Consider the following 56072-nt stretch of genomic DNA (forward strand, 5'->3'; position numbering starts at 1 on the left):
GGTCGCCTGCTCCGGTTCGGCCGGGGCCGTCGGGGTGCTTGGTGTGACCGCCACCGGGGTGGACACCGGAGCGGCAGGCTCCAGTTCGCGGCGGCTGAACACCGCCACCAGCGCCAATGCGGCGGCCAGCGCGGTCATGCCCTGCCAGAACCCGGTGCGCTGCCACAGCCGCGGCGAGGCCGTGGCTGCGGAAGGCCAGCCCAGCGAGGTCCGGATACGCGGCCACAGGTGCGCGGGCACGGGTTCGCTTCCGAGCGACTCCAGCATCGGCGCGAGGCGGTTTTCCCACTGCGTCACCAGCCGGCCGAAGCCGGGATCGCTGGCGATGCGGCGTTCGACCTCGGCGCGCCGGGCAGCGTCGAGCACCCCCAGCACGTACTCGCCGGCGAGGATGTCGGCGCTCGGCGGTTCGCCGTCGTCATGCAGATCGTGGAGGTCGCGGCTGTTCATCGTTCCAGGCACACCCGCAGTTGGCCCAGGCCCCGGCGGATCCAGCTCTTCACCGAGCCCAGCGGCGAGCCGATGCGGCGCGCCAGTTCCTCATAGCTGGCGCCATCGAGGAAGGCCAGCCGGATCAGCGAGCGGCGGCGCGGCTCCAGCGTGTCCAGGCAGTCCTGCAGGCGCTCGTGATCGGATGCCTGTTCGGCCACCTGGGCCGGCTGCGGCGCGAAATCGGGCAGTTCCTCGGCCACCGACAGATCATCCAGCGCGCGCGGCGGCGCGGCGCGCAGGCGGTCGATCGAGCGGTTGCGGGCCATCATCGACAGCCAGGTCATGGCCGCGGCCTTGGCACGGTCGAACTGTGCCGCCTTGTGCCAGACCGTGGTGAAGACCTCCTGCAGCACTTCTTCGGCATCGCCGCGGTCGCGCAGCACCTGCAGGCAGATCGCGAACAGGCGGCCGGAGGCAAGCTGATAGACCGATTCGAACGCCTGGCGATCGCCTCCGGCGACCCGGACGAGCAACTCGTCCAAGCGGTGTGATGCGGCGGTGGCGGCGGCGTCCAGCTCGGGCATTGCAGGCTCAATGTCGATAACGGGCGTATCGGCATCCTCCTTGCTCCCGGCGCTGTCTGCAAGGGGGCGCTCAGGCACCGCATGTCTTCACCAGCGGCTGCGTGCGGGCAGCGGTGAGCTCGGCGGCGGGCGTTGCAACGGGGGCAGCAGGAAACTCGACCCGCACGTCCGGGTACCTGCCCTTGTCATCGCGGACGTTGCCGGTGCCGGTGAATTGCAACAGGCGCTGGTCCGCGGTGGCATAGATCAAGGTCACCGCGGGCACGGCGAAGCCGAACCAGGCATCGAGCTTCATCTGCAGCTGCTCGGCCGGCTGGCCCTGCCAGGTGACCGCGCCGGTACGCTGCAGCTTCAGCGGCACCAGACGCTGGCGACTGGGCAGGAGGAACTGGAACGCCACGCTCTGTCCGGCCTGCAGCGCAGCCCAATGACGGCGCACCGCGGCATCGAAGCCGGCATCGACCACGGCCCCCGAGGGGATCGCGATCGCCCGGCTGAAGGTGGGCGCCTGGGCGCTGGCGCGGACCGATACCTGGCGCGCATCGGAGGTACCACGCACCCCTTCCTGATACCCATCGCGGCCATCGTCAAGCGTGAAGTCCGGTGTCTGCGGGTTGCCCTGCGGCGTCATCCATTTGCGCGCGAACGGGCGGCCATCGCTGCAGCGGTACAGCACCAGACGCGACTGTGCCGTTGGCGGTCCCTGCAGCCAGTGCGTCTCGCGGTAGAGCAGGCGTCCATCGGCGGTGGCGTACGCGCGCCCTTCCTGGCGCTGCACGGTCTGGTCGGCGGCACTCACGGGGACGGCGAAGGCCGACATCAGCAGGATCAGGCAGGGCATCGGCTGGCGCATGGGGGTCCAAACGGGCGGGCTTGCAGGGAGATACGCAGTTGGCGGTGGTTTGGATGCAGTTGGGTCAATCGCGCAGACGACTTGACCATCGCCCGCCTTCGGCCTACCTTGTGCTCGCCGAAGGTATCCATCGCTTCATGCAGATGAAGGGATGGATTTAAACGGGAATCCGGTGAAGGCGCCTCGTGCGCCCATTCCGGAGCTGCCCCGCAGCGGTGAATGGAAACGACTCCTGCCAACAGCACTTGGCCTTCGCGCCTGGGAAGCGGCAGGTACTAGGTGGGCGTCCGCGCCCGTGTCCATCAGCCCGAATACCGGCCCCGGCCGGAGGACACGACCGTCCTCCGATTCGACCTGGAACGTCCGCGGGGAGGTTGCCGGGGCCTGCCGCCATGCCGCCTGCATGGCGCTGCCCCCGTGCGTCCGCTTCACGGCATCCGGTTCGCCCGCGGGGGCGAAGGTCGCTGGCGGGGCGGAACGGGCTGCAAAGCCCCGGACGGCGCGCGGTTCCTTCGTTCCTCAATGCCCCTACGCAATGAGGACACGTTCCAATGACCACTGTTACCACCCTGGGTTTTCCGCGCATCGGTGCCAAGCGCGAACTCAAGCGCGCGCTCGAAGCCTTCTGGTCCGGCGAAAGCAGCGCCGCGTCGCTGCAGGACACCGCGGCCGAACTGCGTGAACGCCACTGGCAGCTGCAGCGCGAGGCCGGCGTGGATGTGCCGCCGAGCAACGATTTCAGCCTGTATGACCAGGTGCTCGATGCCGCCTTCCTGTTCGATGCGATCCCGGCCCGCTACCGCGCGCTTGCCGATGCCGAGCCGCTGAGCGGCTACTTCGCGATGGCGCGTGGCCTGCAGCGCGATGGCATCGACCTGCATGCGCTGGAAATGACCAAGTGGTTCGACACCAACTACCACTACCTGGTGCCCGAACTGCATGCCGGCCAGACCTTCACGGTGCGCGGCGACAAGCCGCTGGCCGAGTACCGCCAGGCCAAGGCGCTGGGGATCGAGACCCGCCCGGTGCTGATCGGGCCGGTGACCTTCCTGCGGCTGTCCAAGACCACCGATGGCAGCAACGCGCTGGACCTGCTCGATGCGCTGCTGCCGGTGTACGTGCAGCTGCTGGGCGAGCTCAAGGCCGCCGGCGCTTCGTGGGTGCAGCTGGATGAGCCGCTGCTGGTGCAGGACCTGGACGAGGCCACGCGGGCCGCGTTCGAGCACGCCTATGCGGTGCTGGCCCAGGCCGCCCGCCCGAAGGTGCTGGTCGCTACCTACTTTGGTGCGCTGGAGGACAACCTCGATCTCGCCGCGTCGCTGCCGGTCGATGGCCTGCATGTGGATCTGGTCCGCGCGCCGGAACAGCTGGATGCGGTGATCAAGGCGCTGCCGGCCGGTCGCGTGCTGTCGGCCGGGCTGGTCAACGGCCGCAACATCTGGCGCACCCACCTGGACAACGCGCTGGTGCTGGCGCGCTACGCGCACGGCCATGTGGGCAGCGATGCGCTGTGGCTGGCGCCCTCGTGTTCGCTGCTGCACAGCCCGGTCGATCTGGACCACGAAAAGAAGCTGGACGACGAACTGCGCAGCTGGCTGGCATTCTCCCGGCAGAAGCTCGGCGAGCTGCGCGTGCTGGCCGACGCGATCGATGCGCCGGCACGCGCCGAGGCGCCGCTGGCGCACTCGCGTGCGTGCATCGAATCCCGTCGCCGCTCGCCGCGCGTGCACAACCCGGCCGTCAGCGCGCGGCTGGCCGCGCTGACCCCGGCCGATGCCCAGCGCCACAGCCGCTACCCGCAGCGTCACCTGGCCCAGGCCGCCGCGCTCAAGCTGCCGCGCTTCCCGACCACCACGATCGGCTCGTTCCCGCAGACGCTGGAGGTGCGTGAGGCGCGCGCCCGCAACAAGTCCGGCAAGCTCTCCGATGCCGACTACGATGCCTTCCTGGCGACCCAGACCGAGCACTGCGTCCGCGTGCAGGAACAGATCGGGCTGGACGTGCTGGTGCACGGCGAGTTCGAGCGCAACGACATGGTCGAGTACTTCGGCGAGCAGCTGGATGGATTCGCCTTCACCAGGAACGGCTGGGTGCAGAGCTACGGCTCGCGCTGCGTGAAGCCGCCGGTGATCTTCGGCGATGTGACCCGCCCGCAGCCGATGACGGTGCGCTGGTCGCAGTACGCGCAGTCGCTCACCCAGCGGCCGATGAAGGGCATGCTGACCGGCCCGGTGACGGTGCTGCAGTGGTCGTTCGTGCGCGATGACCAGTCCCGCGCGGATACCTGCCGCCAGATCGCGCTGGCCCTGCGCGATGAAGTGACCGATCTGGAAGCGGCCGGCATCGGCGTGATCCAGATCGACGAGCCGGCGATCCGCGAAGGGCTGCCGCTGCGCCGCGCGCAGTGGCGCGACTACCTGGACTGGGCGGTCGAAGCCTTCCGGATCAGTGCCAGCGGCGTGCGCGATGCGACCCAGATCCACACCCACATGTGCTATTCCGAGTTCAACGACATCATCCACTCGGTGGCCGCGATGGACGCGGACGTGATCTCGATCGAGACCTCGCGCTCGCGCATGGAACTGCTGGATGCCTTCGTGCGCTTCCAGTACCCCAACGAGATCGGCCCGGGCGTGTACGACATCCACTCCCCGCGCGTGCCGGACAAGGCCGAGATGCTGGCGCTGCTGCGCAAGGCCGCCGAGGTGCTGCGTCCCGAGCAGATCTGGGTCAACCCGGATTGCGGCCTGAAGACCCGTGGCTGGCCGGAAACCCGTGCCGCGCTGGAAGCACTGGTGGCCGCTGCGCGCGAGCTGCGCGAGGAAACCGCGGACGCCAACGCCGCCTGATCTGCCCTTTGTAGACTGCCCCAAGGACCCCATCGCCGCCGTTGCCGGCGGTGGGGTCGACGAGAAACCCATGAACACGCCCCAGCTGACACCGATCGACCGTCCCACCCTGTCCCTGCCCGATGGGCACACCAGGCTGCTGCTGCATTCGTGCTGTGCACCGTGCTCGGGCGAAGTGATGGAAGCGATCACCGCCTCCGGTATCGACTACACGATCTTCTTCTACAACCCCAACATCCACCCGGTGAAGGAATACGAACTGCGCAAGCAGGAGAACATCCGCTTCGCCGAAAAGCATGGCGTGCCATTCGTCGACGCCGACTACGACACCGACACCTGGTTCTCGCGTGCCCGCGGCATGGAGAACGAGCCCGAGCGCGGCATCCGCTGCACGATGTGCTTCGACATGCGCTTCGTGCGCACCGCGTTGTACGCGCACGAACACGGCTTCCAGGTGATCAGCAGCTCGCTGGGCATCTCGCGCTGGAAGGACATGAACCAGATCAACGACTGTGGCCACCGCGCCGCCGCGCACTACCCGGGCATCCAGTACTGGGATTACAACTGGCGCAAGGGCGGCGGCGCCGCGCGGATGGTGGAGATCAGCAAGCGCGAGCAGTTCTATCAGCAGGAATACTGCGGCTGCGTGTACTCGCTGCGCGACGCCAACCGCCACCGCCGCGAGACCGGACGCGAGCGGATCAAGCTGGGGGTGCTGTATTACGGCGATGGCACCTCCCGGCAGGGCGACGCCGACTGACCGTTGCGGGGGCGTCGGCTAGACTGGGCGCCCCCACCGTCGTGAAGTCGCCATGAGCCGTTACCCTGCCGATGTCGCCCTGGTCGTGATCGACCTGCAACCGGACTTCATGCCCGGTGGCGCGCTGGCCTGCGTGGACGGCGATGCGATCGTGCCGGGCATCGCCGCGGTGCTCGCCGAGCGCCATTACCGCACCGTGGTGGCGACCCAGGACTGGCATCCGGCCGACCATGCCTCGTTCGCCAGCCAGCACCCGGGACACCTGCCGTTCGAGGCGATCCTGCTGCACGCGCAGCCGCAGACCCTGTGGCCGGACCACTGCGTGCAGGGCAGCCCGGGCGCTGCATTGCACCCGGGCGTGGACTGGAACGTAGCCGACCTGATCCTGCGCAAGGGCACCCGACGCGCGGTGGATTCGTACAGCGCCTTCCGTGAGAACCATGGCCCCGACGGCACCCGCCCGGCCACCGGACTGGCGGGCTGGCTGCATGAGCGCGGCATCCGCGAGGTGCATGTGTGCGGCCTGGCGCGCGATTACTGCGTGCTGTGGAGCGCCCAGGACGCGGTGAAGTCCGGGTTCCGGGTGAAGTTCCTGTGGGACCTGACCCGGCCGGTCACCGAGGCCAATGACGGCATGGTGCGTGAGGCGTTGGCGAAGGCGAAGATCGCGGTTGCCTGACGGGCGAACCCGGGCGCCGGCCAGAAAGCGTACCGACCAACGGTCGGTACCTACCGGAGCGTCGTACCCACCCAAGGTGGGTACCTACCGGTCAGCGGAACACGACGGTGCGATGCCCGTTGCGCAGGATGCGATGCTCCACATGCCGGCGTACCGCGCGGGCCAATACCTGCGATTCGGTATCGCTGCCCAGCCGCACCAGGTCGCGCGGCGTCATCGCATGGTCCACGCGTGCGACGTCCTGCTCGATGATCGGGCCTTCGTCGAGATCCGGGGTCACGTAGTGCGCGGTCGCGCCGATGATCTTGACCCCGCGCGCGTGCGCCTGGTGGTACGGCTGCGCGCCTTTGAAGCTGGGCAGGAAGCTGTGATGGATGTTGATCGCGCGCCCGGCCAGGGCCTCGCACAGGCGCGGCGACAGAATCTGCATGTAGCGCGCCAGCACCACCAGGTCGATCTGCTCGCGTTCGACCAGGTCGATGATCTGCTGCTCCTGCACGGCACGGTTGTCGGCGTTGACCGGCAGGTGATGGAACGGCACGCCGTAGGAGCCGGCCAGGGCGGCGAAGTCCTCGTGATTGGAGGCCACCGCCGCGATGTCCACCTGCAGCTGCCGGCTGTGCGCGCGGAACAGCAGGTCGTTGAGGCAATGCCCCTGCTTGCTCACCAGCACCAGCAGGCGCGCACGGCGGCGGGCATCATGCAGCTGCCAGTCCATCCCGAACTCGGCGGCCAGCGTGGCCATGCGCGCTTCCACGTCACCCAGCGACTGCTCGGCGGCACGGTCGAAATGCACGCGCAGGAAGAACCGGCCGCTCTCGTCGTCGCCAAACTGCTGGGCATCGAGGATGTTGCAGCCCAGCTCGAACAGCAGGCCGGACACACGGTAGACGATCCCGGTACGGTCCGGGCATGACAGGGTGAGGATGGAATCGGGGCGCATCCGACCAGTGTAAGCGAGCACCGCCAGCCTGCGGACGATGCTCTCAGATGCAACCAAGGGCGGTGGCCCAACGGCTACACCGACGCCGGATCCACCTTCTCCACATCGATGCCATAGCGGTCGATCGCCACCTGCAGCTGGGCCCGTTCGATCCGACCCTCGTCGGCCAGCGACTTGAGCGCGGCGAGCACGATGAAGTGGCGGTCCACTTCAAAGAAGGTGCGCAATGACTCGCGCGTGTCCGAGCGGCCGAAGCCGTCGGTGCCCAACGCGGTAAAGCGGCGGCCGTCGATGAAGGGGCGGATCTGGTCGCCGACGATCTTCATGTAGTCGGTGGCCACGATCACCGGGCCGGGGTGCGCGGCCAGGCATTGCTGCACATACGGCACCCGCGGCTCCTCCACGGGGTGCAGCAGGTTCCAGCGCTCCGCCGCCAGGCCATCACGGCGCAGTTCGGTGAGGCTGGTGGCGCTCCACACATCGCTGGCGATGCCGAAATCCTGCTGCAGCAGGGTGGCGGCGGCTTCCACTTCGCGCAGGATCGCGCCGCTGCCCATCAGCTGCACGCGCAGCGCCGGGTCACTGTCGGCGACAGCCGGGTGCAGCAGGTACAGGCCCTTGAGGATGCCGGCTTCGCTGCCTTCCGGCAGTGCCGGGTGCGGATAGGCCTCGTTGAGCACGGTGATGTAGTAGTAGATGTCTTCCTGGTCCACGTACATCCGGCGCAGGCCGTCCTGGATGATCACCGCCAGTTCGAAGTTGTAGGTCGGGTCGTAGGACACACAGCTGGGGATCACCGAGGACAGCACGTGGCTGTGGCCGTCGTCGTGCTGCAGGCCCTCGCCCATCAGCGTAGTGCGGCCGGAGGTGGCGCCAAGCAGGAAGCCACGGGTGCGCGCATCCGCAGCCGCCCAGGCCAGGTCACCGACGCGCTGCAGGCCGAACATCGAATAGAAGATGTAGAACGGAATCGTGGCCAGGCCGTGGTTGCTGTAGGCGGTGCCGGCGGCGATCCATGAGCAGATCGCACCGGACTCGTTGATGCCTTCCTGCAGGATCTGGCCGTCCTTGGCTTCCTTGTAATAGCTGAGCTGGCCGGCATCCTGCGGCGTGTACAGCTGGCCGAGGTAGGAGTGGATGCCGATCTGGCGGAACAGGCCTTCCATGCCGAACGTGCGCGATTCATCGGGCACGATCGGAATGATCAGCTTGCCCAGTTCGGGATCCTTGAGCAGCGTGGTGAGGATGCGCACGAAGCCCATCGTGGTGGACTGGCCACGCTCGCCACTGCCCTGCAGCTGGGTGGCAAACGCCGACAGCGCCGGCACCGGCAACGGATCGACATGGGTCACGCGCGCCGGCAGCTGGCCGCCCTGGGCCTGGCGACGCTGTGCGAAATAGCGCTCTTCGGCACTGCCCGGCGCGGGACGCAGGTACGGCATGTCCTCCAGCTGGTCGTCGCGGACCGGCAGATCAAACCGATCGCGGAACGCGCGCACGGCGTCGGCGCTCATTTTCTTGAGCTGGTGGTTGATGTTCTGGCCTTCACCGGCCTCGCCCATACCGAAGCCTTTCACCGTTTTGGCCAGGATCACGCTCGGCCGACCATTGCCGGCGACGGCCTGCGCGTAGGCGGCGTACACCTTCTGCGGATCGTGGCCGCCGCGGGCGAGTGCCCAGATGTCGTCATCGCTCAGGTCCGCGACCAGCGCCAGCAGTTCGGGATACTTGCCGAAGAAATGCTCGCGCACGTAGGCACCGTTCTGCGACTTGAAGGTCTGGTAGTCGCCATCCACGCATTCCATCATGCGTTGGCGCAGCAGGCCGGTGCTGTCCTTGGCGAGCAGCGCATCCCAGCCGCCGCCCCAGATCACCTTGATGACGTTCCAGCCGGCGGCGCGGAAGGTGCCTTCCAGTTCCTGGATCACCTTGGCGTTGCCGCGCACCGGGCCGTCGAGCCGCTGCAGATTGCAGTTCACCACGAACACCAGGTTGTCCAGGCGCTCGCGGCCGGCCACCGAGATGGCGGCCAGCGATTCAGGCTGGTCCATTTCGCCATCGCCGAGGAAGGCCCAGACCTTGCGGCCCTGGTGCTCCTTCAGCCCGCGGTACTCCAGATACCGCATGTAACGCGCCTGGTAGGCGGCGGTGAGCGGGCCCAGCCCCATCGAAACCGTGGGGAACTGCCAGAAGTCCGGCATCAGGCGCGGGTGCGGATACGAGGACAGTCCGTCGCGGTCGGATTCGCGGCGGAAGTTGTCCATGCGTTCGGGCGCGATGCGGCCTTCGACGAACGCGCGGCCGTAGATGCCGGGCGCCGAGTGGCCCTGGATGTAGATCATGTCGCCGTCGAAGGTGTCGGTACGGCCACGGAAGAAGTGATCGAAGCCGACGTCGTACAGCACCGCCGCGGACTGGTAGGTGGCGATGTGGCCGCCCACGTTGGAGTGCTTGCCGGCGCGCAGCACCATCACCATCGCGTTCCAGCGGATCATCGCGTTGAGGCGGCGCTCGATGCCGAGGTCGCCCGGATAGGCCGGCTGGCGTTCGACCGGAATGGTGTTGGTGTAAGCGGTCCACACACGGCCATGCAGGTCGCCGTGGCGGGCCGTGTCCAGCTCGCTCAGCTGGTCCATCAGGTAATGCGCGCGCGGGCGGCCGGCGGCGTGGATGACCGCCTCCAGCGACTCACGCCATTCCTGGGTTTCCTGCGGGTCGGTATCGAGGGGGGCGAGCGCTGGGTTCATGTGCATCTCCGGGAAAGGCGGCCAGGCCGTGCGCAGGACGCGACGGCAGCGGGGGCGGCACAGCGCGGAAGCGGCGTCGCCCGGGCAACAGAGCCGGGCGAGCGGGCAACCTGGCGGTTGCGGGACAGGCACGATAAGCAGCCGCCGCCGGGGCGGGTAGACCGGATGGGCTTGGCGCTTTATAAAGAAATTCTTTCCAATGGAGCGCGAGAATGGCGGCCAGCATGAACATTCTCCAGTCAATCCGCAGCTTCATCCGGACCGCCGATGCCGGCAGCCTGGCCGCGGCCGCGCGCACGCTGGGGGTCAGCCCGGCGGCGGTCGGGCAGAACATCGCCCGCCTGGAAGCCCATCTGGGCGTGCGCCTGCTCAACCGCACTACGCGCACGCTGGCCCTGACCGAACGCGGCGCGCTGTACCTGGCCCAGGTGCGCCATATCGAGCGCGACCTGCAGCGCGCCCAGGCCGCGGTGACCGACCTCGATGCCACGCCCGAAGGCCGGCTGCGGATCGCCAGCAGCACCGCCTTCGGCCGGCACGCGTTGGCGCCGTTGCTGCCCGCGCTGCAGGCACGGTTCCGGCGCCTGGCGATCGAACTGCTGCTCACCGACCGCAGCGTGGACCACGCACACGAAGACGTGGACGTCAGCATCCGGATCGAGCCGCAGCTGGAGGAAGGCGTGGTGGCGCGGCCGATCGCGCAGGTGCCGTTCGTGTTCTGCGCGGCGCCCTCGTACCTGGCGCGGGCCGGCATTCCGCTCACACCGGAGGCGCTGCGCGAGCATCGTTGCCTGCTGTTGCGCTACCCGCTGGACGGGCGTTACCTGCCGTGGGGCTTCGTGCGCGATGGCATGCGATTCGATGCCGAGGTGACCCCGGCGCTGGTCAGTGACGACATCGATGCGCTGGCCGCGATGGCGGTGGCCGGCGGCGGCATCACCCGGCTGGCGGCGTTCGTGGCCGCGCCCTATCTCGCGCGCGGCGAGCTGCAGGCGCTGTTCGAACCCGGCGATGCGGCGAGCACCCAGGCCTCACCGGAGCCGATGCGGTTGTTCCTGTGCGTCAGCGATCGCCGTGATCTGACGCCCAAGGTGCGGGCGCTGATGCAGCACATCATCGAGGGGCTGCCGCCGGCGTGGCGGGTGGATGTCGGCTGAGTGCAGGGTCACCCGGATGCCGGCCAGCGGCCGGCACTACCGTCAGCGTGTCAGCGTTCCGGCGCGATGAACACACCACGGGCTTCCCGTGGTTCGCAGCGCAGGTACTGCGGGGCCGGGGCGACCGAATCGCCCAGTGCCGCGGCGGCATGCCACGGCCAGCGCGGGTCGTAGAGGACGCCGCGGGCCAGCGCGATCGCATCGGCATGGCCGTGACGCAGGATCGATTCGGCCTGCGAGGGCTCGGTGATCAGGCCCACCGCGATGACCGGCATGCGCAGCTTGTGCGCCTTGATCGCCTGCGCGAACGGCACCTGGTAGCCCGGCGACAGCGGGATCTGCTGGCGTGGATCGTTGCCACCGCTGGAGACGTGCAGGAACTGGCAGCCGCGCGCATCCAGCACGTGCGCCAGGGTCGTGGTCTGTTCGATATCCCAGCCGCCGGCCACCCAGTCACTGGCGGAGATGCGCACACCGACCGCGATGCGATCGGAGACGGCCTCGCGCACGGCATCAAACACGCGCACCAGCAGGCGCATGCGGTTCTCCAGCGAGCCACCGTACGCGTCCTCGCGGCGGTTGCTCAGCGGCGACAGGAACTGGTGCAGCAGGTACCCGTGCGCGGCGTGCAGTTCGATCAGGTCCATGCCGACGCGTTCGGCGCGACGGGCCGCGGCCGCGAAGGCTTCGACCACCGCATCGATACCGGCCAGATCCAGTTCGGTCGGCGTCGGATCGGTCTTGGCGAACGGCAGCGCAGACGGCGCGACCGTGGGCCAGGCACGCGGATCGGACGGGTCCATCGCGCCGCCGCCTTCCCACGGCTTGTTGACCGAGGCCTTGCGGCCGGCATGCCCCAGCTGCACGCCCAGCGGCATCGGCGACCACTGCTTGACCGAGGCCACGACCGAGGCCAGCGCGGCTTCGGTGGCGTCATCCCACAGGCCCAGGTCGGCCCAGCTGATGCGGCCTTCCGGCAGCACGGCGGTGGCTTCCAGGATCAGCAGGCCGGCACCGGACTGCGACAACTGCCCGAGATGGATGCGGTGCCAGTCGTTGGCAAGGCCGTCGACGCAGGAGTACTGGCACATCGGCGCGATCACGATGCGGTTGGGCAGGGTCAGCGGGCCGAAGGGGATGGAGGAGAAGAGCTGGCTCAAGGGGGGAACTCGGGAAGAGGAAATGGAACCGGGCGCCATTGCACTCCTGTGCGGCGGCGGAGGCAACCGTGCCAATGGATCAGTGTTTCGTAGCGGCTCAGGCGGCGGCGGTTCCTGGCAGCAGGAAGGCCAGCGCGTCGGCACAGGACTGGTCGACCTTCAGGCTCAACAGCGCGTCCGCGCGGGTAAGGCCGCGGTTGAGCGCGGCGATCGGCAGCCCGGCCTGGGCGGCGGTCTGGACGAAGCGGAAGCCGGAATAGACCATCAGCGAGGAGCCGACCACCAGCACCGCATCGGCCTGCTGGAGATGCGCGTGGACGGTCGCGACCCGCTCGCGCGGCACGCTTTCGCCGAAGAACACCACGTCCGGCTTCAGCACGCCGCCACACAGCGGGCACGCCGGCACCTGGAAGGCGGAGAAATCCATCTCCAGATCGGCATCGCCGTCAGGCGCCTGCCCGGCTTCAAGGTGCTCCCAGCCGGGGTTGAGCGCCAGCAGCCGGTGCTGGAACGCCTCGCGCGGGGTGCGGGCTTCACAGCCCATGCAGCGCACCTGATCGAGCCGCCCATGCAGGTCGATCACCGCCTCGCTGCCCGCCCGCTGGTGCAGGCGGTCGACATTCTGGGTGAGCAGCAGCTCGACCTGGCCACGGGCTTCCAGCGCGGCGAGCGCGGCATGCGTGCCGTTCGGCTGGGCCCAGCCGAACCGGGGCCAGCCCAGCAGGCTGCGCGCCCAGTAGCGCTGGCGCGTGGCAAGCTCGCCCATGAAGGCCTGGTAGGTGACCGGCGGGCTGCGCTTCCACTGCCCATCGGCATCGCGGTAATCCGGGATGCCCGAATCGGTGCTGCAGCCGGCGCCCGTCAGCACGAACAGGCGCTGGGCGCGGTCGATGAACTCGGCGAGGGGGGTGCTCATGATCAGCAGATGGGGGCGCAGGCGCGGAGAGGCAATCGCTGGCCGCTCACGGACCCGGGATGTCGCCCGGCAGCGGCGGAACGGTGGTCGGATGGCCGTCGGCATCCAGCGCGATCATCACGAAGTGCCCGCGCGTGCAGAGCTTGCGCTCGCCGTTGTGCAGGTCCTCGGCGATCAGTTCGACCTCGACCTTCATCGAGCTGCGCCCGACCTCCACGATGCGGCCGACGGTCTCGACCATCTGGCCGATGCGGATCGGCAGCTTGAAATCGACCTGGTCCGAGCGCGCGGTGACCACGGTGCGGCGCGAGTAGCGGGCCGCGGCCAGGAACGCCGCCTTGTCCATCCACGCCAGCGCCTGGCCACCGAACAGGGTGCCCATGTGGTTGGTGTGGTTGGGGAACACGATCTCGGCCATGCGGACTTCGATGGGCGGGATGGTCTCAGGGATGGGGGTCATGGCGGGGGCCGGTTAGGATTTGGCGCGATGTTACGGCAGCGGCGCGAACAAGGTCGTGGATGCCCAGCCACACGTTCAGGCTGTGCCTATTTCGTGAACTACGGCGTTGACCCTGCCAAAACAGCCGCCGACACTGGTCATTGCCCCAACGCGAGCTGCTGCATGTCCCTGCATGACTGTTTCGTATTTCCCGCCGCTCCGCATTTGCCTGCGCCTGACATGCGTGCACTGGAGCGATGGATGCTGCAGGAAAAGATCATCCTGCCGGCGGTGGGCGCGGATGTCCCTGCCAAAGCGTTGTACGATCTCAGCGATGCCATTGAGCGCCTGCCGGGAGCCAACGCCGTGCTGGCGGACGCGGACTGGCGAACGGCATCGGACGTGGTCGCCACCCATATTCAAGTCGGTAACCTGCCCGCTTCGCTGCACGTGCACTGCGACGGCAGCGTGGAAGACTGCGTCAAGGCGATCCGGGACCACGGCATCGCGCTGGGTAATGCATGGCTGTTCTGGGAACACAAAGCGCCCCACTGGTTCAGCCCCCGCTACCGCGCAGGCCCCGGCATCACGGGTCTCTTCGATGCTGCCGATCGCGGCCAGCCGCTTGAGGATCTCTCGATCGTGCTCTTCCAGATAGATCCGGAAGAGCCACCGCTCGTCGTTGCTGGCGAGGGAACCTGCCCTCCCCGCGTGCCCGGGGAATGTGATGCACGCGATGACTTCCCTCCCTTCGGCGATTACGCGGACTTCATTGGCGTCGCCTTCGCCGACATCCGTGCGCAGTGGACCCATCCTGACACCGGCCAACACTACGGCATTCTGGATCTGGACTGGGAATCAGGATTGGGAATTGGCTGGAGCTTCATCCAGTTCGAGGGTGGCAGTGGGCGGGATCTGACAATATTCGCCGACGCCGTTGGCAAGGTATGCGGGCAAAGCATGATGTACGCACATCGTCACCTCTAACGCTGTGCTCGCCCTGCTGTGCCAGTCAGTCGCGCGTGGCGCGGCTCTGCCCCGATTCTGTTCACCCCTGCCTTCATACACCACGTAAGCACTCAGCCATGTCATTTCATGCCAACGGGCTGCGGGGGGACGCCGACTGGCGGACAGCGGCGGACGTGGCTACGCGCGGTGCTGACGCCAAGTGCAGCCACCCATGGGGTGGCTCTACCGCCGCACGGAAACGAAAAAGCCCCGGAACAAGGCCGGGGCTTTTCGGAATCACGACGTAAGCGTCAGATCAGAACGACATGTCGAACGACACTTCGCCCTTCACGCCCACCTGGTAGGCCGAGGAACGACGCTCGAAGAAGTTGGTCAGCTCCTGCACGTCCTGCAGCTCCATGAAGCTCAGCGGATTGCGCACGTTGTACTTCTTTTCCATGCCCAGGCGATGGAAATGATTGTCCGCGCAATGCTGCAGATACTGGCGCATGTCGCGCGTCGAAATGCCCGCCACGCCGCCCGACAGCACGTCCTCGGCGAACTGCACTTCGCACTCGATCGCGTCGGCCAGCATGTCGTAGACCTCCTGCTTCATCGCATCGTCGAACAGGTCTGGCTCTTCCTCACGGATCACGTCCACGCACTCGAACGCGAACTCCATGTGCGCGCTCTCGTCGCGGAACACCCAGTTGGTGCCCGAGGCCAGACCGTTGAGCAGGCCGCGCGAACGGAAGTAGTACACGTACGCGAAGGCCGCGAAGAAGAACAGACCCTCGATGCACGCCGCGAAGCAGATCTGGTTGAGCAGGAACTGGCGACGCTCGTCACGGGTCTCGATGCGCTTCAGGTTCTGGATCGAATCGATCCACTTGAAGCAGAAGTCCGCCTTCTTCTTGATCGAATCGATGTTCTCCACCGCGTCGAACGCCTTGGCGCGCTCGTCCGGATCCGGCAGGTAGTTGTCGAGCAGGGTCAGGTAGAACTGCACGTGCAGCGCTTCTTCGTAGAGCTGGCGCGACAGGTACATGCGCGCTTCCGGCGCGTTCAGATGCTGATACAGGTTCAGCACCAGATTGTTGGACACGATCGAATCGCCGGTGGCGAAGAACGCGACCAGGCGGTGGATCAGGTGGCGCTCGCCCGGCGACATCTTGCCGTGCAGGTCGCTGATGTCGATCTGGAAATTGATTTCCTCGACCGTCCAGGTGTTCTTGATCGCATTGCGATACATGTCATAGAACTGCGGGTAGCGCATCGGGCGCAACGTCAGTTCGAAACCGGGATCGAGCAGCATCTGGGTTGGCTTGTCTGCCATGTCTCTACTTCCATCATTCCGGCCCGGGAGGGCCGGTAGTGTTTGATAGCGATAAGGCGGCTCAGCGAACGTAGCTGAGCCTTGCCCTTCTATTGATGTACGAATGAAGGCCATCACCTGAAAGGGCGAGACGTTTCATCTCGTCCACATTGGCAACCCCGGCCGACGCATGGCTGTACTCGTACGTCCTAGCGGATCCTTTGAACTTAACGATGATCGAGTTTGGTGTCAGCTCAAAAGCTTCAACACCTGAGTCTCGGTCAACATCACGATAAGTCTGCATATCGCTTCCCCTTTTCAAGAAAAACAACACCAGGTTGATCCGCGAATTTTTACTGGCACGCCTCGCAGCTTTCCGGGTTTTCCAGCGAGCAGGCGACGGCTTCGACCGGGGTGTAGCTGCTGACGGTCGTCTTGGCGATCTTGGTCGCCGGGCGCGAACGCAGGTAGTACGTGGTCTTGATGCCCTGCTTCCAGGCGTACATGTACATGGAGGACATCGCGCCGATGTTCGGGCTTTCCATGAACAGGTTGAGCGAGGCGGACTGGTCGATGAACGCGCCGCGGTCGGCAGCCATGTCAATCAGCGAACGCATCGGCAGTTCCCAGGCGGTGCGGTACACGTGGCGCAGCGTTTCCGGGATCTGGGTGATGCCCTGGATCGAGCCTTCGGCCAGCTTGATCGCGTCGCGCATTTCCGGGGTCCAGTGGCCGAGCTTCTTCAGCTCGTTCACCAGGTAACGGTTGACCTGCAGGAAGTCGCCGGACAGCGTTTCGCGCTTGAACAGGTTGGACACCTGCGGCTCGACGCACTCGTAGCAACCGGCGATCGAGGCGATGGTGGCGGTCGGGGCGATCGCGATCAGCAGCGAATTGCGCAGGCCGTGTTCCTTGATGCGCTCACGCAGCGCGTCCCAACGTGCGGTGTCTTCCGGCACCACGTTCCAGGCATCGAACTGCAGCTCGCCGCTGGCCGCACGGGTGTCGGCGAAAGACGGGTGCTTGCCGCGTTCCTGGGCCAGCTCGCACGATGTTTCCAGCGCGTGGAAGTAGATCGATTCGGCGATCTTCTTCGACAGCGCGCGGGCCTCGGCACTGTCGAAGGCCAGGCGCTTGCGGAAGAACACGTCCTGCAGGCCCATGCAGCCCAGGCCGACCGGACGCCAGCGCAGGTTGCCGCGGCGGGCGGTTTCGATCGGGTAGAAGTTCAGGTCGATCACGCGGTCGAGCTGGCGCACGGCCAGGCGCACGGTGTCGGCCAGCTTGTCGAAATCGAACTCGCCGTGGGCATCGAAATGATTGCCCAGGTTGATCGAGCCCAGGTTGCACACCGCGGTCTCTTCGGCCGAGGTGATTTCCAGGATTTCGGTGCACAGGTTGGACAGGTGGATCACGTTGCCCGGACGCAGGGTCTGGTTGCTGGCGCGGTTGCACTTGTCCTTGAAGGTCATCCAGCCGTTGCCGGTCTCGGCCAGGGTACGCATCATCCGCGAGTACAGCTTGCGTGCGGAGATCGTGCGCTGGGCCTTGCCCTGGGCTTCGGCCTGCAGGTAGGCCTGCTCGAAGGCTTCGCCGAACAGATCGGTGAACTCGGGCACCACGCTCGGATCGAACAGCGACCATTCCTGGTCGGCCTCGACGCGCTGCATGAACAGGTCCGGCACCCAGTTGGCCAGGTTCAGGTTGTGCGCACGGCGCGATTCGTCACCGGTGTTGTCACGCAGCTCGAGGAAGTCCTCGACGTCGGCGTGCCAGGTTTCCAGGTACACACAGGCCGCGCCCTTGCGCTTGCCGCCCTGGTTCACCGCCGCCACGGACGAATCCATGGTCTTCAGCCACGGCACGATGCCGTTGGAATGACCGTTGGTCGACTTGATCAGCGAACCACGCGAACGCACGCGGCTGTAGCTGACGCCGATGCCGCCGCTGAACTTGGACAGCTGCGCGATGTCGCCGTACTTGGCGTAGATCGACTCCAGCGAATCCTGCGGCGAATCCAGCAGGAAGCACGAGGACAGCTGCTCGTGCGTGGTACCGGAGTTGAACAGCGTCGGGCTGGACGGCAGGTAATCCAGGTTGCCCATGCGCTTGTACAGCGCCAGGGTTTCCGGCACGTCTTCGCTCAGCGCGCTGGCGATGCGCAGGAAGAACTGCTGCGGGGTCTCGATCACCTTGCGGGTGTGCGGATGACGCAGCAGGTATCGGTCGTACAGGGTACGCAGACCGAAGTAATCGAAATGCAGGTCCAGCGACGGATCGATCGCATCGTTGAGCTTGCGGGCGTTGATCTGCACGAAGTCGAGCAGGCGCGCGTTGATCAGGCCCACTTCGTGGCCGCGGCCGACCGACTGCGAGAACGCATGGATTTCCTGGCCGGACACTTCCTTGGCGATGAAGTTGGCCAGCAGGCGCGCGGCGAGGCGGCCGTATTCCGGTTCTTCACCGATCAGCAGCGCCGAGGTGCGGATCGACAGTTCGTCCAGCTCCTGGGTGGTCGCGCCGTTGTACAGGCCGGAGATGGTCCGGGTCGCCACGCGCATCGGATCCACCGCATGCAGACCTTCGCAGCAGCGCTGTACGGCGCGCACGATCTTGTTCAGGTCCACCAGTTCGGTCGTGCCGTTGCGCTTGGTCACGCTCATGGCGGTCGCGGTGGGCGGCGAGGTCAGCAGGAATTCGCTTTCCTTATCGATAGCTGCGCTGGTTTCGGTGCTCACGGCGTTTTCCTCTTGGCGTGATTTGGGGTGGTACAGCGGGGTCTGCCTGGCAGGCGCCGGAACCGATGCAGAGATGCTCAGGGTGGACTATCGGCGTCGCAGGAGCCGCGACCCGCGCAGGCAAGCCTGCGGGCGGTTCCCCTGCGTCACCGGTCCTCTCCCCCCGGAGAATCCTGCGACCGGCACCACACGCTGTACTTCGTGCGGTTGTCAGTAGGTCTTCAGGCCATCGGCGTGAAGGCAATACTCCCGTCGACTTGTGGTCGGCGGTACCGACGGCCACAAGATAGTGGGGGTACCAGGTGTCGTCAACGCCAAATGTAGTGAATTTCCCTAATCCCTTGCGGCGCAAGGACCGGGCCTGAGGGGCGTCCGACGAACGGTCTGGACCTGTCGAAACCGAGTGCGCAGTCAAGGCCGGATGACCGGATTGTCCTCCTCGAAAACAGAACAACGGGCGCTCACATGGCCCTAACGAATCGCCGCCGGTCAGGGTGACTTCCGACCCGCGCCGGGGTCGCCGCGGGGTGCCACGCTCCGATGCGTCTCCTTTATATGAACGCGACCATGCGTCTGCCCCTGACCGGATGTCTGATGTTGGGCCTGACCCTGGCTGGCACCGCCGCTGCCGGCGAGAGCAAGGCGCCAGAGCTCTCCTCGCGCCAGTGCGGGGTGAGCACGCCCTACAACGTGCTGGTGGACAGCGGCGGGATCTGGCTGCGCAACCGCGAGCAGGTGCCGGCGGAGATCTTCTTCCACGATGGCGAGCTGAACATCGACCGCCAGCCGATCCCGGTCAGCGACGCCGACGCCCAGCGGCTGCGCCAACTCGAATGGGGCACCCGCCAACTGGTGCCTGCCGTGGCCGGGGTGGCCGGGGAGGCCACGGATATCGCCTTCGATGCGCTGGGGGCCACGGTGGAGATCATGACGGGCAGCCGTCGCAAGGCACGCGAGGTGGAAGGGCTGCGCAAGGATGCCCACGATTATGTCGGCCGTACCCTGGGCCGTGGGATCTGGGAGCAGGACCTGTTCGGTACCCAGTTCGAGGCCCGGATCGAGCAGGCCGCCGAGTCGATGTCGGCCTCGCTCGCCCGCGGCGTGCTGTGGACGATGCTGACCGGCGGCTCCGGCCGGATCGAAGCCCGCGCCGAGAAGATGGCGGCCGACCTGGAGCGTCGCATGGACGTCCGCGGGCAGGCGCTGGAGGCGCAGGCCCGGTCGCTGTGCACGCAGGTGCTGGCGCTGGATGCGACCCAGCAGTCGCTGGAGGTGCGCTACCAGGGCAAGCCGCTGGCGATGATGGTGATGGACCGCGAGGAGGACGCGGCCGCGCCGATCGCGCACGAACAGCCGCGCGGGGACGCGTTGGTGTTGCCGCCGTTGTAGGACTGCATCCACGCATGGCGTGGATCTACATCACGGCCTGTCCGGGCCCGGCGTGGAGTTACGCGCGGTGCGGGGTGCCCAGGTATTCGGCGCTCTGCATTTCGATCAGGCGCGAGGCGGTGCGTTCGAACGCGCCCTGCAGGCGGACGCCCGAATACAGCGCCACGGGGGAATCGGTCGCGGTGCAGACCAGGTTGACGTGGCGGTCGTACAGCTCGTCGATCAGGTTGACGAAGCGACGCGCGGCATCTTCGTTGAGCGTGTCGAAGTGCGGGATGTCGCCCAGCAGCACGGTGTTGAACTCGTGCGCGATCTCGATGTAATCCGATGGGCCGCGCGGGCCTTCGCAGAGCGCCTTGAAATCGAACCAGACGATGCTCTTGCCGCGGCCGCGCACCGGAATCTTGCGCGCCTCGATCTCGATGTTGCCCGCCTTGGCCGGCTGCCCACCGCTGAGCTCGGCCCAGCGGCCGGCAAGCCACGCATCGCTGCCGGCGTCGATCGGGGACTGGTACACCGGCGAGCGGGTCAGCGCGCGCATGCGGTAGTCCTCGGTGCCTTCGGCGTACAGCTCCACGCAGTAGGTCTGCAGCAGCCCGATCGCGGGCATGAAGCTGTCGCGCTGCAGGCCGTTGAGATACAGGTTTTCGACGGCGGTGTTGGAGGTGGTCACCAGGGTCACGCCCTCGGCGAACATGCGCTCGAGCAGGCGCGCCAGCAGCATCGCATCGCCGATGTCGGTGACGAAGAACTCGTCCAGCACCAGCACGCGCAGCTTGCTGCGCCACTCCTGGGCGATCTTCGCGAGCGGATCGCTCTGCCCCTGGTGCTCGCGCAGGCGCTCGTGGATGCCGCGCATGAAGCGATGGAAATGGGTGCGGTACTTCTGCTCGATCGGCAGGCCGTCATAGAACAGATCGACCAGGAAGGTCTTGCCGCGCCCCACTCCGCCCCAGAAATACAGGCCCTTGACCGGCTCGGGCTTCTTCCAGAATGCGGAGAGGCGATCCAGCCAGCCGTCCTGCGCGCTGTCGACCAGCGCGAGATGGATGCGATCCAGCTCGGCCAGGGCGGCGTGCTGGGCCGGGTCGTTCTGCCATTCGCCCCGGGCCACGCCATCGGCGTAGCGCTGCGACGGGGTCATCACCGTGTCGCTCATGTCGCGTCGGGGGCCGCGTCGGGGGCGGGATCCGGCAGCCACTGCTTGAGGCCGTGGATGAGCGCGCCGCGCAGGTCGACGATCTTGCGGTGGAAGAAGTGGCTGGTGTCGGGCATGCGCACCAGTTCGTGCGGTGCATCCAGACCGTCCAGCCAGTCATAGACCGCCTGCGGATCGACGATCTCGTCTTCCTCGCCCTGGATCACCAGCCACTGGGCCGGCGGCTGCATGCCGTCGAAGTCCCAGCGCCCGGCGGGCGGCGCGATCGAGATCAGCGTGGTCGGCTGCAGGTCGCCGGCGGCGCGCAGGGAGACGTAGGCGCCGAAGCTGAAACCGGCCAGCCACAGCGCCTGGCCCGGCCGCTGCGCACGCACCCAGGCGGCGACGGCCTTGAGGTCGTCCTGCTCGCCCACGCCATTGTCGAACGTGCCGGCCGAGTCGCCGACGCTGCGGAAGTTGAAGCGCACGGTGGCGATGCCCAGGTCGCGCAGCGAGCGCGCCGCCATGGTCACCACCTTGTTGTGCATGCTGCCGCCCTCGGTGGACAGGGGGTGGCAGACGATCGCCACCACCGGCTGCACCGCGACATCGGCCTCGGGCAGATCAACCACGACATCCAGCGGACCGACCGGTCCGTCCAGCGTCAGCGCACCGCTTTCTTGGGGAAATGGGGGATTGTGCATGGCGTCATAATACCGTCCCTCCGCGTGCTTCACCGCCGCCCCCGCCGGATCCGTACATGCACTATCTGGTTTTCAGCGTTCTCTGCAGCGTGCTGGTCTCGGTCCTGCTGAAGCTGGCGCCGCGCCAGCGGCTGGACATGCCGCAGGTGGTGACCTGGAATTACCTGGTCGCCAGCGTGCTCAGCGCGGTGCTGCTGCAGCCCTCGCTGGCCTCGCTGCAGAGCGCGCATGCGCCGTGGGCTGCCCTCCTCTGCCTGGCCGTGGCACTGCCGGCGATCTTCCTGATGATGGCCCGCGCGGTGGCCCGCGCCGGGATCGTGCGCAGCGACGTGGCCCAGCGCTTGTCGCTGCTGCTTTCGCTGCTGGCCGCGTTCCTGGTGTTCGGCGAGACCGCCAACGGCTGGAAGCTGGCCGGGCTGGGCCTGGGCCTGCTGGCGATCCTGGGCATCAGCGTGCGCCCGCGCGCCGGGGCGGCCGAGCCCACCGGCGGGCGGGCCTGGCCGTGGCTGCTGGCAGTGTGGGTGGGCTATGCCCTGGTCGACATCCTGCTCAAGAAGGTGGCGTTGTCGGGCACGCCCTCGATGGCGGCGCTGCTGGTCAGCTTCAGCCTGGCCTTCGTGCTGATGCTGGCGCTGCAGCTATGGCGCCACCTGCGCGGCATCGCCCGCCTGCAGTGGCGCAACGGGGTCGGCGGCGCCCTGCTCGGCCTGCTCAACTTCGGCAACATCCTGTTCTACGTGCGCGCCCACCAGCACCTGCCGGACAGCCCGGCGGTGGTGTTCGCCGGCATGAACATCGGCGTGGTAGTGCTGGGTGCACTGGTGGGCATCCTTGGCTTCGGCGAGCGCACCAGCGTGTGGAACCGGGTCGGGCTGGCGCTGGCCGTGGTGGCGATCGGGTTGATCGCGTGGGGCACGTGGTAATCGATTGATGTGGTGCCGGCCAGCGGCCGGCACACCCGTGCGGTATCAGCGATCAAACCCCAGCAGCAGCGGATCATGGTCCGAGCTGCGCCATGGGCCGGCTTCGTTGCGGTCGCGGTAGCCGACATCGTCGGCCTCGTCGGCATTGATGTGCCACTCCGCTGCCGCGCGCAGGCGCTGCGCCATGCCCGGGCTCAACAGCGCGTGATCCAACCGGCCGGTCATACCGTTGTAGACGTAGCTGTAAGGCCGTTCGACCTTCGCCACCGCGAACGCATCCTCCCAGCCGGCCGCGTGCAGGGTGCGGATCGGGTCCTCCATCGCGTAGGCGTTGAAGTCGCCCAGCAGTACCGCATCACGGGTGCCGGCACCGGTCGGGTCGCTTGCCAGCCACTGGTCCAGCAGCGTGGCCGAGGCAACGCGGGTGGCGTTCCAGCAGGCCTGGCCGTCCTTCTGGTCGGCGTCCGCGCCGGTCGCTTCCGAGCAGCCCTTGGACTTGAAGTGATTGGCCACGACCACGAACGGCGCGCCCTTGCCGGCGCGGAAAGCCTGCGCCAGCGGCACACGGCTGCGCTCGCCGAAAGGCTCCTGCTCCAGCACGGCGGGGGCACCGACCGGGGTCACCCGCGAGGCGCGGTAGATGATGCCGACCCGGATCGGGTTGTCGCCCGGGCCCTGTTTGGCATCGATGAAACGCCAGTCGGCCTCCTTGCCCCGGTCCGCATTGAGCGCATCGACCAGCTGGGCGATCGCCGACTGCGGGCCGTAGCCATCGTTCTCCAGTTCCATCAGCGCGGCGACATCGGCACCGAGGGCGTTGATGGTCGCCACCAGCTTGGCCTTCTGCGCCTGGTGCTCGGCCAGGGTGCGGGCGCCGCGCAGGGTCGGGTAACCGCCGCCCTGGCCATCGCCATTGAAGAAGTTCTCGAGGTTGAACGCCGCCACGTGCACGGCGCCCGCCACCACCGGCGCCGCCGGGCGCTCCAGCGCCGGGAGGTTCAACGGACGGGTCACCTGCAGGCGGGTGGTGCCCTTGGGATCGATGCGGACGATGCCTTCGACATTGCGCAGGACCATGCCGGTGCGCAGGTTCGCGGCCGTGGGCAGGTACGCCACCGGGCCGGGATCGCGGGCATCGCTGCCATCATCCAGCACCAGCCGGCGATGCAGGTTGTCGGCCACCACCTGCGCATGCCCCGCCGTGCCCGGTGCGGCCACTTCGCTCGGCTGCCAGAGGCGGCCGCCGAAGGCCACGGTCAGCTCACCGAACCGCGACAGCCCATCGGTGCCGGCCAGGGTCAGCGACGCGGCGATGCGGACCTGCTGGCCGTCCAGCGTGCGCCAGTCGGTCGGCGGCGCGGTCAGGGTGACCGTGGCCGACGTGGTCGGCGCCGGACGCACCTGCGGCGAGGTGGCGGGCTGCGGCTGGGCGGCATGGACCGCGCCGGACAACGCCAGCGCGAGGGCGAACACGAGGGGGGTACGGCGCATCGGAAGCAGGACTCCAGGGAAGTGCGACAAGGCTAACCATATAAAGTGAAACGCCGCCCTTCGGCGGCGTCGGTGGCCTGATCCGGCAAAGCCGTCATTTCAGGTTGGCGAGCATCCAGTCGACCGTGGCATGGATCTGCTCCTCGGTCAGCGCCGGATTACCGCCTTTGGGCGGCATGATGCCACCGTCCGGGCCGGTGTAGCCCTCCACGGCATGCTTGTAAAGCGTGTCCTTGCCCTGGGCGATGCGCGCATCCCAATGCCCATGGTCCAGGGTCGGCGCCTTGCCGACGCCATTGGTATGGCAGGCGGTGCACAGGTTGTCGTAGATCACCTTGCCGTCGGTGGTGCCGCCGTAGGCCACCTGCGAGGCGGCTTTGACCAGCGCGGCAGCGTGAGCGGCGGCCTGCGCGGCGGCACCGGTGCTGCCCGCATAGACCGCACCGGCGGGCGCGATCCGCTGTTCGGTGCGCTTGGCCGCCATCGGCGAGACTTCCGGGGGAATGCTGGTATGCAGGTAGGCCGCAAAGATGATGAGGCCGAGTGTGATGGCCATCAGCAGCGCGATGACCATGGAAAAGCGTTTCAGGAACTCGAGGTCGTAATTCCGCACTCTCTATACCCCTGGCTGGTAGTCGTTGGACCACGGCTTGTCGCCGGAGTATGACCAGCGTCGGCGGCGCTGCGCAAGCGACCTGCCGGTGTCGCAATGCAGCATCCGGGCGGCTCAGGCGCCGGCGGCGCGCAGGCAGAAAACACAGATCGACTCGACCAGCGCATCTTCATCGCCGTGCGCGTCGCGGCTCAGAGCGGTCGGGCCGACCAGCGCCTCGGTGAACGCGCCCACGATGCAGGCCGCGGCGACATGGGTGTCCTGTTGCGGGAAGGTGCCTGCCTCCACGCCATCGGCGACGATGCGCCGGAACACATCGCCGAACAGACGGCGGCAGCGGATGCGCTCGGCTTCCACTTCCGGGTCGACCGGCTCGGCGATGAAGGCGTAGGCCAGCCCGGGGCCGGCCAGCGCACGCCGCACGAAGGCGGTGATCGCGCGGCGCAGGCGCTCCGGCGCGGGCAGCGGCTCGGCCGCGATCGCCTCGAAGATGCGCAGCTCATGCTCGACGGCGGCGGTCAGCACCTCGACGAACAGCTCGGCCTTGGACGGGAAGTGCCGGTAGATCAGGCCGGTGGAGACCCCGGCTTCGGCCGCCACGGCGGTCACCGGGGCATTGCGGTAGCCGCCGGCGGCCACCAGCGCACGGGTCGCCAGCAGGATGCGTTCGCGGGCGCCGGCAAGGCGTTCTTCCATCAGGGCGGAGCGTTTATAGGCCATTTGTTGATTCTATGTTCAATTTTTGAATTTGTGTTCACTTCTTTGTCGAACCCGGCTACGCTGGGGGTACATCGCCCGCGGGACGGCCCTGTCAGCCCGTCCATCCCTCCCGGCGCGTCCCATCCCTTGTTGTTGCGGAGTCGCCCATGCACGTCCCGACCATGAACTTCGATCTCGGCGAAGAGATCGACCTGCTGCGCCAGAGCGTGGCCCATTTTGCCTCCGCTGAAATCGCGCCGCTGGCCGCCCAGGCCGACGAAGAGAATCTGTTCCCCAATGCGCTGTGGCGCAAGCTCGGCGAACAGGGCCTGCTCGGCCTGACCGTGGAAGAGGAATACGGCGGCAGCGGCATGGGCTACCTCGCGCACGTGGTGGCGATGGAAGAGATCTCGCGGGCGTCCGGCGCTATCGCCCTGTCCTACGGCGCGCACTCGAACCTGTGCGTGAACCAGCTGCGCAAGAACGGCAACGAAGACCAGAAGCGGCGCTACCTCCCCGGCCTGTGCAGCGGCGAGCTGGTCGGCGCGCTGGCGATGAGCGAACCGGGCGCCGGCTCGGACGTGGTCTCGATGAAGCTGCGTGCGGACAAGCGCGGTGATCACTACGTGCTCAACGGCAACAAGATGTGGATCACCAACGGCCCGGATGCCGATGTGCTGGTGGTCTATGCCAAGACCGATCCGGATGGCGGCGCCAAGGGCATCACCGCGTTCCTGATCGAAAAAGGCATGAAGGGCTTCTCCACGGCGCAGAAGCTGGACAAGCTCGGCATGCGCGGCTCCAACACCTGCGAGCTGGTCTTCCAGGACTGCGAAGTGCCCGAAGCCAATGTGCTCGGCGTGGTCGGCGGTGGCGTCAAGGTGCTGATGTCCGGTCTGGACTATGAGCGCGTGGTGCTCTCCGGTGGCCCGCTCGGCCTGATGGCCGCGGCGATGGACGTGGTGATGCCGTACGTGCACGAGCGCAAGCAGTTCGGCGAAGCGATCGGCACCTTCCAGCTGATCCAGGCCAAGCTGGCCGACATGTACGTCGGCCTCAACGCCTGCCGCGCCTATGTGTATGCGGTGGCACGCGCCTGTGACCAGGGCCGCACCACGCGCCAGGATGCCGCCGGCGCGATCCTGTACTCGGCCGAGAAGGCCACGTGGCTCACCGGCCAGGCGATCCAGATCCTCGGCGGCAACGGCTACATCAACGAATACCCGACCGGTCGTCTGTGGCGCGATGCCAAGCTGTATGAAATCGGCGCCGGCACCTCGGAGATCCGCCGCATGCTGATCGGCCGCGAACTGTTCCAGCGCACCAAGTAAGGGCCCTGCCATGACCGTACTGAGCACCCAGCTGCAACCGGGCAGCGACACCTTCGAGGCCAACCGCGCCGCACTGCAGGCGGTGGTCGACGACCTGCGCGCCACCTTGGCGCAGACCGCGCTGGGCGGCAGCGAAGCGGCACGCGCCAAGCACACCGCACGCGGCAAACTGCTGGTGCGCGACCGCATCGATGCCCTGCTCGATCCGGGCAGCGCCTTCCTGGAAATCGCCCCGCTGGCCGCGCACGGCATGTACGGCGATCCGATTCCCAGCGCCGGCGTGGTGGCCGGCATCGGCCGGGTCTCGGGCGTGGAGTGCGTGATCGTGGCCAACGATGCCACGGTCAAGGGTGGCACCTACTACCCGATGACGGTCAAGAAGCACCTGCGCGCGCAGGAAGTGGCCGAACAGAACCGCCTGCCCTGCATCTACCTGGTGGATTCCGGCGGTGCGTTCCTGCCGCTGCAGGACGAGGTGTTCCCGGACCGCGATCATTTCGGCCGCATCTTCTACAACCAGGCCAACCTGTCCGCGCAGGGCATCCCGCAGATCGCCTGCGTCATGGGCAGCTGCACCGCCGGTGGCGCCTACGTGCCGGCGATGAGCGATGAAACGGTGATCGTGCGCGAGCAGGGCACCATCTTCCTCGGCGGCCCGCCGCTGGTGAAAGCGGCCACCGGTGAAGTGGTCACCGCCGAGGAACTGGGCGGTGCCGACGTGCATACGCGCATCTCCGGCGTCGCCGACCACATGGCCGACAACGACCTGCAGGCGCTGGCCCGGGTCCGCGCGATCATCGCCCAGCTCAACTGGCGCAAGCCCGAGCCGGCGCTGGCAGTGCAGGCCCCGGTGGAACCGCGGCATCCGGCCCACGAGCTGTACGGCGTGATCCCGGCCGACACGCGCAAGCCCTACGACGTGCGCGAAGTGATCCTGCGCCTGGTCGACGATTCACGCTTCGATGAGTTCAAGCCGCGCTACGGCAACACCCTGGTCACCGGCTTCGCGCATCTGCACGGCTACCCGGTGGGCATCATCGCCAACAACGGCATCCTGTTCTCCGAGTCCGCGCTGAAGGGCGCGCACTTCATCGAACTGTGCACGCAGCGCGGCATTCCGCTGGTGTTCCTGCAGAACATCACCGGCTTCATGGTCGGCCGCAAGTACGAGCACGGCGGCATCGCCAAGGACGGGGCCAAGCTGGTGATGGCCGTGGCCTGCGCCAAGGTGCCCAAGTTCACCGTGGTGATCGGCGGCTCGTTCGGCGCCGGCAACTACGGCATGTGCGGCCGCGCCTACTCGCCCAACTTCCTGTGGATGTGGCCGAACGCACGCATCGGCGTGATGGGCGGCGAGCAGGCCGCCAGCGTGCTGGCCACGGTCAAGCGCGATGGCATCGAAGCCAAGGGCGGGCAGTGGTCGGCCGAGGAAGAAGACGGCTTCAAGTCGCCGATCCGCGCGCAGTTCGAATCGCAGGGCCACCCGTACTACGCCAGCGCCCGCCTCTGGGATGACGGCGTGATCGATCCGGCCGACACCCGTCGTGTGCTGGGCCTGGCGCTGTCGGCCAGCCTCAACGCCCCGGCGAAGAAGACCGACTTCGGCGTGTTCCGCATGTAATGCACGGGCGGTGCCGCCTGGCACCGCCGCCCCTGGCCCGCGCAACGAGACCACCATGTTCACCAAGATTCTGATCGCCAACCGTGGCGAAATCGCCTGCCGCGTCATCGCTACCTGCCAGCGTCTGGGCATCGCCACCGTGGCGGTGTACTCCGACGCCGACCGCAACGCGCGCCACGTGCGCCTGGCCGACGAGGCCATCGCGATCGGCCCGGCGCCGGCGCGTGAGAGCTACCTGCGCGGCGACGCCATCCTGGAGGCCGCCCGCCGCACCGGCGCGCAGGCGATCCATCCCGGCTACGGCTTCCTCTCGGAGAACGCCGGCTTCGCGCAGGCCTGCGCCGAGGCCGGCATCGTGTTCATCGGCCCCTCCGCTGCGGCGATCCGCGCGATGGGCGACAAGAGCGCGGCCAAGGCGCTGATGCAGCAGGCCGGCGTGCCGCTGACCCCGGGCTACCACGGCGACGAGCAGATCCCCGAGTTCCTGCGCCAGCAGGCCGACAGCATCGGCTACCCGGTGCTGATCAAGGCCAGCGCCGGCGGTGGTGGCAAGGGCATGCGCCGCGTGGATGACAGCGCGACCTTCACCGAGGCGCTGGCCAGCTGCCAGCGCGAGGCGCAGTCGGCGTTCGGCAACGCACACGTGCTGGTCGAAAAATATGTCGAGCGCCCGCGCCACATCGAGATCCAGGTGTTCGGCGACAGCCACGGCAACGTGGTGTACCTGTTCGAGCGCGACTGCTCGGTGCAGCGCCGCCACCAGAAGGTGCTCGAAGAAGCGCCCGCCCCGGGCATGACGCCCGAGCGCCGCGCCGCGATGGGCAAGGCGGCTGTCGATGCCGCGCGCGCGGTCAACTACGTCGGCGCCGGCACGGTGGAGTTCATCGCCGGACCCGATGGCGATTTCTACTTCATGGAAATGAACACCCGCCTGCAGGTGGAGCACCCGGTCACCGAGTGCATCACCGGCACCGACCTGGTCGAGTGGCAGCTGCGCGTGGCCAGCGGTGAGCCGCTGCCGCTGCAGCAGGATCAGCTGCAGATCCGCGGCCATGCACTCGAAGCACGCCTGTACGCCGAAGACGCCGACCGCGGTTTCCTGCCGTCCACCGGCACCCTGCGCCACCTGCGCCTGCCGGCCAACACCGCACACGTGCGCGTGGACGCCGGTGTCGAACAGGGCGATGCGATCACCCCGTTCTACGACCCGATGATCGCCAAGCTGATCGTCTGGGATGTCGATCGAGATGCTGCCCTGCGCCGCATGCAGCAGGCCCTGGCCGAATGCGAAGTGGTCGGCGTGACCACCAATGCCGCCTTCCTGCGCCGGCTGGTGATGACCGATTCGTTTACCCAGGCCAAGCTGGACACCGCGCTGATCGAGCGCGAGCAGGCCGCACTGGCCCCCAACGATGGCGACAGCGATCCGGCGCTCTGGGCGCTGGCCGCGATGGCCGGCGTGGCCACCAGCGAGGCCGCCCGCCGTGACGCGCGTGACCCGCACTCGCCGTGGCAGGCCCAGGATGGCTGGCGCCTTGGCGCGGCCGCCGCACGCGCGCTGACGCTGGAGCACCGGGGTGCACAGCGCAGCGTGGCCGTGCAGGGCGCGGGCGAACAGTGGACCGTCCACATGGACGGCAACGCGCTGCAGGGCAGCGGCCGCCTGGCCGGTGATGCGCTGCGCGTGCAGATCGGCGAGCAGCTGCACCGTGCCACCGTCATCCGCGATGGCAATGAGCTCTACCTGTTCGGCAGCGAGGGCGTGCAGCGCTTCACCCTGCATGATCCCGTCAGCGAAGCGGACCAGTCCGTCGCCGATGCCGGCAGCCTGGTCGCGCCGATGCCCGGCCGTATCGTTGCCACGCTGGTGGCACCGGGCACGGCGGTCAAACGCGGCGCGCCGCTGCTGGTGCTGGAGGCGATGAAGATGGAGCACACGCTGCAGGCACCGGCCGATGGCACCGTGCAGGGTTACCGGGTCAAGGCCGGGGATCAGGTGGGTGATGGGGCGGTGCTGGTGGATTTCGAGGCGGCGTAGTTACCCGCACTGCGGCCGGCCGGATCAAATTCGGCCGTGCTGCGCTCTACCGCACGGTAGCCCACACCGCAGATCGCCAGCGCGCCCTGTTCCACGCCATCCAGGCCAAAGGCCTGGTCCACGTCACCTTCGTTGATGGCTGCGGTCACAAAAGCACCCAGGCCGGCTTCCGTGGCCGCCAGGTACACCATCTGCGAGATGTGTCCTGCGTCCAGCGTGAGCGCACGATACGCCTTGGCGTGGTTGCGATACTTCCAGAAGCTGCGTCCAAAACGAGGGGCGAGCACGATCAGGACCGGCGCATCGGCGAACCATTCCTGCCCCGATACCATGGTGCGAGCCAGCGATGGCAGCGTGGGAACGGGCGGCGATGGCAACGCCAGAAGCGCGTGGTCCAGCGCGTGATAGTGGTAGAGGCCGGGCGCGAGCCCGTCGACGCGCTGTACCAGCAGCCATACCTCGGTCGGGTGCAGACCCCCGCCCGAAGGGACGTTTTTCTTCAGGATCAGCATGTCCTGCTCGACCTGCAGCGCGGCGTGGGCCATGACGCTGCGCTGGAGGAGCTGGGCCAGCATCGGGAGCGGCAGCGCACGCGCGGGATCGAAGTTGCGACAGGTGGTTCTGGCCGCCAGCAGGGCATCGAACTCGGATTCCTGCACGTTCGGCAGCGGCTGGTACTGGCCCTCCAGAGGATGCACGGCAGGCGGCGGCGCACCCAGCGTCCTGCGCAGACCGACTGCGGTATCCAGGCCCTGCCCGCGCATGTCCGAAACGCTGTCCACGCCCTGCCAGCGCGAGTGCCGGTGCGCCACGGCGGACAGCGGCCACCAATGTGCGTCCTTGATCCGCTGGTCGCGCGCCAGAAGGTCTGCGTGTTCCGGCTGATCGCCCAGCAGCAGGCCGTTGCTCAGCAACTGGCCCCAGCGGGGATCGGCCATGTCCTGCGCCGACAACGTCCGCCACTGCGTTGCGCTGGTGCGGCCAAGGAGTTCGCTTTGCCCGGCGTCGATCTCCACCGGGCCATCCAGGTGCCCCGCAAGCGCCAGCCAGACATGGGTGCTGTTGGCCTCGGTGTTGCCACGCAGAAGCGCCTGCAGGCCGAACGAGACGGTTTCGCGCGGCTCCAGCAGTAGATGGGTACAGCGGCGAACGCGCATCGATCTTCCTGTCGTAATGCAGAGGTAAGCTTATCCCGATGTGCGGTGACCGCACACAGAGGCCTCCGCCGGTGCGTTGTGCTCAACCGGGGAGCGCTTGTGCCGATAGAACACTCTCTTGCCCTGGAAATCGACCATGACGCCTGCTCCCGCCCAGCTCACCCCGACCCAAGCCATGCTGCTGCTCGACCATCTGATTGGCGATACGGCGTTCCGCACGCTGTTTTCCGCCGATGGCGCGGCAGCGCTGGCCTCGATCGGCATCGACCCCGACGGCTGTACCGACTGCCTGGCTGTCGTGGACCTCGCCACGCCTTCGGAACTGCTCGCGCTGCGCAGCGAACTGGAAACCTATCTGAGCACGCATACCGCGTCGATGACGGTGGTGTTCTGTTTCGAAGCTGGCAAAGTTGGCGACACCATCAGCTGACGGTCGCCTCACTGCATGCCGGTCGCGCTGACCGGCACGGACCAGGTGGCCACGTCATGCGCGTTCAACGGCTGCCAGACCTGGATCGCCGCCACCTCGGCAATGGCTTGCCCACGATGCGTGGCCAGCCATTGCTGCTCTTGCAGGACGCCCGCCCCATCCTGCTGTGCCCTCCTGGCCTGCAGCAGCACGACATGCGCCTGCACCGGCTCGGACCCGTCCAGCAGCGGCTGCAGCATTTCTACCGCCGCATCGGCCTTGCCATCGATCAGCAGTGCATTGGAGGACACGATGCGCCGCCACTTGGCGACCACCGGGCTGTGCTGGCGTTCCAGCAGCGCCGCGTTGTCGCGCAAAAGTGTGTCGGCCAACGGATGCTGGCCCTGGCGCTGCGCAAGGTAGACCAGCGCCAGCAACTGCAGGCTGCGGTCGGCGATGTTGGGATGATCGCGCTCTTTCAACATGGGAATCAGCTGCGTTGCGGTCGCAGACAAGGTGCCTTTGTTGGCCCCCCCGCACAGCGTCTCGACGGTGGCATGCACCAGCTTCTGATGAATCTGGTAATCCGCCAGGCCCGGTTTCGCGGCATCCTGGCGCACGGCCGAACGCATGGCGTCGCAGTCTCCCTGGTCGGCGGCGAGCAGCACCTTTGCTCGAAGATGCATCAGGTCCTGCAGGGCGTCCTCGCCTTTACCCATGCGCTCCACCAGGCGCCTGGCTTCTGCATACCGGCGCAAGCCGACCAGAACATCCACCTGGGTGTCGTCGATACCGTCGCGGCGGAGCGTACGCGCCTGCTGCAGGGTGTTCTGCGCCTCATGGAACTGGTTGCGGGCCAGCTGGATGCGGGCGAGGTGCACCATGGGGTAGATGCGCAGGTAGTCCTGGGGAACGGACGCCGCACGGGCGAAGGGCTCTGCCTCCTGGAAGCGGTTGTCCTGGATCAGATACCAGGACGTGTTGGAAGGACCGGCATAGAAATCCGGGTACACCCCGGCGAGTACCCGCCACTGCTCGACCGGCCACCCGTCCGGCTCCAGCTCCGCCTGCCATCCTTTCAGGTACAGCTGCTCGCGGTGCGGCAGCCGCCCCTTCAACGCCAGCGCTTTTTCCAGCTGCTCGCGCGCACTGCTGCGATCGGCGGTACGCGCGAACGATTTGGCCAGGCCGATATAGGCCAGCGCGAACGCCGGATCGATCTCCAACGCGGTCTGATACAGATTGCGCGCGTCATTGAAACGGCGCTCGCCCAGTGCCGTCTCGGCCAGCGCATACGAGCGCAGGGCGCGCAGACTGGCGGTTGAGGCACTGGGCAGCGGCATGGACCGCTGCAGACCTGCGACGGATTCGCCCAGTCCAGCCCTCAGTTCGCCGATCACCTTGTCGACCGCCTCCACCGCGTTGCCGGTCCCGGACGCCAGGGCCGTGTACGTCTGGATCACCACGTCCTTGCCAGGGTCGATCAGCGAGATCTGCACCTCGTATCCACCACGCCGCGGGATGACCTTCGGTACCAGGACCGCCCGGGCACCTTCGCGTACCGCCACGTCCACCGCGCGCGATCGATCCAGCACGGCATCCACGGGATCGCGTGCCAGTTCGAGGCTTTCACGGACCTTGCCGTCGGACAGTACATTGACGTACTTCGACTGTTCCAGGCCCAGCAGCATGGCCTGACGCAGCGAGTCATCGAAAATGGGCTCGCCGGTCTGGTTGGTGACATCCGACAGCACCACCCAGTCACGCTCAGCGAAGGCGATCGCCGGCTGCGATCGCGTCATCATCCAAGCCCCCACCAGCAGCGCGACGGCCAATGTGGCTTCCGCCACCATGGCCGTTGGCTGGCGCCAGAAAGGCAGGTCGCGGACGGCCTTCGACGTCGCCCGGGGGCGACCGCTGGATGGCATGTCCGATGACATCACCCCAAACACGTCCATCGGCTGCGCCACGCCCTTGAATCGCCAGCGTCCGAACGAGGTCCATTTCAGTCCATTGTTTTTATCGCGCAACGCAACGCCGGCACGCCGGACCATCGACTCAGCCGTCGCCGACACGAGAATCTGCCCGGGCCGTGCCAGCTGCATGAGCCGCGCCGCCATCGGCTTTGCCAGCCCTTCCACTTCCACCGGCTTGGAGCCCAGCGCGATCGCTTCGGCGCTGTTGTCCCACAGGATGACCTCACCGACATGCAGGCCCGCGCGTGCGCGGATGGGGTGCTGCAGCGATCGACCCAGTGCACCCAGGCCAGCGTGGTAATCCAGGGCGAATCCGAGCGCATCGATGGGCCGCTCGAACAACAGGAACAGCCCGTCCGAGCGATCGATCTGGTGCCCGTTCCACTGCTGCTGCAACGCCAGCACCAGCCGGTCATGCGCCTGGAACAGCTCCGCCGCCGCCGCATCACCGATGCGCTCCACCAGGATCAGCGAGTCGCACAGATCTGTGAACAACAGCGCCCGCATCTGCGGGGCCTGGGTCGACGTTCCGTTGTCGCCGTTCATGCCGATCTCCCGATCAGGGTGTGGCGGTCGCTGATCGCGACCAGTGCAATCGGTTGCCGCCCAGCCGTTTGGCCTGGTACAGCGCATTGTCGGCCCGGGCGTACCACTCGCTCCAGTCGGTCCGCGGGTCGATCAGGCAGACGCCGATGCTGACCGGGCACACATGCGGTACGCCGTGGGCGCGGCCGATCAGGCCATGCACCGCGCTGAGGATGAACTCGGCGGCGTGCTGCAGGCTGTCCTGGTCGGCGCTGCGCAGCAGCAGGCAGAATTCGTCGCCGCCCAGCCGGCAGGCGACGTCCGGCTCGGTGGCCACCGAGCGCAGGATGTTGGCCACGCTCTGCAGCACGCGGTCGCCGGCCTGGTGGCCGTGCACGTCGTTGACCTGCTTGAACTGGTCGCAGTCGATCAGCAGCAGGCCCTGCGGCGCGCTGTCTTCCTGGGCACGGCATTCCTGCAGGTACAGCGCCAGACCACGCCGGTTGTGCAGGCCGGTCAGTTCATCGGTGCGTACCAGCTCGCGGGTGTGGGTGAGCTGATGGGTGGTGACGTAGAGATTGTCCAGCGCGGTTTCGAGATCGTGATTGCGGCGGCGCAGCTGGCGGATGAGCACCTGTTCGTTGCTGACCACGCGCATGATCGTGCGGCGCAGGAAGTAGGCCAGCAGACCAGGATCGCGGTCGACCAGGCGCTGGAAATCCTCGTGGTCCAGTTCCAGCACGATGCTGTCCTCGACCGCACGCGCGCCGGCCGTGCGCTGGTGATCGCCGATCAACAGACCCAGCTCGCCGAAGAATTCATGGGGACCGAGCGACTTCACGACGAGGTCTTCGCCGAAGTCCAGTTCGATGCAGCCGCTGACGATCACGTACATCGTGTTGCCGGCGTGGCCGCGGTGGAACAGATGCGTGCCTGAAGGCAGCTTGCGTTGCCGCCCGAACTCGGAGAACAATGCCGACTCGCCAGTGCTCAGGATGGCGTGCACGATCTCAGCCATCGCCTTGCGGTCGATGTCTGATTCCTGTTCGCACATGATCGCCGCCGCACCCTTGCCGGTCATTTCCGAACACCCGCTTTCCAGCGCCCCCTGGTGAGCGATGGAGGATAGCACTCCTCAAAACTGTGCGCCCTATCCCATTTCCGACTTTCAGGCCCCAACATCGTGAAACGGCGCGGCTTCTCCGTGTTTGGCGATGTGAAGAGGGGTCCGGAACACGGAACAGGGCGGCAGGTCCCCCGACCGGCCGCCCTGCGGGCCTTCCCTGGCCTCCCTTCCGGGCTATCAGGCCGCCCGTTCCGCGTTGAACTGCTCCTCCTCGGTGGACCCGCTCAGGGCGGTGGTCGAGGACTGCCCCTGCTGGATCGCCTGGGTGACCGCGTCGAAGTAGCCGGTGCCGACCTCGCGCTGGTGCTTGACCGCCGTGAAGCCCCGGTCGGCGGCGGCGAACTCGGCCTCCTGCAGCTCCACGAAGGCACTCATCTGGCGGCGGGCGTAGCCGTGGGCCAGGTTGAACATCGAGTAGTTCAGGGCGTGGAAGCCGGCCAGGGTGATGAACTGGAACTTGTAGCCGTAGGTGGCGATCTCCTTCTGGAAGGTCGCGATCGTGGCGTCGTCCAGGTTCTTCTTCCAGTTGAAGCTGGGCGAGCAGTTGTAGGCCAGCAGCTTGCCCGGGAACTTGGCGTGGATGGCCTCGGCAAACTTGCGGGCGAACTCCAGGTCCGGCTTGCCGGTCTCGCACCAGATCAGGTCGGCATAGGGCGCGTAGGCGAGGCCGCGGCTGATCGCCTGGTCCAGGCCGTTGCGGGTCTTGTAGAAGCCTTCCACGGTGCGTTCGCCGGTGGTGAACGGCTGGTCGTTGCCATCCACATCGCTGGTCAGCAGGTCGGCGGCCTCGGCATCGGTACGTGCCACCAGCAGGGTCGGCACGCCCATCACGTCGGCGGCCAGGCGCGCGGCGTTGAGCTTTTCGATCGCCTCGCGGGTCGGCACCAGCACCTTGCCGCCCATGTGCCCGCACTTCTTCACCGAGGCCAGCTGGTCCTCGAAGTGGACGCCGGCCGCACCGGCCTCGATCATCGCCTTCATCAGTTCGAAGGCGTTGAGCACGCCGCCGAAACCGGCTTCGGCGTCGGCCACGATCGGCTGCAGGAAGTCGATGTCATCCTTGCCCTCGGCATGGTGCAGCTGATCGGCGCGCAGCAGGGTGTTGTTGATGCGCTTGACCACCGCCGGCACCGAATCGGCCGGGTACAGCGACTGGTCCGGGTACATCTGGCCGGCCAGGTTGGCGTCGGCGGCGACCTGCCAGCCGGACAGGTAGATCGCGTTCAAGCCGGCCTTGACCTGCTGCATGGCCTGGTTGCCGGTCAGCGCACCCAGCGCGTTGACGAAGTCCTTCTCCTGCAGGTACTTCCACAGCTTCTCCGCGCCCAGCCGTGCCAGCGAGTGCTCCACGTGCACGGTGCCGCGCAGGCGCACCACGTCGGCGGCGGTGTAGTTGCGGGTGATCCCGGCCCAGCGCGGGTCGGTGTTCCAAGCGTGCTGGATCTGTTCGGCGGTCTGCAGGGTGCTCATGTCGAATCTCCAAAGGGAACGGATGCGGTAACGGCAGGTGGATGGCGGGGGGTCAGTCGAGACGGTCGTAGGCGGGCAGGGTCAGGAAGTCGGTGAGCGCTTCGCGGCGGCTGAGTTCGGCCAGCAGCGCGATGGACTCGGGGATGCGGGCGGTGCCCGGCAGCGCAGTGGTATCGCCCAGCCGCGCCGGCAACTGGGCCAGGGTGGCATCGAGCAGGGCCAGGTCGATGGCGGTGCCGTCGTCCAGGTGCTGGCCGGGGGTATGCAGCCACTGCCACAGCTGGCTGCGGCTGATCTCGGCGGTGGCCGCGTCTTCCATCAGGTGGTGGATCGGCACGCAGCCGTTGCCGTCCAGCCAGGCGGCCAGGTAGCGCACGCAGACTTCGACGTTGCCCTCGAAACCGGCGCGGGTGATGGTGCCGGTGGGCGCGGCGATCAGGTCGTCGCGGCCGACCTGCACATCGTTGCGCAACACGCGGTGCTGGTTCGGCCCGGGCATGTGTTCGTCGAAGATCGCCTGCGCGACCGGGATCAGCGCGGGGTGGGCGACCCAGGTGCCGTCATGGCCGGCGGTGACTTCGCGCAGCTTGTCCGCCCGCACCCGCGCCATCGCCTGCTCGTTGGCGGCCGCGTCGTGGTTGATCGGAATCTGCGCGGCCATGCCGCCCATCGCATGCGCGCCGCGGCGATGGCAGGTGCGGATCAGCAGCTCCGAATAGGCCTTCAGGAACGGCTGGGTCATCGTCACCTGGCCGCGCTCGGGCAGCACCTTGTCGGCGTGCCGGCGGAAGGTCTTGATGTAGGAAAAAATGTAATCCCAGCGGCCACAGTTCAGGCCGACGATGCGGTCGCGCAGCGCATGCAGGATCTCGTCCATCTCGAACACCGCCGGCAGGGTCTCGATCAGCACCGTGACCTTGATCTGCCCATGCGGCAGGCCGAGCATGCCCTCGATGTGCGACAGCGCGGTCTCCCACAGCGCCGCCTCTTCCATGCTCTGCAGCTTGGGCAGGTAGAAGTACGGCCCACGCTGCCTGCACATCAGCGTGCGGGCGTTGTGGAAGGCGAACACCGCGGCATCGAACAGGCCACCGGCGATCGGTTGGCCATCGATGCGCACGTGCTTCTCATCCAGGTGCCAGCCACGCGGGCGGACAATCAGCACGGCCTGCTCGTTGAACGGGCGCAGGGTGTACTGCTTGCCCGGCTTCCCATCGACGGACGGGCCGGTGTGGGTCAGATCGCCACGCACCGCGCCGATCAGCGCCTGCTGGCCGGCCAGCAGGTTACGCCAGGCCGGGGCGGTGGAATCCTCGAAGTCGGCCATGAACACCTTGGCGCCGGAGTTCAGCGCGTTGATGACCATCTTCGGGTCGGTCGGGCCGGTGATCTCCACCCGGCGGTCCTGCAGCGCTTCCGGCAGCGGGGCGACCTGCCAGTCGCCGCTGCGGATTTCGGCGGTATCAGCACGGAAGTCCGGCAGGCCGCCGCCATCGAAGAAGGCCTGGCGGGCCACCCGTGCCTGCAGCCGGCGATGACGCTCCGGCTCCACCGCCCGGTGCAGCGACACCAGCAGCGCCAGTACCCCCGCCGGCAGCAGCGCGGACTGGCCCGCCAGCTGGGTGGTGAGGGCAATGCCGGGAGTGGCCGGTGCATCGGCGGGGGTGGGCTGGGCGGTGGCGTAAGCGACGGCGGACATGGCGGGCTCCTGCGGTGCGGTTGAGCTCCACCGTGCGCCGCCGTGCCGATATTTGACAAAGCAGTTATTGCAATGGCTTACATAAGATGTGCTTATACTCATGACGCCATGACCACGCCGCGCACGCCAAGCCCCCGGTTTTCCTACAAATCCGACCGGCTCAAGCCGCTGCGGGCGTTCTGCCAGACGGTCCGCCTTGGCTCAGTCTCACGGGCCGCTGAGGCGCTGTTCGTCAGCCAGCCAGCCGTCAGCCAGCAGTTGCAGGCCCTGGAGCGCGAACTCGGGGTCAACCTGTTCGAACGCAGCGGCCGCCGCCTGGTGCCCAGCCGCGAAGGCCAGCTGCTGTATGACATGGCGCTGCCGCTGGTGGAAAACCTGGACGGGCTGGAGGCCAGCTTCCGCGACAAGGTGAAGGGGCTGGATGCCGGCGAGCTCAACATCGCGGCCAACAGCTCGACCATCCTGTACCTGCTGCCGCGCATCGTGGAGCGCTTCCGCCAGCGCCACCCGGATGTCCGCCTGACCCTGCACAACGCGATCAGCGCCGACGGCACCGACCTGCTGCGCAGCGATGCGGCGGACCTGGCGGTGGGCTCGATGACCGACGTGCCGGCCGATCTCAGCTACGCCCCGGCCTATCGCTTCGAGCAGGTGCTGATCGCCCCGCCCGATCATCCGCTGGCGCATGGCGAACTGAGCCTGGAGGCGATCTCGCAGTACCCGCTGGTGCTGCCGCCCAAACGCCAGATCACCTACCGGTTGGTGGACCAGGTGTTCCAGCGGCATCGGCTGCCCTACACCGTGGCGCTGGAGGTCGGCGGCTGGGAAGTGATCAAGCAGTACGTCGCGATGGGCATGGGCATCTCGATCGTGCCGGCGCTCTGTCTCCACGATGCCGACCGCGAAAAGCTGGTGACGCGCTCGATGAGTGCGTGGTTCCCGGAGCGCAGTTATGGAGTGATCGTGCGGCGCGGGCGGTTTCTGTCACCGCAGGCGCGGGCGTTCATCGAGCTGATCCAGCCGGACCTGTTCAGTCCGCGCAGCTATGATGAAAGTGGACATTCGGAGCGGTGAGGCTGTTGCCCGATATCGCTATTGCATGTGGGCGATAGCCAAGAAGGGCTCGAAGGCCGTCTCGAAGTCAGTCGGCGCCAGGTCGTCCCAGGACTCCTGGTAACACGGCTGCCCCGATTGGATCTCCATGATCAGGGCATCGCACTGGCGCGAACGCCAGTACGTGATGGTAGCGGTGAAGCGTGCGCTATCGATGTCCAACGTAGCCGTAGGATTGGCTGTCTGCATACCGAGTTTGGCCGCACCATGACGGCTGGCCCAAGCGACGAATGCATCGAGTGTCCGATCGATGTGGGTGCTGTCCATATGTCTCGTGTCCCTGCCAGCTTGACCGGCGCCATGCTGACCTAAGATAGGGCTGTCGCCTGCGTCCGTCACCTGCCGGTACCCCATGTCCATCGAACTCCGCCACCTGCGCTACTTCCTGGCCGTCGCCGAGACGCTGCACTTCGGCCGCGCGGCCGAGCGGCTGGGGATGTCGCAGCCACCGCTCAGCCAGCAGATCCGTCAGCTGGAAACGCTGCTCGGCGCGCGGTTGTTCCTGCGTGCGAACCGCCGCGTGGAACTCACCGATGCCGGGCGCGTACTGCAGGAACAGGCGCGCGACGTGCTGGCGCGGGTGGAGACCGCGATCGATCTGACCCAGCGCGCGCAGCGCGGGGAAACCGGTGAGCTGCGCATCGGGCTGACCCGGGCGACACCACTGTCCACGCAGATTCCGCGTGCGATCTTCGCCTACCGCCAGCAGTTCCCGCAGGTGCAGTTGAAGCTGCGCGAAATGAACACCCTGCAGCAGATCGATGCGCTGATGGCCGGCGAACTGGATGTCGGGTTGATCCGCAAACGTGCCCTGCCCGCGCCGCTGATGTCACGCAAACTGTTCAGTGATCCGCTGGCGCTGGTGGTGCACGACCAGCATCCGCTGGTGCGTGATCTGCCCACCGATGCGGCGGTGGCGCTGCGGCTGTTCGCGCATGAGCCGTTCGTCGGTTTCCTGCGCGAGGTCGGCGCGGGCATCCACGATCATTTCATCGCGTTGTGCCGCAGCGCCGGCTTCACGCCGCGCATCGTGCAGGAAGCCGGGGAAGCCTCGACGCTGATCAGCCTGGCGGCTTCAGGCCTGGGCGTGACGGTACTGCCCGCCTCGTGCAGCCATATCCAGGTGGACGGGGCGCGCTTCGTCGCGCTCAGTGATCGTGCCGCCAGTTCGGAAGTGCACGTCGCCTGCCGGCGGGGCGCGGCGTCACCGTTGATCGGGCACTTCACCCGTCTGCTGCAGGGTGTCAGCGGCTGAGCGCGAGCGCGGCGGTGCCCGGTTGCACGCGTTGCCCCAGGCGCCAGGCGATCACGCCACCGGCCACGGTCAGTACGCCGACGAAGCCGCACACGCCCAGCCAATCCCAGTGCGTGTAGAACACGCCGCCGAGCACACCGGCCACGCTGGAACCCAAGTAGTAGGCGAACAAGTACAAAGCGGATGCTTCGGCCCGCATCGCACCGGCGCGGCTGCCGACCCAGCTGCTGGCCACCGAGTGACCGCCGAAGAAGCCGAACGTCACCAAGGCAATGCCGGCGGCCATGCAGCCCAGCCACGGCATCGCCAGCAGCACGATGCCCAGCGCGATCAGCCCGTAGCAGATCGCCAGCACGCGGCTGCGGCCATGGCGATTGGCCTGCTGCCCCATCCAGGCCGAGCTGAAGGTGCCGACCAGGTACACGCTGAAGATCAGGCCGACCACGGTCTGGCTGAGGCCGTAGGGCGGCGCCAGCAGGTGGAAACCGAGATAGTTGTAGAGGGTGACGAACACGCCCATCAACACGAAGGCGGTGGCGAACAACCACGGCAGGCCGGGATCGCCGAACAGACTGCGCCAGCGCGCGGGAAGTTCGCGGAGGCCACCACGGCGGCTCTGGAAGTGGCGCGACGGCGGCAGCTGGATCCACAGCAGCACGGTACTGAGCAGCGCGATCAGCGACACCACGCCGATGCCCCAGCGCCAGCCCCAGTGGTCGGCCACGATGCCCGCGATGAGACGACCGCTCATGCCGCCGATCGCATTGCCGCCGATGTACAGACCCATCGCCAGGCCCAGCGCGCGGCTGTCCATTTCTTCGGCGAGGTAGGTCATGCCCACCGCCGGTACGCCACTGAGCGCGATGCCGAGCAGCGTGCGCAGCACCAGCAGCGTGGTCCAGTCCTCCACCATCGCCGTGGCGACGGACAACACGCTGGACGCCAGCAGCGCCGCGACCATCACGCTGCGGCGCCCGATGCGGTCGGAGATCCATCCCGCGATCAGCATGGAGACCGCCAGCAGACCGGTGGTCAGCGACAGGGTCAGCGCACTGTTGGCTGCGGAGACACCGAAGTGGCGACTGAATTCGGGCAGCAGCGGCTGCACCGTGTAGAGCAGCCCGAAGGTGGAGAAGCCGGCCAGGAACAGCGCGGCCGCCGTGCGCCGGAAGGCCGGGGTGCCCTGATGGATCTGGTCGCCGGCCGGCGCTGCGGTGGTGGTCGGGGGGCTGCGGTCGGGGACCGCTGCGGTGTCGCCATTCATGCCGGTAAGGCCCGCGTGGACGGGCCGGAGCGAGGAGTCAGCGCTCAGGATAGGCAGCGCGGACAGGTCGATCCATAACCTGATAGGTCTGGATCGAGACGATCCAGATATCGATTCAGATCGTGGCCGGGATCACAGCGCCTGCCAGGTCAGGCCTTCGCCGCGGCGGTAGTAGACGTGCGAGGCCTTGCCATACAGCGCGCTCGCCTGGACCAGGCCGAAGAAGCGGCCGTCGGCGCTGTTGCCGCGGTGGTCGCCGAGCATCAGCACCTCGCCCGCCGGGACGGTCAGCCCGGTAATGTCGGGCCCGCCGCCCTGGCCCAGATCCAGCTGCGCCAGATGTTGGCCGAAGTCTTCGATTTCGCCGACGCCGGCCTGGGCCAGCGGATGGCCGTTGATGCTCAAGTGGCCGTCGTGCAGCTCGACCCGATCCCCGCCGACCGCCGCGATGCGCTTGATCAGGCGGGTGCCGTCCTGCGGCGAATCGAATACCGCCACGTCACCGCGCTGCGGCTGGCCGGTGTGCAGCAGCTCCACCGAGGTGAACGGCAGGCGCACGCCGTAGGCGCGCATGTCCACCACCACCCGGTCGCCGGGCATCAGCGTGTGCTGCATCGAGCCGCTGGGCACCTGGTAGTGGTTGGCCAAGGTGTCGCGCGCCGCCGCGAGCAGGCCGAGCATCACCAGCAGCGGCAGTGCTTCTTTCTTGAGCCAGCGCAGCAGGCGGTGGTCGGCGGGGGCAGAGGCGGCGGCGGGGGTGTCCATGCGGGCGCTCCAGGGAGTGTGTGGCTGTGACCGGACGGGCGGCGGGCAAGTTCCCTGGCCGGGTCCGAAAAAGCTACGCACTGTTTACGCCGGGCAGGCAGGGTCGGCATCGCGGTTTTACGGGGCGCAGCCGCATCGTGGCGACACCGCGCCGAAGGGCGCTTCGAAGAGACGTTCCATGACCATCCTGCTGATCCGGCATACACCGTCGAACGCCGTGCCGGACGCGTCGCCGCTGCCTGCGCGGGTCGCCGGGCATCGCCTGGCCTGCCGCGACTGCGACTCCCTGCCGGCCCTGGTGCGCTGCCTGCAGCGTGCCCAGCGCAGCCGTCCGGCGCTGGTCCTGATCGCCACCGCGGCGGTCGACGCACCGCAATGGGCCCGTTATGGCCAAGCGCTGCGCACCGCGCTGGAGGACCTGCCGGCGCCGTACATCGAGATGGCCAGCAACGACGACGACGCGCTGGACGAGCACCTGCATCCGCAGCATGCCCCCGCTGCGCGGGTGGTGTGCAGCAGCGGCCGCCAGGATGCGTGTCGCCTGTCGTTGGCGATCGCCGCCCATCGCCTGCAGGCCGTGGAGGGCTGAGCCATGTCGATCTTCATCATCCGTGGGCCGGAAGCGGCCGGGCAGCTGATCCGTACCGCGCAGCCGCTGCCGGCACTCGTCCTGAAATCCCTGGTGCATCGCGCGATCGATGCGGGCACCACGGTGGCGATCCGCGCCTGCGGCTCGGAGCAGGAGCTGCTGGATGCGCTGCGCGTGGCCGATCACAGCCGCGGCGAAGTCACCCTGCTCGATCCCGGTGCGTGCGTGGACAGCGCGCGCCTGCAGCGTCTGCTACCGCATCTGCACAACGCCTACGTGGAAGTGCACGACGACGATGCGCGCGCCCCCGAGGCGTGCCTGCCGGCGGATGTGGGCCAGCGCATCGGCGTGGCGCGCGGGTACTGCGCGCAGAGCTACATGCACGCGCTGGAGATCGCGCTGGATCACCTGGGGTGCAGTGAGATCGCCGAAGGCGTGCACGTAGGGACGTGATGGTGCTGCCGCAACCCAAAAAAACGGCAGGGTTTCCCCTGCCGTTTCCGTTTCAGCGTGTACCGGTGGCAGGCGTACCGACCAACGGTCGGTACCTACCGGGATGCCGCGATTATTTCAGGCCGCGATTGACCAGCAGCGGTTCCACCGACGGATCCTTGCCGCGGAACTCGCGGTACAGATCGGCCAGCTCCACGCTGTTGCCGCGCGAGAGGATCTTGTCGCGGAACACCTGGCCGTTCTCCGGGGTCAGGCCGCCGTTCTCCTTGAACCACTCGAAGGCGTCATGGTCGAGCACTTCGGCCCAGAAGTAGGCGTAGTAGCCGGACGAATACCCGCCACCCCAGATGTGATCGAAGTAGCTGGTGCGGTAGCGCGGCGGCACCTGCGGCAGGTCGACCTTGAACTTCTTCAGCGCAGCCGCTTCAAACGGAGCGACGTCCTGCAGCTTGGCGTCGGCCGGCTGGGTGTGCCAGGCCAGGTCGAGCAGTGCGGCCGAGAGGTACTCGGTGGTCGCATAGCCCTGGTTGAAGGTGCGCGCCTTGAGGATCTTGTCGACCAGCGCCTGCGGCATCGGCTCGCCGGTCTTGTAGTTCTTGGCGTAGTTGGCGAAGACCTTCGGGTCCAGCGCCCAATGCTCGTTGAACTGCGAGGGGAACTCGACGAAGTCGCGCGAGGTGCTGGTACCGGCGATGGACGGGTACTTCACCTTCGAGAACATGCCGTGCAGCGCATGGCCGAACTCATGGAACATCGTGGTCACGTCATCGAAGCTCAGCAGCGCGGGCTGGCCGGCGGCGGGCTTGGTGAAGTTGCACACGTTGTAGACCACCGGCTTGGCACCGGTCAGGCCGTCCTGTTCGACGAACACGTCCATCCAGGCGCCACCGGACTTGCTGTCACGCTTGAAGTAGTCGGTGTAGAACAGGGCCAGCGAGGTGCCGTCCTTGTCGAACACTTCGTAGACCTTCATGTCCGGGTGGTAGGTCGGGATGTCGGTACGCGGCTTGAAGGTGATGCCGTACAGCTGCGTGGCGGCGTAGAAGACGCCGTTCTGCAGCACGTTGTCCATCTCGAAGTACGGCTTGATCTGCGATTCGTCCAGGTCGTACTGCGCCTTGCGCACCTGTTCGGCGTAGAAGTCCCAATCGGAGGCGGCCAGCTTGAAGCCGCCCTTCTGCGCGTCGATCACCTTCTGCATTTCGCTGATCTCACCACGCGCCTTGGCGGTCGCGGCCGGCACGGTGTCGGTCAGCAGCTTGAGCGCGGCGGCCGGGGTCTTGGCCATCTGGTCGGCCAGGCTGTAGGCGGCGTAGTTCTCGAAGCCAAGCAGCTTGGCCTTCTGCGCGCGCAGCTGGGCCAGGCGCTGGATGGTTTCGCGGGTGTCGTTGGCGTCGCCCTTCTCGGCACGGGTTTCCGAGGCCTTGAGCACGGCAGCGCGCTGCTCGCGGTCGCTCAGCGAGCCGAGCACCGGCTGCTGGGTGGTGTTCTGCAGCGGCAGCAGGTACTTGCCCTCGAGGTTGCGGGCCTTGGCATCGGCGGCGGCGGTGTTGATCGCATCCTCGTCCAGGCCGGCCAGCTTGGCCTTGTCATCGACGACCACGGCACCGGCGGCGGTCGCGGCGACCAGGCGGGTGTGGAACTGCGTGGCCAGCGTGGTTTCTTCCACGTTGAGCTTGCGCAGTGAGGCCTTGTCGGCATCGTTCAACTGCGCGCCGGCGCGCACGAACTCCTGATAATCACGCTCGACCAGGCGCTTCTGCACCGGGTCCAGGCCCAGCGCGTCGCGCTGGTCGTAGATGGTCTTGATGCGGGCGAACAGCTTCGGGTCGAGGTTGATCTCGTCCTGGTGCTCGGCCAGCTTCGGGGCGACTTCTTCCTGCACCTTCTGGCGTGCATCGTTGGTGTCGGCCTGGACCAGGCCGAAGAAGATGCGCGACACGCGGGTCAGGGTCTCGCCGCTGCGCTCCAGCGCTTCGATGGTGTTGTCGAAGGTGGCCGGCTCCGGGTTGTCGGCGATCTTGCGGACTTCAGCCAGGTGCTGCTTCATGCCTTCGTTGAAGGCCGGCAGGTAGTCGCTGTCCTTGATCCTGTCGAACGGCGGCGCCTGGAACGGCAGCGTGCTGGCGCTCAACAGCGGGTTGGCGGAGGCATCGGCCGGCTGCTGGGTCGGGGCGGGCTGGGTATCGGTCACGGGGGTGGACTCCTTGCCGGAACAGGCCGCCAGCGCCAGGCTGATGGCAGCGGCCAAAACTACGGTACGCGACATGAAACGGGCTCCTTGGATGAGGGCGCGGGACGGAAAATCCCGCAGCCGATCACCCTACTCCCAAAGCCCGCAGGCGGCATGTGCCGGTCGTGGCGCGTGGCTGTGCGGGCCGTGGGGGCTACCCCGTCCGGCCCGCCCGGCGGCGCTCAGACGGTGCCGCGGGTCTTGCCCTGCCAGGGGCGGTAGTACGCGCGGATCGCGGCCATGTCGGCCACGTCGTTGCCGGTGGGATGGAACAGCGGGCCGATGCCGATGGTCTTTTCCGGGTAGTGGAAATAGGCAGCCAGCACCGGCACGTCGGCCATGCGCGCGATCTTGAGGAACCCGGCCTTCCAGTGCTGCACGGCCTTGCGCGTGCCCTCCGGGGTGATCGCGTACCACAGGCGGTCCGAGCCGCGGATCAGGCTGACCGCCTGCTCGACGGTGCCCTGCGGCGAACTGCGGTCCAGCGGGATGACGCCGAGCCTGCGCAGCAGCGGGCCCAGCGGCCACCAGAACAGCGAGGCCTTGCCCAGCACCTTGACCTGCATGCCCAGCGCGATCTTGGCCGCCATGCCCCAGAAACCGTCCCAGTTGGACGAGTGCGGGGCGATGATGAACACCACTTTGGGTACATCGGGCAGGGTCCCGGTCACTTTCCAGCCGCCCAGGCGAAGCGTGCAGCGGGCCAGCCAGCGGAGGAAGCGGTTCGGTTTGACCTGCGGCATGTTCGGCGGAACCACCGGCAACAACGGACTTCGGTTGTTCAAGCAATCACTCCCAATTGCGTGTGGTGCGCCCGCGCTTGATCTGCGCGCGCCCCTTTTTGGCGTCCAGACGACGCAGTTTCGACCCGTAGGTCGGTTTGGTGGCCACGCGTGCCTTGGGCACGCTCAGCCCCGCCTGGATGAAGGCGGCCAGTCGATCGCGCGCGTCCTCGCGGTTACGGTCCTGGGTTCGGAAACGCTGTGCATCGATGACCAGCACGCCTTCGCCGGTCATGCGCCGGTCGCGGCGGGCCAGCAGGCGCGCGCGCAACGGCTCGGGCAACGAAGGCGAGCCGGCGACGTCGAAGCGCAGTTCGACGGCGGTGGAGACCTTGTTGACGTTCTGGCCACCGGCGCCACTGGCGCGCACGAACCGCTCGACGAGTTCCGTGTCCGGAATCGTCAGGTGCGCGCTGATGGTGACTGGCCCGTTGCCCATGGGCGGCATTGTAAGGGGAGGACCCGCCGGCCGGGGGACTGCAACGTGCGTGGATATCGTCGATAACGTCCTCAATTACGGCCTGATGACGCCATCGCAGGTATTCTCCGCAGTCCACGCAACGCAGGATGCTCCGCCATGTCCCTGATCCGCCCGATGGCCCGCCGCGGCCTGAGCCGCCTCACTTTGGCCCTGGTCCTGGGCCTGGCCGCGATCGCGCCGGCCCTGGCCGCACCGCCCTCGGATGCCGACATCAACCGGCTGCTGGCCGCGTCGCGGGCGCAGAGCATGCTCGATACGATGCTGCCGCAGATCGAGGCGATGCAGCGCCAGCAGTTCCAGCAGGTGGCGCAGCAGCGTCAGCTGGACGCGACGCAGCAGGCGCAGCTGCAGCGGATCGAGCAGCGGACCAGCCAGACGGTGCGCCAGGCGCTGTCCTGGAAGGAGCTGCGGCCGATGTACGTGGATCTGTACAAGCAGACCTTCAGCAAGGAAGACGTGCTGGCGATGGCCGAGTTCTACGAGAGCTCGGCCGGGCAGAGTCTGTTGGACAAGACGCCGGCGCTGATGCAGAACGTGATGGTGGCGATCCAGGCCAAGATGCAGCCGCTGTTCGTGGATCTGCAGAAGGACCTGGAGGCGATCGTGAATGAGCCGGCGCCGGCGGCCGCGCCCGCCAGGAAGTAACCGGTAGGGCCGACCGCTGGTCGGCTATCGCGCGGCATCAGGCGTCAGGCGAGTTCCCAGCCAAACAGATCCATCGCCTTGCGGAACTCGCCGTCCACCGGCGCGCTGATGTCCATCGGCGTGCCATCCGGATGCGGGAAGCGCAGGCGCTCGGCGTGCAGGAGCATGCGGTGGATGCCCTGCATGCGGAAGCTGCGGTTGTGGCGGCCATCGCCGTGGCTGGTGTCGCCGATCAGGTGATGCGAGAGGTGCTTGAGGTGGCGACGGATCTGGCGGAAGCGGCCGGTCTGCGGCTGGCAGCGCAGCAGGGCGTAGCGTGAGGTCTCGAACTCGCCGATCGGTATGGCGATCTCGCCCACGGCGACGCGCTGGAAGTGGGTGATCGCCTGCTTCTTGACCGGTTTGCCGGGGCCGCCATCGAGGTCGTGGTCGACGGTGAAGGCGTCTTCGGCCGGCCAGCCGCGGCAGATCGCGAGGTAATCCTTGGTGACGTCGCCGCCCATCAGCGATTTGCCGAGCACGCTGGCGCTTTCGCGATCGAAGGCGAGCAGCAGGCAGCCGCTGGTGGCGCGGTCCAGGCGGTGGACGAGGAAGATCGGCTTGCCAAGCTGTTCGCGCAGGCGGTCGGCGAGGAAGTCGTCTTCGCCCCGGGCGAGCTTGCTGTCGTGGACCATCAGCCCGGCGGGCTTGTTGACCACGGCAAGCTGGTCGTCCAGGTACAGCAGCTGCAGGGGAGGAAGCGCCGCGGGCGGCTCGGCGAGGGCCTCTGCCTGCAGCTCGAGGGCGCTCATCGGCGCCACCAGGCACTGGCCAGCGAGAACACGCCCGCCGCGCCGGTCACCCAGCTCCACACCGGAGCATCGCCGAAGTACCAGCCGCCCGGCTGCAGGCCATACAGCACCGCGGCGACGATCATCAGGCCGACGCCGGCGATCGCGGCCACCGCGCGCTTCTGCAGTTTCTGCACGCTGACATTCAGCGCCGCCAGATCGCGCGAGCGCATCGACAGTTCGTGGTCGCCTTCCACCTGCTGGCGCAGCCAGGCGTGGACCAGGCGCGGCATGTCCGGCGTATGCGTCATGATCTCGGGCAGGCGCTTGCGCACTTCCTTGAGCACGCGGCGCGGGCTGTAGCGCTCGCGCAGGATGCGTTCCAGCACCGGCCGCGCGACCGCCCAGATGTCCAGCTCGGGATCGAGCTGACGGCCGACGCCTTCGATGTTGAGCAGGGTCTTCTGCAGCAGGATCAGCTGCGGCTGCAACGTGAGCTCGTAGCGCTGGGCCACCCGGAACAGCTTGATCAGCACCTCGGCCAGCGAGATCTGCGACAGCGGGCGGGTGAAATAGGGTTCGCACACCGAACGCGCGGCCGCTTCGAGTTCATCGATGCGCACGTTGTTGGGCATCCAGCCGGCTTCGACATGGAGCGCGGCCATGCGCCGGTAATCCTTGTTGAAGATGGCCATGAAGTTCTCGGCCAGGTAGTACTGATCTTCTTCGGAGAGCTGGCCCATGATGCCGAAGTCCAGCGCGATGAAGCGCGGGTTGTCGCGCCGCGCCGGATCGGTGTCGACCCAGATGTTGCCGGCGTGCGCATCGGCGTGGAAGAAATTGTCGCGGAACACCTGGGTGTAGAACACCCGCACGCCCTTGGCGGCCAGCGCCTTGCGGTCGATGCCGGCCTTGTCCAGCGCGACGATGTCATCCGACGGAATGCCCCACACGCGTTCCAGGGTCAGCGCGCGCTCGGCGGTGTGGCTCCAGATCACTTCCGGTACGTACAGATCGTCCGAGTCGATCCAGTTGCGGCGCAGCACGCTGGCATTGGCGCCTTCGCGCTGCAGGTCCAGTTCGGCGGCCAGGGTGTTCTCGACCTCGGCGACCACTTCGCGCGGGCGGATCTTGTCGGCGCGCGGGTGCGCGCGCTCGATCAGCGCGGCGGCCGACTTCAGCAGCGCGATGTCCGCGTCGATCTGTTTTTCGATGTCCGGGCGCAGCACCTTGACCACCACCTGGCGGCCGTCGGCGAGCGTGGCCGCGTGCACCTGTGCGATCGAGGCCGAGGCGAGCGGCTGCAGGTCGAAGCTGGCGAACGCTTCGCTGACCGGGCGGCCGAGCGCGCGCTCGACGATGGCCTGCGCGGTGGCGCCGTCGAACGGCTTGACCCGGTCCTGCAGCAGGGTGAGTTCGTTGGCCACATCGGCCGGGATCAGGTCACGGCGGGTGGAGAGGATCTGCCCGAACTTGACGAAGATCGGGCCGAGGTCCTGCAGCGCCAGGCGCAGGCGGGCCCCGCGCGACTGTGCGGCGATGTCGGCCGAGGCACGCGGCACGAACGGCTTGGCCAGGCGCAGCCAGCGCTCGGCCGGGGTGCCCTGGAGCAGATCGTCGAGGCGGTAGCGCAGGATGATGCGGCCGATGCGGCTGGCCCGGAAGATCGCCTTCATGCGCCCACCTGCCGCAGGCGCTGCACGCGCACGGCCAAGCGTTCGACGTCATCACGCATCACATCCACATCGTCGTGGAAGGCATCCAGTTCTGCTCGCGGTACCACGTCGCGCGACTCCTCGGTGACAAATTCAGCGGCGCTGTGCGCCAGGTCGGACGCGCCGCGGCGGGCGTGCTGCAGGGCCGAGCGCAGGGCGTTGGCGATCTGCACGCCCATCACCTCGCCGAACACGCGCACGAACGGCTGCTGCCAGTCCGGATCGAAACGCGTCGCCAGCTGCTGCAGGCGGCGGGCCAGCTCGGCATCGCCGGAGACCTTGACCCGCCCGGCCGGCGCATCACCGCCACGGCGTGCGTTGGCCAGGAACGGCAACTGGGCCAGCACCCCGCCCAGCGTGCTGCGCACGGCCAGGTCCGGCTCCTGCTGCGGATCGACCGGACCGACCGTGAGGCGTTCACCGTCCACCCCGATCCGCATCGCCAGCGCGGGCGATTCCAGGGTCAGGGCGATGTGGCGGCCATCCAGCGCGGCCAGCGCGCTGCGGGTGTCCGGGTCCAGCGCCAGCGCGCGGTTGAGCGTGAGCTGCAGCGCATTGCCGGCCAGCGGTTTGAGGGAAGAGAGCAGGGAACGGGCCATCAGCGCATTCTACCGCGCCCCCTTGAACGACGGGCGGCGAGCGCGACGACACAGCAGAGGGTGTTTGCCGGGCACCGACTTGGTTCATGCTATGGCGCCCAACACAGCGGCAGGAGCGGCAACAGGCATGGGCAAGACCCGGGTAGGCATCATCTTCGGCGGCCGGTCGGCCGAACACGAGGTTTCGCTGCAGTCGGCGAAGAACATTCTCGATGCCTTGGACAAGGAGCGTTTCGAGGTCAGCCTGATCGGCATCGACAAGCAGGGCCAGTGGCACGTCAGCGACCCGCATGACTTCCTGCTCAACGCGGGCGATCCAGCACGGATCGCATTGCACCGCTCGGGCAATGCGGTGGCGGTGCGGCCGGGCCTGGAGCGCCAGCAGCTGGTCCCGACCGACCCGGCCACCGCGCTGGAGCAGATCGACGTGGTGTTCCCGATCGTGCACGGCACACTGGGCGAGGATGGCTCGCTGCAGGGCCTGCTGCGCATGGCCAACCTGCCCTTCGTCGGCTCCGGCGTGCTGGGCTCGGCGGTGGCGATGGACAAGGACGTGGCCAAGCGCCTGCTGCGCGATGCCGGGCTGGCGGTAGCGCCGTTCGCCTGCTTCAACCGGGTCACTGCGGCCCGCGCCGATTACACCGCGCTGGTTGCCGAGCTGGGTACGCCGCTGTTCGTGAAGCCGGCCAACCAGGGCTCCTCGGTGGGCGTGAGCAAGGTGCGCACCGAAGCGGAATTCCATGCCGCGCTCGCGCTGGCACTCTCGTTCGATCACAAGGCGCTGGTGGAATCGGCGATCGACGGCCGCGAGATCGAATGCGCGGTGCTGGGCAACGAGCACCCCGAAGCCAGCGTCTGTGGCGAGGTGGTCGTGCACGATGATTTCTATTCCTACGACACCAAGTACATCAGCGAAAACGGTGCGGACATCGTGGTGCCGGCGGCGATCACGGCGGCGGAGCAGGCCCGTATCCGGGGCATCGCGGTGCAGGCCTACCAGGCGCTGGACTGTGCCGGCCTGGCCCGGGTGGATGTGTTCCTGACGCCGGCCGGTGAGGTGGTGATCAATGAGCTCAACACGCTGCCCGGCTTCACCCGCATCAGCATGTACCCGAAGCTGTGGGCGGCCAGCGGCCTGGATTACACCGCGCTGATCACGCGGCTGCTGGAGCTGGCGATGGCCCGGCATGCGCACGAACGCGATCTGCAGAGCTCCATCGCAACGACGGCCTGAGCATCGTTGCCGATGTCAGGCCGTCATGGTTTCCGCTGCGCGTCCCACGCCGGAGAGAGGTGGCGTGGGACGCGCGGGACACTAGGTCCGCTTGCGGAACATCGACACCACCGCCAGGATCAGGAAGACGACGAACAGGATCCAGGCGACGTTGCTGGCGGCGCCGGCAATGCCCGAGAAACCAAGTACCGCCGCGATGATGGCGATGACAAAAAAGATGACGGCGTAATGCAGCATGTCGACCCTCGCGTTGATGCGTGCCGGAGTTGGCGTGGGGCCATGTTCACCAACCTGCGGTGTTCAGGGAGTGATGGATTCCTGTGCGTTCGATGAAGATGCCAGCCGGGCCAGCCCTTCTTCGATGCTGACCCGGGGCACATAGCCGAAGTCGCGGCGCGCCGGCTCCATGCTGTACCAGTGCGGGGTGCACAGCTGCTCGGCCAGGAAGCGGGTCATGGGCGGTTCGCCACGCAGGCGCAGCAGCGGCCACAACCGCTCGCAGACCGCGCCGATCCGGTAGGCCGCCTTGAAGCTGATCGACTTCGTCACCGGCGGCGCATCCACCGCGGCCAGCAGCCTGTTGAGCAGCTCGCGCATCGGCAGCGGCTCGCCGTTGGAAATGAAGTAGGCCTTGCCGGCGCAGGCCGCCCCCGGCGCGAGGTGCTCCAGGGCCAGGAAGTGGGCGAGCGCGGCGTTGTCGATGTAGGTGGTGTCGACCTTGTTCTGGCCGTCACCGACGAAGCGCAGGCGGCCGGCGCGGGCACGCTCGGCCAGGCGTGGCACCAGCTGCTGGTCGCCCGGGCCCCAGATCAGCCGGGGGCGCAGCGCGATGGTGGCCAGGCGTGCATCGTTGGCCGCCAGCACGCGCTGTTCGGCGATGGCCTTGGTGGCCGCGTACGGTGCCTGGAAGTTCTCGCCGTAAGGCACCTCTTCCGCGCCCAGCCCTTCGACCGGGTGGGTGGCGCGGTGGGTCACGCTGGGCGTGGAGGTGTAGACCAGCTTGCCGACGCCGTGGGCACGGCAGGCCGCGATGACGTTGTCGGTGCCGACCACGTTGGCCTGGTGGTAGCTGTCATAGCTGCCCCAGGCACCGGCCTTGGCCCCGTTGTGGAAGACCGCATCGACCCCGGCCACCGCGTGCATCACCGCCTGCGCATCGGCCAGGTCACCGCGGATCTGGCCCACCCCCATCGCCTGCAGCGCGGGATAGTGGCCCCGGTTGAACGCCAGCACCTGGTGGCCGCGCTCGATCAGCCCCTTGCACAGGGCCTGGCCGAGGAATCCACCGCCGCCGGTCACGAGGATCTTCATGCGCGCTGCTCCAGTTGCGTGGTGGCCCAGACCGCGAGCTTCTCGCGGCCGATCTTGGCGTTGTGGCGGATGTCGACCGGGAAGCCCGGGTGGGGCAGGAAGCGCTCGATGCGCGCGGTATGCGCGTGCGCGGCGGCCTCGCGGCGCAGCCGCTCGACCAGCGCGGGGGAATCGACGGTACCGGGCAGCAGCTCGTAGCACAGCACCGGCACCTGCCGGCCCGGCGCACCCACGCCGACCAGCGCCGTGCGGGCGATGCCATCGAGCGCGTTGAACACCGGCTCGACCTGCTCGGTGTAGAGCGGGCCCTGCGCGGTTTCCACGCGCTGGGTCTTGCGGCCACAGAACCACAGCCGGCCCTGCGCATCGAAGTAGCCGACATCGCCCATCCGGTGCACGACCCGCGTGCTGCCCTCGGCCAGGGTCTCGGTGATCTTCGCCGCGGCGGTGGCCTGCGGGCGGTTGAAGTAGCTGTCGGTGGCGGTCGGGCCGGCCACGGTGATTTCGCCGACCTCGCCGGTACCCAGCACGCGGGCCTGCGACCAAGCCGGCAGCGGTGCGTCGTCGATGGCGATGATGCGCACTTCGTTGGGTGCGACCACGCGGCCGACGCAGGTGCCGGCGCCGGCCTCGGTGGCCTGGCGGGTGTTCTCCAGCTCACGGCCTTCGATCACCGCGACGGGCAGGCACTCGGTGGCGCCATAGGGTGTCCAGAACTGGGCGTCGTCGGGCAGCAGGCGGCGGATCCGCGCGACCACGTCGGGCGGCACCGGCGCGCCGGCCGAGGTGACCCGGCGCACGCCGGGCAGCGGCTGGCCATGGTCGGCCAGCACCCGCATCAGCGCCGGCGAACCGAACAGCTGGGTGACGCCGAAACGGGTGATCGCGTCATGCAGCTTGCGCGGATCGGCCTGGGCCGGACGGGTCGGGTCCATGTCCGGGATCACCGAGGTCAGCCCCAGCGCCGGATCGAACAGTGCGAATGGCGGGAAGGTCGGCAGGTCCACCCCACCCGGCTCCATCCCGAAGGCGGCGCGCAGCAGCTCGACCTGGCCGACGAAATGACGGTGGCGGTAGACCACGCCCTTGGGCACGCCGGTGGAGCCGCTGGTGAACAGGATCGCGGCGACATCCTCGCCATCGGTCGGGGCCAGCGCAGGGGGCGCCGTGGCGCCCTGGGCTTCCAGCCGGGCCAGGGTGGTGCCACCCCAGCCCCAGCGGCGGCCGACGGTCACCAGCAAGCGCGCGGAGCGGCACCAGCGCAGCACCAGGCGCGCCACGTGGGCCAGGCCGATGCCGATGAAGGCCTCCGGCTGGGCCTCGTCCAGGCACTGTTTCAGCGCGCGCTTGTCGATGCCGGGGTCGACCAGCACCGGGACCGCACCGTTCTTGAACAGCGCGAACATCAGCAGGAAGAACTCCGGCGAGGGCCGCACCATCACCACCGCGCGCACGCCGCGGCCGATGCCGTGGGCCGCCAGGCCGGCCGCCATCGCGTCGCTGCGGGCGTTGAGGGTGCGGTAATCCAGGGTGACGTCATAACGCGCCATGCCGCCGGGCCCGGGCTTGCCGGGGCAGCGGATGGCGATCTGGTCGGGGCGTTCACGGGCCAGCTCGGGCAGGCGCGCGGCGATATTGATGGCGCTGTTCATCCGTTCATTGTCGCCGCTGCAGAAAATTCTTGCGCGCCGGCCGTTGGCGTGGAAAATTCGCGGCCTTCCCACCCATCCACGCATGGCGTGGTTCTACGCGTCTCCAGCCGGTGCCCCCATGCCCCATCCCTGCCTCACCTGCGGCGCCTGCTGCACCCAATACCGTGTGGCCTTCCATTGGATGGAATCCGACGAGGTCACCCCCGGTGGCGTCCCGCACGAGCTCACCCAGGTGCTGGACCCGCACCGGCTGTGCATGCGCGGCACTCTGTCCAAGCCGGTGTACTGCGTGGCGCTGGATGCGGAGATCGGGGTGTATTCGCGCTGCAGCATCCATCCCAACCGCCCCAGCGTCTGCCGTGAGGTGGATGCCTCGTGGGAG

General features: G+C 67.7%; 50 protein-coding genes and 1 riboswitch (2 of these 51 running past the window's edge). Of the genes, 18 read left to right on the forward strand and 32 right to left on the reverse strand.

Translation table 11 applies throughout. From position 1 onward, the window contains the following. The 3 genes from ABE473_RS02335 to ABE473_RS02345 form a co-directional block, all read right to left on the reverse strand. A protein-coding gene (locus ABE473_RS02335) for an anti-sigma factor (protein WP_346488351.1) crosses the window boundary here: on the reverse strand, nt 1-450 show its 5' portion. 336 nt of this gene lie to the left of the window's left edge; 450 of the gene's 786 nt are visible here — the first part of the coding sequence; it begins with the start codon at nt 448-450; its stop codon lies off the left edge, out of view. Further along, nucleotides 447-1016, reverse strand: coding sequence for a sigma-70 family RNA polymerase sigma factor (locus ABE473_RS02340; RefSeq protein WP_346488352.1), 570 nt, complete (start codon nt 1014-1016; stop codon nt 447-449). The genes ABE473_RS02335 and ABE473_RS02340 overlap by 4 nt, the downstream gene beginning before the upstream one ends. A gap of 70 nt (nt 1017-1086) precedes the next feature. After that, nucleotides 1087-1869, reverse strand: a complete 783-nt coding sequence (locus tag ABE473_RS02345; protein ID WP_346488353.1) for a hypothetical protein — start codon at nt 1867-1869, stop codon at nt 1087-1089. A 104-nt stretch (nt 1870-1973) separates the two neighbouring features. Next, nucleotides 1974-2207, forward strand: a riboswitch (cobalamin riboswitch). 213 nt (nt 2208-2420) lie between these two features. Here ABE473_RS02345 and metE point away from each other — a divergent pair. The 3 genes from metE (at nt 2421) to pncA (ending at nt 6157) form a co-directional block, all read left to right on the forward strand. Then, nucleotides 2421-4718 (forward strand): 5-methyltetrahydropteroyltriglutamate--homocysteine S-methyltransferase, encoded by a 2298-nt coding sequence (metE, locus tag ABE473_RS02350; protein WP_346478460.1) that lies wholly within the window; start codon nt 2421-2423, stop codon nt 4716-4718. A 70-nt stretch (nt 4719-4788) separates the two neighbouring features. Next, entirely contained in the window at nt 4789-5478 is a 690-nt protein-coding gene (locus ABE473_RS02355; protein ID WP_346478461.1) for an epoxyqueuosine reductase QueH, read from the forward strand. Nucleotides 5479-5530: 52 nt separating this feature from the next. Beyond that, on the forward strand, nt 5531-6157 hold the full coding sequence (gene pncA, locus ABE473_RS02360; protein ID WP_346488354.1) for a bifunctional nicotinamidase/pyrazinamidase: 627 nt from the start codon (nt 5531-5533) through the stop codon (nt 6155-6157). 91 nt (nt 6158-6248) lie between these two features. Here pncA and purU read toward each other — a convergent pair whose 3' ends face one another. Together purU and aceE are read right to left on the reverse strand one after the other, a co-directional pair. Further along, nucleotides 6249-7100: a formyltetrahydrofolate deformylase gene (gene purU / locus ABE473_RS02365; RefSeq protein ID WP_121044317.1), complete on the reverse strand. Its 852-nt coding sequence runs from the start codon at nt 7098-7100 to the stop codon at nt 6249-6251. A gap of 74 nt (nt 7101-7174) precedes the next feature. After that, nucleotides 7175-9847 (reverse strand): pyruvate dehydrogenase (acetyl-transferring), homodimeric type, encoded by a 2673-nt coding sequence (gene aceE / locus ABE473_RS02370; RefSeq protein ID WP_346488355.1) that lies wholly within the window; start codon nt 9845-9847, stop codon nt 7175-7177. 224 nt (nt 9848-10071) lie between these two features. On the opposite strand from aceE, the gene ABE473_RS02375 reads away from it, so the two are divergent. After that, nucleotides 10072-11004, forward strand: a complete 933-nt coding sequence (locus ABE473_RS02375) for a LysR substrate-binding domain-containing protein (protein WP_346488356.1) — start codon at nt 10072-10074, stop codon at nt 11002-11004. Nucleotides 11005-11054: 50 nt separating this feature from the next. On the opposite strand, the gene ABE473_RS02380 is transcribed toward ABE473_RS02375, so the two are convergent. The 3 genes from ABE473_RS02380 to ABE473_RS02390 are packed head-to-tail and all read right to left on the reverse strand — an operon-like array spanning nt 11055 to nt 13540. Beyond that, nucleotides 11055-12203 (reverse strand): NADH:flavin oxidoreductase/NADH oxidase, encoded by a 1149-nt coding sequence (locus ABE473_RS02380; RefSeq protein ID WP_346488357.1) that lies wholly within the window; start codon nt 12201-12203, stop codon nt 11055-11057. A gap of 58 nt (nt 12204-12261) precedes the next feature. After that, nucleotides 12262-13080, reverse strand: coding sequence for an NAD-dependent protein deacetylase (locus ABE473_RS02385; RefSeq protein WP_346488358.1), 819 nt, complete (start codon nt 13078-13080; stop codon nt 12262-12264). Between the two features lie 46 nt (nt 13081-13126). Then, nucleotides 13127-13540, reverse strand: a complete 414-nt coding sequence (locus ABE473_RS02390; RefSeq protein ID WP_123731098.1) for an acyl-CoA thioesterase — start codon at nt 13538-13540, stop codon at nt 13127-13129. A gap of 162 nt (nt 13541-13702) precedes the next feature. Between ABE473_RS02390 and ABE473_RS02395 the strand changes: the two genes are divergently transcribed. After that, nucleotides 13703-14506: a hypothetical protein gene (locus ABE473_RS02395; protein ID WP_346488359.1), complete on the forward strand. Its 804-nt coding sequence runs from the start codon at nt 13703-13705 to the stop codon at nt 14504-14506. A gap of 277 nt (nt 14507-14783) precedes the next feature. Here ABE473_RS02395 and ABE473_RS02400 read toward each other — a convergent pair whose 3' ends face one another. Next, nucleotides 14784-15803: a ribonucleotide-diphosphate reductase subunit beta gene (locus tag ABE473_RS02400; RefSeq protein WP_313208894.1), complete on the reverse strand. Its 1020-nt coding sequence runs from the start codon at nt 15801-15803 to the stop codon at nt 14784-14786. Nucleotides 15804-16135: 332 nt separating this feature from the next. Next, nucleotides 16136-18520, reverse strand: coding sequence for a ribonucleoside-diphosphate reductase subunit alpha (locus ABE473_RS02405; RefSeq protein ID WP_176990192.1), 2385 nt, complete (start codon nt 18518-18520; stop codon nt 16136-16138). A 594-nt stretch (nt 18521-19114) separates the two neighbouring features. Here ABE473_RS02405 and ABE473_RS02410 point away from each other — a divergent pair. After that, on the forward strand, nt 19115-19909 hold the full coding sequence (locus ABE473_RS02410; protein ID WP_346488360.1) for a DUF2884 family protein: 795 nt from the start codon (nt 19115-19117) through the stop codon (nt 19907-19909). Nucleotides 19910-19967: 58 nt separating this feature from the next. On the opposite strand, the gene zapE is transcribed toward ABE473_RS02410, so the two are convergent. Together zapE and ABE473_RS02420 are read right to left on the reverse strand one after the other, a co-directional pair. Further along, the gene (zapE, locus tag ABE473_RS02415) at nt 19968-21068 is read right to left on the reverse strand and encodes a cell division protein ZapE (protein ID WP_176990194.1); all 1101 of its coding nucleotides are present in this window, start codon (nt 21066-21068) and stop codon (nt 19968-19970) included. Next, nucleotides 21065-21751 (reverse strand): CocE/NonD family hydrolase, encoded by a 687-nt coding sequence (locus tag ABE473_RS02420; protein ID WP_346488361.1) that lies wholly within the window; start codon nt 21749-21751, stop codon nt 21065-21067. The genes zapE and ABE473_RS02420 overlap by 4 nt, the downstream gene beginning before the upstream one ends. A 56-nt stretch (nt 21752-21807) precedes the next feature. Here ABE473_RS02420 and ABE473_RS02425 point away from each other — a divergent pair, with 56 nt between their 5' ends. Then, entirely contained in the window at nt 21808-22674 is an 867-nt protein-coding gene (locus ABE473_RS02425) for an EamA family transporter (protein WP_346488363.1), read from the forward strand. A 45-nt stretch (nt 22675-22719) separates the two neighbouring features. Here the strand turns inward: ABE473_RS02425 and ABE473_RS02430 are convergent, their stop codons facing one another. The 3 genes from ABE473_RS02430 to ABE473_RS02440 all read right to left on the reverse strand — a co-directional run bounded on the left by ABE473_RS02430 (nt 22720) and on the right by ABE473_RS02440 (nt 25498). After that, nucleotides 22720-24165: an ExeM/NucH family extracellular endonuclease gene (locus tag ABE473_RS02430; RefSeq protein WP_346488364.1), complete on the reverse strand. Its 1446-nt coding sequence runs from the start codon at nt 24163-24165 to the stop codon at nt 22720-22722. Nucleotides 24166-24259: 94 nt separating this feature from the next. Next, complete coding sequence (locus ABE473_RS02435) at nt 24260-24778, reverse strand: c-type cytochrome (RefSeq protein WP_070474313.1); 519 nt, start codon at nt 24776-24778, stop codon at nt 24260-24262. A gap of 114 nt (nt 24779-24892) precedes the next feature. Further along, entirely contained in the window at nt 24893-25498 is a 606-nt protein-coding gene (locus ABE473_RS02440) for a TetR/AcrR family transcriptional regulator (RefSeq protein ID WP_176990198.1), read from the reverse strand. Nucleotides 25499-25644: 146 nt separating this feature from the next. Between ABE473_RS02440 and ABE473_RS02445 the strand changes: the two genes are divergently transcribed. The 3 genes from ABE473_RS02445 to ABE473_RS02455 are packed head-to-tail and all read left to right on the forward strand — an operon-like array spanning nt 25645 to nt 30467. Continuing rightward, on the forward strand, nt 25645-26808 hold the full coding sequence (locus ABE473_RS02445) for an isovaleryl-CoA dehydrogenase (protein ID WP_176990199.1): 1164 nt from the start codon (nt 25645-25647) through the stop codon (nt 26806-26808). Between the two features lie 10 nt (nt 26809-26818). Further along, on the forward strand, nt 26819-28429 hold the full coding sequence (locus ABE473_RS02450) for a carboxyl transferase domain-containing protein (protein ID WP_070426393.1): 1611 nt from the start codon (nt 26819-26821) through the stop codon (nt 28427-28429). 55 nt (nt 28430-28484) lie between these two features. Then, nucleotides 28485-30467 carry an acetyl/propionyl/methylcrotonyl-CoA carboxylase subunit alpha gene (locus ABE473_RS02455; RefSeq protein WP_346488365.1) on the forward strand — a complete coding sequence of 661 codons (1983 nt, stop codon included), beginning with the start codon at nt 28485-28487 and terminating at the stop codon, nt 30465-30467. On the opposite strand, the gene ABE473_RS02460 is transcribed toward ABE473_RS02455, so the two are convergent. Then, the gene (locus tag ABE473_RS02460) at nt 30422-31624 is read right to left on the reverse strand and encodes a putative peptide maturation dehydrogenase (protein ID WP_346488366.1); all 1203 of its coding nucleotides are present in this window, start codon (nt 31622-31624) and stop codon (nt 30422-30424) included. The genes ABE473_RS02455 and ABE473_RS02460 overlap by 46 nt on opposite strands. 136 nt (nt 31625-31760) lie before the next feature. Between ABE473_RS02460 and ABE473_RS02465 the strand changes: the two genes are divergently transcribed. Continuing rightward, nucleotides 31761-32054: an NHLP-related RiPP peptide gene (locus ABE473_RS02465; protein ID WP_179460518.1), complete on the forward strand. Its 294-nt coding sequence runs from the start codon at nt 31761-31763 to the stop codon at nt 32052-32054. 8 nt (nt 32055-32062) lie between these two features. Here ABE473_RS02465 and ABE473_RS02470 read toward each other — a convergent pair whose 3' ends face one another. From ABE473_RS02470 to aceB, 4 genes are all read right to left on the reverse strand, one after another. Continuing rightward, entirely contained in the window at nt 32063-34555 is a 2493-nt protein-coding gene (locus ABE473_RS02470) for a putative peptide modification system cyclase (protein WP_346488367.1), read from the reverse strand. A 13-nt stretch (nt 34556-34568) separates the two neighbouring features. Continuing rightward, entirely contained in the window at nt 34569-35615 is a 1047-nt protein-coding gene (locus ABE473_RS02475; protein WP_346488368.1) for a GGDEF domain-containing protein, read from the reverse strand. A 222-nt stretch (nt 35616-35837) separates the two neighbouring features. After that, on the reverse strand, nt 35838-37130 hold the full coding sequence (aceA, locus tag ABE473_RS02480; protein WP_346488369.1) for an isocitrate lyase: 1293 nt from the start codon (nt 37128-37130) through the stop codon (nt 35838-35840). A 52-nt stretch (nt 37131-37182) separates the two neighbouring features. After that, nucleotides 37183-38829 (reverse strand): malate synthase A, encoded by a 1647-nt coding sequence (gene aceB / locus ABE473_RS02485; protein ID WP_346488370.1) that lies wholly within the window; start codon nt 38827-38829, stop codon nt 37183-37185. A 108-nt stretch (nt 38830-38937) separates the two neighbouring features. Between aceB and ABE473_RS02490 the strand changes: the two genes are divergently transcribed. After that, nucleotides 38938-39903: a LysR substrate-binding domain-containing protein gene (locus tag ABE473_RS02490; RefSeq protein ID WP_346488372.1), complete on the forward strand. Its 966-nt coding sequence runs from the start codon at nt 38938-38940 to the stop codon at nt 39901-39903. An 18-nt stretch (nt 39904-39921) separates the two neighbouring features. Here the strand turns inward: ABE473_RS02490 and ABE473_RS02495 are convergent, their stop codons facing one another. Then, complete coding sequence (locus ABE473_RS02495; RefSeq protein WP_346488373.1) at nt 39922-40209, reverse strand: hypothetical protein; 288 nt, start codon at nt 40207-40209, stop codon at nt 39922-39924. A gap of 85 nt (nt 40210-40294) precedes the next feature. Between ABE473_RS02495 and ABE473_RS02500 the strand changes: the two genes are divergently transcribed. Then, complete coding sequence (locus ABE473_RS02500) at nt 40295-41197, forward strand: LysR substrate-binding domain-containing protein (protein WP_346488374.1); 903 nt, start codon at nt 40295-40297, stop codon at nt 41195-41197. Here the strand turns inward: ABE473_RS02500 and ABE473_RS02505 are convergent. Then, a complete protein-coding gene (locus ABE473_RS02505) occupies nt 41187-42461 on the reverse strand; it encodes an MFS transporter (protein WP_346488375.1) in 1275 nt (424 codons plus the stop codon). The genes ABE473_RS02500 and ABE473_RS02505 overlap by 11 nt on opposite strands. Nucleotides 42462-42593: 132 nt before the next feature. Then, on the reverse strand, nt 42594-43226 hold the full coding sequence (gene lepB / locus ABE473_RS02510; RefSeq protein ID WP_346488377.1) for a signal peptidase I: 633 nt from the start codon (nt 43224-43226) through the stop codon (nt 42594-42596). A 178-nt stretch (nt 43227-43404) separates the two neighbouring features. Here lepB and ABE473_RS02515 point away from each other — a divergent pair, with 178 nt between their 5' ends. Both ABE473_RS02515 and ABE473_RS02520 read left to right on the forward strand, forming a co-directional pair. Then, nucleotides 43405-43815, forward strand: a complete 411-nt coding sequence (locus ABE473_RS02515; RefSeq protein ID WP_046272279.1) for a hypothetical protein — start codon at nt 43405-43407, stop codon at nt 43813-43815. A 3-nt stretch (nt 43816-43818) separates the two neighbouring features. Continuing rightward, the gene (locus ABE473_RS02520; protein ID WP_046272278.1) at nt 43819-44268 is read left to right on the forward strand and encodes a 3-dehydroquinate dehydratase; all 450 of its coding nucleotides are present in this window, start codon (nt 43819-43821) and stop codon (nt 44266-44268) included. Nucleotides 44269-44380: 112 nt separating this feature from the next. Here the strand turns inward: ABE473_RS02520 and dcp are convergent, their stop codons facing one another. From dcp to arfB, 3 genes are all read right to left on the reverse strand, one after another. Then, nucleotides 44381-46537, reverse strand: coding sequence for a peptidyl-dipeptidase Dcp (dcp, locus tag ABE473_RS02525; protein WP_179460526.1), 2157 nt, complete (start codon nt 46535-46537; stop codon nt 44381-44383). 146 nt (nt 46538-46683) lie between these two features. After that, nucleotides 46684-47244, reverse strand: coding sequence for a lysophospholipid acyltransferase family protein (locus ABE473_RS02530; RefSeq protein ID WP_346488516.1), 561 nt, complete (start codon nt 47242-47244; stop codon nt 46684-46686). A gap of 46 nt (nt 47245-47290) precedes the next feature. Next, entirely contained in the window at nt 47291-47722 is a 432-nt protein-coding gene (arfB, locus tag ABE473_RS02535; RefSeq protein WP_121044396.1) for an alternative ribosome rescue aminoacyl-tRNA hydrolase ArfB, read from the reverse strand. 156 nt (nt 47723-47878) lie between these two features. Between arfB and ABE473_RS02540 the strand changes: the two genes are divergently transcribed. Then, nucleotides 47879-48409, forward strand: coding sequence for a DUF2059 domain-containing protein (locus ABE473_RS02540; RefSeq protein ID WP_346478518.1), 531 nt, complete (start codon nt 47879-47881; stop codon nt 48407-48409). Between the two features lie 44 nt (nt 48410-48453). Here ABE473_RS02540 and ABE473_RS02545 read toward each other — a convergent pair whose 3' ends face one another. From ABE473_RS02545 to ABE473_RS02555, 3 genes are read right to left on the reverse strand one after another with little or no spacing between them, the layout of a single operon-like run. After that, nucleotides 48454-49200, reverse strand: a complete 747-nt coding sequence (locus ABE473_RS02545) for a pseudouridine synthase (RefSeq protein ID WP_346488378.1) — start codon at nt 49198-49200, stop codon at nt 48454-48456. Next, nucleotides 49197-50855, reverse strand: coding sequence for a ubiquinone biosynthesis regulatory protein kinase UbiB (ubiB, locus tag ABE473_RS02550; RefSeq protein WP_019184870.1), 1659 nt, complete (start codon nt 50853-50855; stop codon nt 49197-49199). Before ubiB ends, ABE473_RS02545 begins: the two co-directional genes overlap by 4 nt. Continuing rightward, nucleotides 50852-51493, reverse strand: coding sequence for an SCP2 sterol-binding domain-containing protein (locus ABE473_RS02555; protein WP_176990214.1), 642 nt, complete (start codon nt 51491-51493; stop codon nt 50852-50854). The genes ubiB and ABE473_RS02555 overlap by 4 nt, the downstream gene beginning before the upstream one ends. 127 nt (nt 51494-51620) lie before the next feature. Between ABE473_RS02555 and ddlA the strand changes: the two genes are divergently transcribed. After that, nucleotides 51621-52727, forward strand: a complete 1107-nt coding sequence (ddlA, locus tag ABE473_RS02560) for a D-alanine--D-alanine ligase (RefSeq protein ID WP_346488380.1) — start codon at nt 51621-51623, stop codon at nt 52725-52727. Between the two features lie 81 nt (nt 52728-52808). Here ddlA and ABE473_RS02565 read toward each other — a convergent pair whose 3' ends face one another. The 3 genes from ABE473_RS02565 to oleC form a co-directional block, all read right to left on the reverse strand. After that, nucleotides 52809-52964, reverse strand: coding sequence for a DUF1328 domain-containing protein (locus tag ABE473_RS02565; protein WP_019184873.1), 156 nt, complete (start codon nt 52962-52964; stop codon nt 52809-52811). Nucleotides 52965-53027: 63 nt separating this feature from the next. Then, the gene (gene oleD / locus ABE473_RS02570; protein ID WP_346488382.1) at nt 53028-54038 is read right to left on the reverse strand and encodes a 2-alkyl-3-oxoalkanoate reductase; all 1011 of its coding nucleotides are present in this window, start codon (nt 54036-54038) and stop codon (nt 53028-53030) included. Then, on the reverse strand, nt 54035-55690 hold the full coding sequence (gene oleC / locus ABE473_RS02575) for an olefin beta-lactone synthetase (protein ID WP_346488383.1): 1656 nt from the start codon (nt 55688-55690) through the stop codon (nt 54035-54037). Before oleC ends, oleD begins: the two co-directional genes overlap by 4 nt. A gap of 118 nt (nt 55691-55808) precedes the next feature. On the opposite strand from oleC, the gene ABE473_RS02580 reads away from it, so the two are divergent. Continuing rightward, nucleotides 55809-56072, forward strand: the 5' portion of a protein-coding gene (locus ABE473_RS02580) for a YkgJ family cysteine cluster protein (protein ID WP_152154128.1). The gene runs 165 nt beyond the window's last position; only the first 264 of its 429 coding nucleotides appear in the window; the start codon lies at nt 55809-55811; its stop codon lies off the right edge, out of view.

Origin of the sequence: Stenotrophomonas sp. TWI700 (assembly GCF_039673645.1) — a bacterium.
Lineage (GTDB): Bacteria > Pseudomonadota > Gammaproteobacteria > Xanthomonadales > Xanthomonadaceae > Stenotrophomonas > Stenotrophomonas maltophilia_AA.

Bases quoted from the DNA above. Each gene is read 5' to 3' on its own strand.
- aceE (WP_346488355.1), bottom strand. From the start codon at position 9,847: ATGAACCCAGCGCTCGCCCCCCTCGATACCGACCCGCAGGAAACCCAG.
- ABE473_RS02400 (WP_313208894.1), bottom strand. From the start codon at position 15,803: ATGGCAGACAAGCCAACCCAGATGCTGCTCGATCCCGGTTTCGAACTG.
- ABE473_RS02450 (WP_070426393.1), top strand. From the start codon at position 26,819: ATGACCGTACTGAGCACCCAGCTGCAACCGGGCAGCGACACCTTCGAG.
- ABE473_RS02500 (WP_346488374.1), top strand. From the start codon at position 40,295: ATGTCCATCGAACTCCGCCACCTGCGCTACTTCCTGGCCGTCGCCGAG.
- ABE473_RS02490 (WP_346488372.1), top strand. From the start codon at position 38,938: ATGACCACGCCGCGCACGCCAAGCCCCCGGTTTTCCTACAAATCCGAC.
- ABE473_RS02430 (WP_346488364.1), bottom strand. From the start codon at position 24,165: ATGCGCCGTACCCCCCTCGTGTTCGCCCTCGCGCTGGCGTTGTCCGGC.
- ABE473_RS02445 (WP_176990199.1), top strand. From the start codon at position 25,645: ATGCACGTCCCGACCATGAACTTCGATCTCGGCGAAGAGATCGACCTG.
- ABE473_RS02545 (WP_346488378.1), bottom strand. From the start codon at position 49,200: ATGAGCGCCCTCGAGCTGCAGGCAGAGGCCCTCGCCGAGCCGCCCGCG.
- oleC (WP_346488383.1), bottom strand. From the start codon at position 55,690: ATGAACAGCGCCATCAATATCGCCGCGCGCCTGCCCGAGCTGGCCCGT.
- ABE473_RS02515 (WP_046272279.1), top strand. From the start codon at position 43,405: ATGACCATCCTGCTGATCCGGCATACACCGTCGAACGCCGTGCCGGAC.
- oleD (WP_346488382.1), bottom strand. From the start codon at position 54,038: ATGAAGATCCTCGTGACCGGCGGCGGTGGATTCCTCGGCCAGGCCCTG.
- ABE473_RS02395 (WP_346488359.1), top strand. From the start codon at position 13,703: ATGTCCCTGCATGACTGTTTCGTATTTCCCGCCGCTCCGCATTTGCCT.
- ABE473_RS02505 (WP_346488375.1), bottom strand. From the start codon at position 42,461: ATGAATGGCGACACCGCAGCGGTCCCCGACCGCAGCCCCCCGACCACC.
- ubiB (WP_019184870.1), bottom strand. From the start codon at position 50,855: ATGAAGGCGATCTTCCGGGCCAGCCGCATCGGCCGCATCATCCTGCGC.
- dcp (WP_179460526.1), bottom strand. From the start codon at position 46,537: ATGTCGCGTACCGTAGTTTTGGCCGCTGCCATCAGCCTGGCGCTGGCG.
- ABE473_RS02340 (WP_346488352.1), bottom strand. From the start codon at position 1,016: ATGCCCGAGCTGGACGCCGCCGCCACCGCCGCATCACACCGCTTGGAC.
- ABE473_RS02460 (WP_346488366.1), bottom strand. From the start codon at position 31,624: ATGCGCGTTCGCCGCTGTACCCATCTACTGCTGGAGCCGCGCGAAACC.
- ABE473_RS02345 (WP_346488353.1), bottom strand. From the start codon at position 1,869: ATGCGCCAGCCGATGCCCTGCCTGATCCTGCTGATGTCGGCCTTCGCC.
- pncA (WP_346488354.1), top strand. From the start codon at position 5,531: ATGAGCCGTTACCCTGCCGATGTCGCCCTGGTCGTGATCGACCTGCAA.
- ABE473_RS02425 (WP_346488363.1), top strand. From the start codon at position 21,808: ATGCACTATCTGGTTTTCAGCGTTCTCTGCAGCGTGCTGGTCTCGGTC.
- ddlA (WP_346488380.1), top strand. From the start codon at position 51,621: ATGGGCAAGACCCGGGTAGGCATCATCTTCGGCGGCCGGTCGGCCGAA.
- ABE473_RS02555 (WP_176990214.1), bottom strand. From the start codon at position 51,493: ATGGCCCGTTCCCTGCTCTCTTCCCTCAAACCGCTGGCCGGCAATGCG.
- ABE473_RS02540 (WP_346478518.1), top strand. From the start codon at position 47,879: ATGGCCCGCCGCGGCCTGAGCCGCCTCACTTTGGCCCTGGTCCTGGGC.
- ABE473_RS02355 (WP_346478461.1), top strand. From the start codon at position 4,789: ATGAACACGCCCCAGCTGACACCGATCGACCGTCCCACCCTGTCCCTG.
- zapE (WP_176990194.1), bottom strand. From the start codon at position 21,068: ATGAGCGACACGGTGATGACCCCGTCGCAGCGCTACGCCGATGGCGTG.
- ABE473_RS02470 (WP_346488367.1), bottom strand. From the start codon at position 34,555: ATGAACGGCGACAACGGAACGTCGACCCAGGCCCCGCAGATGCGGGCG.
- ABE473_RS02475 (WP_346488368.1), bottom strand. From the start codon at position 35,615: ATGACCGGCAAGGGTGCGGCGGCGATCATGTGCGAACAGGAATCAGAC.
- ABE473_RS02375 (WP_346488356.1), top strand. From the start codon at position 10,072: ATGAACATTCTCCAGTCAATCCGCAGCTTCATCCGGACCGCCGATGCC.
- ABE473_RS02530 (WP_346488516.1), bottom strand. From the start codon at position 47,244: ATGCCGCAGGTCAAACCGAACCGCTTCCTCCGCTGGCTGGCCCGCTGC.
- ABE473_RS02565 (WP_019184873.1), bottom strand. From the start codon at position 52,964: ATGCTGCATTACGCCGTCATCTTTTTTGTCATCGCCATCATCGCGGCG.
- ABE473_RS02455 (WP_346488365.1), top strand. From the start codon at position 28,485: ATGTTCACCAAGATTCTGATCGCCAACCGTGGCGAAATCGCCTGCCGC.
- arfB (WP_121044396.1), bottom strand. From the start codon at position 47,722: ATGGGCAACGGGCCAGTCACCATCAGCGCGCACCTGACGATTCCGGAC.
- ABE473_RS02465 (WP_179460518.1), top strand. From the start codon at position 31,761: ATGACGCCTGCTCCCGCCCAGCTCACCCCGACCCAAGCCATGCTGCTG.
- aceB (WP_346488370.1), bottom strand. From the start codon at position 38,829: ATGTCCGCCGTCGCTTACGCCACCGCCCAGCCCACCCCCGCCGATGCA.
- metE (WP_346478460.1), top strand. From the start codon at position 2,421: ATGACCACTGTTACCACCCTGGGTTTTCCGCGCATCGGTGCCAAGCGC.
- ABE473_RS02420 (WP_346488361.1), bottom strand. From the start codon at position 21,751: ATGCACAATCCCCCATTTCCCCAAGAAAGCGGTGCGCTGACGCTGGAC.
- ABE473_RS02390 (WP_123731098.1), bottom strand. From the start codon at position 13,540: ATGACCCCCATCCCTGAGACCATCCCGCCCATCGAAGTCCGCATGGCC.
- purU (WP_121044317.1), bottom strand. From the start codon at position 7,100: ATGCGCCCCGATTCCATCCTCACCCTGTCATGCCCGGACCGTACCGGG.
- aceA (WP_346488369.1), bottom strand. From the start codon at position 37,130: ATGAGCACCCTGCAGACCGCCGAACAGATCCAGCACGCTTGGAACACC.
- ABE473_RS02380 (WP_346488357.1), bottom strand. From the start codon at position 12,203: ATGGCGCCCGGTTCCATTTCCTCTTCCCGAGTTCCCCCCTTGAGCCAG.
- lepB (WP_346488377.1), bottom strand. From the start codon at position 43,226: ATGGACACCCCCGCCGCCGCCTCTGCCCCCGCCGACCACCGCCTGCTG.
- ABE473_RS02410 (WP_346488360.1), top strand. From the start codon at position 19,115: ATGTTGGGCCTGACCCTGGCTGGCACCGCCGCTGCCGGCGAGAGCAAG.
- ABE473_RS02385 (WP_346488358.1), bottom strand. From the start codon at position 13,080: ATGAGCACCCCCCTCGCCGAGTTCATCGACCGCGCCCAGCGCCTGTTC.
- ABE473_RS02495 (WP_346488373.1), bottom strand. From the start codon at position 40,209: ATGGACAGCACCCACATCGATCGGACACTCGATGCATTCGTCGCTTGG.
- ABE473_RS02520 (WP_046272278.1), top strand. From the start codon at position 43,819: ATGTCGATCTTCATCATCCGTGGGCCGGAAGCGGCCGGGCAGCTGATC.
- ABE473_RS02440 (WP_176990198.1), bottom strand. From the start codon at position 25,498: ATGGCCTATAAACGCTCCGCCCTGATGGAAGAACGCCTTGCCGGCGCC.